This window comes from Brevundimonas sp. (genome assembly GCF_013912005.1).
Lineage (GTDB): Bacteria > Pseudomonadota > Alphaproteobacteria > Caulobacterales > Caulobacteraceae > Brevundimonas.
Genome location: NZ_JACESB010000009.1, coordinates 54,847 through 108,606, shown reverse-complemented (window position 1 = coordinate 108,606; position 53,760 = coordinate 54,847). Strand labels below are relative to the sequence as shown.

General features: G+C 69.0%; 46 protein-coding genes (1 of these 46 only partly in view). 13 read left to right on the top strand and 33 right to left on the bottom strand.

Features of this window, described 5'->3' with window-relative positions; genetic code table 11:
- The 3 genes from H2038_RS08585 to H2038_RS08575 form a co-directional block, all read left to right on the top strand.
- The coding region (locus H2038_RS08585; protein ID WP_366926492.1) for a S8 family peptidase at positions 1-2,167 on the top strand (2,167 nt) is incomplete at its 5' end.
- Positions 2,168-2,245: 78 nt separating this feature from the next.
- Positions 2,246-4,405 (top strand): AGE family epimerase/isomerase, encoded by a 2,160-nt coding sequence (locus H2038_RS08580; RefSeq protein WP_292111669.1) that lies wholly within the window; start codon positions 2,246-2,248, stop codon positions 4,403-4,405.
- A 330-nt stretch (positions 4,406-4,735) separates the two neighbouring features.
- Entirely contained in the window at positions 4,736-5,404 is a 669-nt protein-coding gene (locus H2038_RS08575; RefSeq protein ID WP_366926491.1) for an acylneuraminate cytidylyltransferase family protein, read from the top strand.
- Between the two features lie 4 nt (positions 5,405-5,408).
- Here the strand turns inward: H2038_RS08575 and H2038_RS08570 are convergent, their stop codons facing one another.
- Positions 5,409-6,416, bottom strand: a complete 1,008-nt coding sequence (locus H2038_RS08570; protein WP_292111667.1) for a M48 family metalloprotease — start codon at positions 6,414-6,416, stop codon at positions 5,409-5,411.
- Between the two features lie 250 nt (positions 6,417-6,666).
- Between H2038_RS08570 and H2038_RS08565 the strand changes: the two genes are divergently transcribed.
- Complete coding sequence (locus H2038_RS08565) at positions 6,667-7,491, top strand: metallophosphoesterase family protein (RefSeq protein WP_292111665.1); 825 nt, start codon at positions 6,667-6,669, stop codon at positions 7,489-7,491.
- 18 nt (positions 7,492-7,509) lie between these two features.
- Here H2038_RS08565 and H2038_RS08560 read toward each other — a convergent pair whose 3' ends face one another.
- The 5 genes from H2038_RS08560 to H2038_RS08540 all read right to left on the bottom strand — a co-directional run bounded on the left by H2038_RS08560 (position 7,510) and on the right by H2038_RS08540 (position 13,634).
- Positions 7,510-8,865: an O-antigen ligase family protein gene (locus tag H2038_RS08560; protein WP_292111663.1), complete on the bottom strand. Its 1,356-nt coding sequence runs from the start codon at positions 8,863-8,865 to the stop codon at positions 7,510-7,512.
- 64 nt (positions 8,866-8,929) lie between these two features.
- Entirely contained in the window at positions 8,930-9,157 is a 228-nt protein-coding gene (locus H2038_RS08555) for a hypothetical protein (protein ID WP_292111662.1), read from the bottom strand.
- Positions 9,158-9,278: 121 nt separating this feature from the next.
- On the bottom strand, positions 9,279-10,538 hold the full coding sequence (locus H2038_RS08550) for a hypothetical protein (RefSeq protein ID WP_292111659.1): 1,260 nt from the start codon (positions 10,536-10,538) through the stop codon (positions 9,279-9,281).
- Positions 10,539-10,544: 6 nt separating this feature from the next.
- Positions 10,545-12,773 carry a polysaccharide biosynthesis tyrosine autokinase gene (locus H2038_RS08545; RefSeq protein WP_292111656.1) on the bottom strand — a complete coding sequence of 743 codons (2,229 nt, stop codon included), beginning with the start codon at positions 12,771-12,773 and terminating at the stop codon, positions 10,545-10,547.
- A gap of 171 nt (positions 12,774-12,944) precedes the next feature.
- The gene (locus H2038_RS08540; protein ID WP_292111653.1) at positions 12,945-13,634 is read right to left on the bottom strand and encodes a polysaccharide biosynthesis/export family protein; all 690 of its coding nucleotides are present in this window, start codon (positions 13,632-13,634) and stop codon (positions 12,945-12,947) included.
- A 268-nt stretch (positions 13,635-13,902) separates the two neighbouring features.
- Here H2038_RS08540 and H2038_RS08535 point away from each other — a divergent pair, with 268 nt between their 5' ends.
- Positions 13,903-15,195, top strand: a complete 1,293-nt coding sequence (locus H2038_RS08535) for a sugar transferase (protein ID WP_292111651.1) — start codon at positions 13,903-13,905, stop codon at positions 15,193-15,195.
- Here H2038_RS08535 and H2038_RS08530 read toward each other — a convergent pair whose 3' ends face one another.
- The 5 genes from H2038_RS08530 to H2038_RS08510 form a co-directional block, all read right to left on the bottom strand.
- Positions 15,196-15,834 (bottom strand): acetyltransferase, encoded by a 639-nt coding sequence (locus H2038_RS08530; protein ID WP_292111650.1) that lies wholly within the window; start codon positions 15,832-15,834, stop codon positions 15,196-15,198.
- Positions 15,831-16,904: an N-acetylneuraminate synthase gene (neuB, locus tag H2038_RS08525; RefSeq protein ID WP_292111647.1), complete on the bottom strand. Its 1,074-nt coding sequence runs from the start codon at positions 16,902-16,904 to the stop codon at positions 15,831-15,833. The genes H2038_RS08530 and neuB overlap by 4 nt, the downstream gene beginning before the upstream one ends.
- On the bottom strand, positions 16,897-18,057 hold the full coding sequence (gene neuC / locus H2038_RS08520; RefSeq protein WP_292111645.1) for a UDP-N-acetylglucosamine 2-epimerase: 1,161 nt from the start codon (positions 18,055-18,057) through the stop codon (positions 16,897-16,899). The genes neuB and neuC overlap by 8 nt, the downstream gene beginning before the upstream one ends.
- The gene (locus H2038_RS08515) at positions 18,057-19,202 is read right to left on the bottom strand and encodes a LegC family aminotransferase (RefSeq protein WP_292111642.1); all 1,146 of its coding nucleotides are present in this window, start codon (positions 19,200-19,202) and stop codon (positions 18,057-18,059) included. Before H2038_RS08515 ends, neuC begins: the two co-directional genes overlap by 1 nt.
- 65 nt (positions 19,203-19,267) lie before the next feature.
- Complete coding sequence (locus H2038_RS08510; RefSeq protein WP_292111639.1) at positions 19,268-20,278, bottom strand: NAD-dependent 4,6-dehydratase LegB; 1,011 nt, start codon at positions 20,276-20,278, stop codon at positions 19,268-19,270.
- A gap of 187 nt (positions 20,279-20,465) precedes the next feature.
- Here H2038_RS08510 and H2038_RS08505 point away from each other — a divergent pair, with 187 nt between their 5' ends.
- The gene (locus H2038_RS08505) at positions 20,466-21,515 is read left to right on the top strand and encodes a nucleotidyltransferase family protein (RefSeq protein ID WP_292111636.1); all 1,050 of its coding nucleotides are present in this window, start codon (positions 20,466-20,468) and stop codon (positions 21,513-21,515) included.
- A gap of 52 nt (positions 21,516-21,567) precedes the next feature.
- On the opposite strand, the gene H2038_RS08500 is transcribed toward H2038_RS08505, so the two are convergent.
- The 17 genes from H2038_RS08500 to H2038_RS08420 form a co-directional block, all read right to left on the bottom strand.
- Positions 21,568-23,100: a hypothetical protein gene (locus H2038_RS08500; RefSeq protein ID WP_292111632.1), complete on the bottom strand. Its 1,533-nt coding sequence runs from the start codon at positions 23,098-23,100 to the stop codon at positions 21,568-21,570.
- A 203-nt stretch (positions 23,101-23,303) separates the two neighbouring features.
- Complete coding sequence (gene hisH, locus H2038_RS08495) at positions 23,304-23,948, bottom strand: imidazole glycerol phosphate synthase subunit HisH (RefSeq protein WP_292111629.1); 645 nt, start codon at positions 23,946-23,948, stop codon at positions 23,304-23,306.
- Positions 23,945-24,718 (bottom strand): imidazole glycerol phosphate synthase subunit HisF, encoded by a 774-nt coding sequence (locus H2038_RS08490; RefSeq protein ID WP_292111627.1) that lies wholly within the window; start codon positions 24,716-24,718, stop codon positions 23,945-23,947. Before H2038_RS08490 ends, hisH begins: the two co-directional genes overlap by 4 nt.
- Positions 24,715-26,028 (bottom strand): N-acetyl sugar amidotransferase, encoded by a 1,314-nt coding sequence (locus tag H2038_RS08485; protein ID WP_292111624.1) that lies wholly within the window; start codon positions 26,026-26,028, stop codon positions 24,715-24,717. Before H2038_RS08485 ends, H2038_RS08490 begins: the two co-directional genes overlap by 4 nt.
- A gap of 163 nt (positions 26,029-26,191) precedes the next feature.
- Complete coding sequence (locus H2038_RS08480; protein WP_292111622.1) at positions 26,192-27,502, bottom strand: hypothetical protein; 1,311 nt, start codon at positions 27,500-27,502, stop codon at positions 26,192-26,194.
- A 1-nt stretch (position 27,503) separates the two neighbouring features.
- The gene (locus H2038_RS08475; protein ID WP_292111619.1) at positions 27,504-28,634 is read right to left on the bottom strand and encodes an NAD(P)-dependent oxidoreductase; all 1,131 of its coding nucleotides are present in this window, start codon (positions 28,632-28,634) and stop codon (positions 27,504-27,506) included.
- Positions 28,634-29,515 carry a hypothetical protein gene (locus H2038_RS08470; protein ID WP_292111617.1) on the bottom strand — a complete coding sequence of 294 codons (882 nt, stop codon included), beginning with the start codon at positions 29,513-29,515 and terminating at the stop codon, positions 28,634-28,636. Before H2038_RS08470 ends, H2038_RS08475 begins: the two co-directional genes overlap by 1 nt.
- Entirely contained in the window at positions 29,515-30,561 is a 1,047-nt protein-coding gene (locus H2038_RS08465; protein ID WP_292111614.1) for a Gfo/Idh/MocA family oxidoreductase, read from the bottom strand. Before H2038_RS08465 ends, H2038_RS08470 begins: the two co-directional genes overlap by 1 nt.
- Before the next feature lie 107 nt (positions 30,562-30,668).
- Entirely contained in the window at positions 30,669-31,661 is a 993-nt protein-coding gene (locus H2038_RS08460) for a hypothetical protein (protein WP_292111611.1), read from the bottom strand.
- 2 nt (positions 31,662-31,663) lie between these two features.
- A complete protein-coding gene (locus H2038_RS08455; RefSeq protein WP_292111608.1) occupies positions 31,664-32,638 on the bottom strand; it encodes a hypothetical protein in 975 nt (324 codons plus the stop codon).
- Positions 32,635-33,240, bottom strand: a complete 606-nt coding sequence (locus H2038_RS08450; protein WP_292111605.1) for an acyltransferase — start codon at positions 33,238-33,240, stop codon at positions 32,635-32,637. Before H2038_RS08450 ends, H2038_RS08455 begins: the two co-directional genes overlap by 4 nt.
- A gap of 7 nt (positions 33,241-33,247) precedes the next feature.
- The gene (locus H2038_RS08445; protein WP_292111602.1) at positions 33,248-34,489 is read right to left on the bottom strand and encodes an O-antigen ligase family protein; all 1,242 of its coding nucleotides are present in this window, start codon (positions 34,487-34,489) and stop codon (positions 33,248-33,250) included.
- Positions 34,490-34,625: 136 nt separating this feature from the next.
- Positions 34,626-35,495 (bottom strand): glucose-1-phosphate thymidylyltransferase RfbA, encoded by an 870-nt coding sequence (gene rfbA / locus H2038_RS08440; protein WP_292111599.1) that lies wholly within the window; start codon positions 35,493-35,495, stop codon positions 34,626-34,628.
- Positions 35,492-36,397, bottom strand: coding sequence for a dTDP-4-dehydrorhamnose reductase (gene rfbD, locus H2038_RS08435; protein ID WP_292111596.1), 906 nt, complete (start codon positions 36,395-36,397; stop codon positions 35,492-35,494). Before rfbD ends, rfbA begins: the two co-directional genes overlap by 4 nt.
- Positions 36,397-37,449 carry a dTDP-glucose 4,6-dehydratase gene (gene rfbB, locus H2038_RS08430; protein WP_292111594.1) on the bottom strand — a complete coding sequence of 351 codons (1,053 nt, stop codon included), beginning with the start codon at positions 37,447-37,449 and terminating at the stop codon, positions 36,397-36,399. Before rfbB ends, rfbD begins: the two co-directional genes overlap by 1 nt.
- A gap of 12 nt (positions 37,450-37,461) precedes the next feature.
- On the bottom strand, positions 37,462-38,022 hold the full coding sequence (rfbC, locus tag H2038_RS08425) for a dTDP-4-dehydrorhamnose 3,5-epimerase (RefSeq protein WP_292111592.1): 561 nt from the start codon (positions 38,020-38,022) through the stop codon (positions 37,462-37,464).
- 126 nt (positions 38,023-38,148) lie between these two features.
- Complete coding sequence (locus H2038_RS08420) at positions 38,149-39,027, bottom strand: polysaccharide deacetylase family protein (protein ID WP_292111590.1); 879 nt, start codon at positions 39,025-39,027, stop codon at positions 38,149-38,151.
- Between the two features lie 133 nt (positions 39,028-39,160).
- On the opposite strand from H2038_RS08420, the gene H2038_RS08415 reads away from it, so the two are divergent.
- The gene (locus H2038_RS08415) at positions 39,161-40,015 is read left to right on the top strand and encodes a GNAT family N-acetyltransferase (RefSeq protein WP_292111587.1); all 855 of its coding nucleotides are present in this window, start codon (positions 39,161-39,163) and stop codon (positions 40,013-40,015) included.
- Between the two features lie 48 nt (positions 40,016-40,063).
- Here the strand turns inward: H2038_RS08415 and acs are convergent, their stop codons facing one another.
- Positions 40,064-42,007 (bottom strand): acetate--CoA ligase, encoded by a 1,944-nt coding sequence (gene acs / locus H2038_RS08410; protein ID WP_292111585.1) that lies wholly within the window; start codon positions 42,005-42,007, stop codon positions 40,064-40,066.
- Between the two features lie 140 nt (positions 42,008-42,147).
- On the opposite strand from acs, the gene H2038_RS08405 reads away from it, so the two are divergent.
- Together H2038_RS08405 and H2038_RS08400 are read left to right on the top strand one after the other, a co-directional pair.
- Entirely contained in the window at positions 42,148-43,437 is a 1,290-nt protein-coding gene (locus H2038_RS08405; protein ID WP_292111583.1) for a cystathionine gamma-synthase family protein, read from the top strand.
- A 100-nt stretch (positions 43,438-43,537) separates the two neighbouring features.
- Positions 43,538-45,295, top strand: coding sequence for an ATP-binding protein (locus H2038_RS08400; RefSeq protein WP_292111581.1), 1,758 nt, complete (start codon positions 43,538-43,540; stop codon positions 45,293-45,295).
- A 22-nt stretch (positions 45,296-45,317) separates the two neighbouring features.
- Here H2038_RS08400 and H2038_RS08395 read toward each other — a convergent pair whose 3' ends face one another.
- From H2038_RS08395 to H2038_RS08385, 3 genes are read right to left on the bottom strand one after another with little or no spacing between them, the layout of a single operon-like run.
- Positions 45,318-46,754: an efflux transporter outer membrane subunit gene (locus tag H2038_RS08395; RefSeq protein ID WP_292111578.1), complete on the bottom strand. Its 1,437-nt coding sequence runs from the start codon at positions 46,752-46,754 to the stop codon at positions 45,318-45,320.
- Entirely contained in the window at positions 46,754-50,002 is a 3,249-nt protein-coding gene (locus H2038_RS08390; RefSeq protein WP_292111575.1) for an efflux RND transporter permease subunit, read from the bottom strand. Before H2038_RS08390 ends, H2038_RS08395 begins: the two co-directional genes overlap by 1 nt.
- A 4-nt stretch (positions 50,003-50,006) precedes the next feature.
- Positions 50,007-51,203 carry an efflux RND transporter periplasmic adaptor subunit gene (locus H2038_RS08385; RefSeq protein WP_292111572.1) on the bottom strand — a complete coding sequence of 399 codons (1,197 nt, stop codon included), beginning with the start codon at positions 51,201-51,203 and terminating at the stop codon, positions 50,007-50,009.
- 168 nt (positions 51,204-51,371) lie between these two features.
- On the opposite strand from H2038_RS08385, the gene H2038_RS08380 reads away from it, so the two are divergent.
- Positions 51,372-51,941 (top strand): TetR/AcrR family transcriptional regulator, encoded by a 570-nt coding sequence (locus H2038_RS08380; protein WP_292111569.1) that lies wholly within the window; start codon positions 51,372-51,374, stop codon positions 51,939-51,941.
- Positions 51,942-51,944: 3 nt separating this feature from the next.
- Here H2038_RS08380 and H2038_RS08375 read toward each other — a convergent pair whose 3' ends face one another.
- Positions 51,945-52,379, bottom strand: coding sequence for a PaaI family thioesterase (locus H2038_RS08375; protein WP_292111566.1), 435 nt, complete (start codon positions 52,377-52,379; stop codon positions 51,945-51,947).
- A 48-nt stretch (positions 52,380-52,427) separates the two neighbouring features.
- Here H2038_RS08375 and H2038_RS08370 point away from each other — a divergent pair, with 48 nt between their 5' ends.
- The 3 genes in view from H2038_RS08370 to H2038_RS08360 are tightly spaced (each overlapping or abutting the next) and all read left to right on the top strand, a layout consistent with a single transcriptional unit that may run on beyond the window.
- A complete protein-coding gene (locus tag H2038_RS08370) occupies positions 52,428-52,736 on the top strand; it encodes a DUF3253 domain-containing protein (RefSeq protein ID WP_292111563.1) in 309 nt (102 codons plus the stop codon).
- The gene (locus tag H2038_RS08365; protein WP_292111561.1) at positions 52,720-53,316 is read left to right on the top strand and encodes a uracil-DNA glycosylase family protein; all 597 of its coding nucleotides are present in this window, start codon (positions 52,720-52,722) and stop codon (positions 53,314-53,316) included. The genes H2038_RS08370 and H2038_RS08365 overlap by 17 nt, the downstream gene beginning before the upstream one ends.
- Positions 53,313-53,760, top strand: partial view of an alpha/beta fold hydrolase gene (locus H2038_RS08360; protein ID WP_292111558.1) — the start only. Its footprint extends 560 nt past the window's final position; the window shows 448 of its 1,008 coding nt (coding positions 1-448); it begins with the start codon at positions 53,313-53,315; its stop codon lies off the right edge, out of view. Before H2038_RS08365 ends, H2038_RS08360 begins: the two co-directional genes overlap by 4 nt.

Sequence of the window (53,760 nt, the reverse complement as noted above, 5' to 3'; positions counted from 1 at the left end):
GCGCCGGAGTTCGCGGATCCGTAGTTCCGCAGATACTCCGCCGACGTCGGCGGAGTATCTGCGGAACTACGGATCCGCGAACTCCGGCGCCATTGCGGCCTGGAACGCGGGCGCCACCGGCGCCGGCATCAACGTCGGGGTGATCGACTCCGGCATCGACTTCGCCCAGCCCGACCTGGCGGGGCGGATTTCGACCACCCTGTCGACCGACGTCGTCGTGGGGCGGAACATGCCCACCGGCCTGCTCGGCGACAACGGAAGCCCCGCCCACGGGACGTCGGTGTCCGGCGTCATCGCCGCCGGCTTCAACGGCTTCGGCACCATCGGGACCGCCTATGAATCGACGATCGTCTCCATCCGCGCGGATGTGAGCGACTGCGACGATCCCGAAGACGACGTCTGCTTCAAGTCGGGCGACCTGGTGCGGGCGATCGACTACGCGATCACCAACGGCATTCCGATCGTGAACATGTCGCTGGGCGGGGAGGGACCGCTGGGCCCGACCTTCGAGGCGGCCCTGTTGCGGGCGGTGAACGCCGGCATCGTCTTCACCATCGCCGCGGGCAACGCGGGGGACGAACCGACGGGCGGCGATCCGGAATGGCCGGGACGGTACGCCACGGATCCGCGCTTCGCCGGCAGCATCATCGTCGTCGGGGCCCACGATGCGAGCAACCAGCTCGCGGACTTCTCGAATCGGGCCGGCGTCTCCGCCGCCGCCTACATCAGCGCGGCCGGAGTCGACGTCATCACGGCCTGCGACGGAACCTCGTGCTGGCGGGTGAACGGCACCTCCTTCGCCGCGCCGGCGGTGGCGGGCGCCCTGGCCCTGCTGCTCGACGCCTTCCCCAACCTGACCGGGCGGGAGGCGGTGGCCATCCTGCTCCAGACCGCGCGCGAAGCCGGCGATCCCGGCGTCGACAGCGTCTATGGCCGGGGGCTGCTCGACATCGCCCGCGCCTTCCAGCCGGTGGGCTCCACCAGCGTGCCCACGGCCTCGGGCGCGACGGTCTCGGTCACCGCCCAGCGTTTCGCCTACACCGGCGCGGCGTTCGGCGACGCCTTCCGCCGGGGCGAGGGGCTGCAGACCGTCGGCCACGATTCCTTCGACCGCCTGTTCCGCGTGGATCTCGCGGCCGCCTTCGGGGAAGCGCCGCGCGGCGAGCAGATCCGGATGCCCCAGGTCGAACAGCGGCAGGCGAGGCTGACCGTGGACGCGCCGCTCGGCGGGCGGCTGTCGCTGACCAGCAGCACCATCATCGAGAACGACGCCTTTGATCCGGCGGCCGCCTCGCGCGCCCTGACGCCGTGGCTGGACGACCGCCGGCGCGAGGACATGATGGTCGAATACTCGACCGGCCGCGGCGCGGTCGCCTTCTGGCAGGGCCGCAACGGCGCCCGATCGCCCTTCGAGCTGGGCGCGGGCGACGGCTTCGCCTCCCTGGCCCAGGTCGACCGGGCCTGGCTGGGCGCGGTCCGCCTCGGCGCCCTGACCCTGACGGCCGACACCGGCGTCGGGGACCGGGCCATGCCCTTCCGCCAGGAGGAAGACGACGTTTCGACGTACACCCGCTTCGCCATGAACTGGGCGGCGTCGGACACGGCCCGTCTGACCTTCGCGGCCGGCGCCCTGGATGAGCGGCTGGGCCCGCTCGGCTCCTATGCACCGGTCGGCTCCGGCCTGGAGATGCCGAGCGAGACCGCCTTCGCCGGCGTCTCGGGACGTTTCGACCTCGGTTCCGGCCTGTGGCTGGATGCGGAGGCGGGCTTCGCGCGCACCGACCTGGCCGGCGAGTTCCTGAGCCTGTCGGAACAGGCCCTGAGCTCCAGCTGGCGGCTCGGGCTGACCTCGTTCTGCAAGGAGCTGGGCTTCGGCTGCCGCTCCCTGACCTGGTCGATCTCGCAGCCGCTGCGGGTCGAGCGCGGGCAGTTCAGCGCCTGGCTGGCCGATGCGCCGCTGGAGTATTTCGACGAGCTGACCTTCTCGGAACGCCGCTTCTCGGCGACCCCGACGGGCCGGCAGATCGACTTCGCGCTGGGCAGCCTGCACGCCCTGCCGGGCGGTTCGGAGCTGGCGCTGCGGGCGGTGGTCACGCGCGACGACCGCCACGAACGCGCCGCGCCGCCGGCCTATGCGCTGATGGGCAGCTGGCGAAGCACGTTCTAGGGGGGCGAGACCTTCCGCCCTTGGCTGACCGGTCCGTCTGCCGCTACAGCAGACGGGCCGGCAACAGGGGACAAGGCCATGGCGATCTACCCGGTGGTGCTCTGCGGCGGCGCGGGCACCCGCCTCTGGCCGGCGTCGCGACCCGAGCGGCCCAAGCAGTTCCTCGATCTCGTCAGCGATTCCTCCCTGTTCGAGGAGACGGTGGCGCGGGTGGCGCCCCTGGCCGAGGGCGGGGGGGCGGTGCTCGTCGTGGCCGGCCGTGACCACGCCGCCTCCATCCGGAGCCAGCTCGGACGGGTCGAGGCCGTGCTGCTGGTCGAGCCGGAGGGGCGGGACTCCGCGCCGGCCATGGCCGCGGCGGCGACCTGGATCGCGCGCCGGGATCCCGCGGGCGTCGCCCTGTTCGTCGCTTCCGACCACCACATCCCCGACGCGGAGGGCTTCCGCGCCGCCGTGAGGGAGGGCGCGCGCGCCGCAGAGGCGGGGCGGATCGTGACCTTCGGGGTGAAGCCGACCGAGCCGTCTTCGGCCTACGGCTACATCCAGCCGGAAGGGCCCGGCCTCAGCGCTGTCCGGCGCTTCGTGGAAAAGCCCGACCGCGCCCGGGCGGCGGAGTACGTCGCGGCCGGCTGCCTCTGGAACAGCGGCAATTTCGTCGCCCGCGCCGACGTGCTTCTGGAGGAACTCCGGCGGTTCGCGCCGGATGTCGCGGAGGTCGCGCAGACGGCCCTGCCGCAGTCGGACGGTCCGACCGTCGAGCTGGATCCGACGTTCGCGACCGCGCCCCGGATCTCGATCGACTATGCGGTCATGGAGAAGAGCGACCGCGTGTCGGTGCTGCCGGTCGGCTTCGGCTGGTCCGACCTCGGCGCATGGGACGCGGTGGCGGCGACCGGCGGCGCCAGCCGCGGCCTCTGGATCGGCGGCGACGGCGACGGGGCCAATCTGGTGCGCGCGGCCGAGGGAATGGTCATCGCCACGGCGGGCGTCTCGGATCTCGCCATCATCGCCGAGCCGGACGCGGTGCTGGTCTGCCACCTCAGCCGGTCGCAGGAGGTGAAGGGCCTCGTCGAGCGTCTGCGCGAACTCTCGCCGACCCACCTGCATGGCGAGGCGCAGGGGGCGGCCTCGTTCGCCCGGCGCTCGGCGGCGTTCGATCGCTGGATGCGTCTTGACGCCCTGCCGCTGTGGGCGACGGTCGGCGTCGACGCCGACGGCGGTTTCCGGGAGTCGATCGGCCGTGACGGAGAGCCGCTCTGCGCCTTCCGCCGCGCCCGCGTCCAGACGCGGCAGGCGTGGGTCTACGCCGTGGCCGGCCGGGCCGGCTGGAGCGGTCCCTGGCGGCGGCTGGCGGGCGAGGCGCTGGACCGGTTCGAGGCCACCAACCGCAGGCCGGACGGCCTGTACCGCACCCGCGTCTCCGGCGCGGGGGAGCCGCTCGACGACACCGCCTCCCTGTACGACCAGGCCTTCGCCCTGCTGGCCTTCGCCGCCGCGGCGGAGGCGGGGCTGGAGCCCGCCTCGATGACGGGCCGCGCCCACGCCCTGCGCGAGGCGCTGGCGGGGCTGGCGCTGCCGGGCGGCGGCTGGCGCGAGGACGCCGGCCATTCGCATCAGGCCAACGCCCACATGCACCTGCTGGAGGCCTGCCTCGCCTGGGAGGCGCTGGAGCCGGACGGCGTCTGGTCCCGCATGGTCGACGACATCGTCGGGCTGGCGCGCCGGCACTTCATCGATCCGGAGGGCGGCTTCCTGCGCGAGTTCTTTGCGTCGGACTGGACCCCGGCGGCGGGGGAGACGGGTCGTCTGGTGGAGCCGGGACACCAGTTCGAGTGGGCGTGGCTGCTTACCCGCTGGGGCCGCGCCCGGGACGATCGCTGGGCGGACACGGCGGCCCTGAGGCTCTACGAGGCGGGGCTGCGCGGGATCGATGCGGCGCGCGGGGTGGCGATCGACGCGCTGGATGAGGCGCTGAACGTGCGATCGGCCCACGCCCGGCTGTGGCCCCAGACGGAGCGGCTGAAGGCGGCGCTGATCCTCGGCGACCGGGTTGCGGCCTCACACGCGGACGAGGCGTTGAAGGGCCTGCAGCTCTATCTGGAGCCGACCGGCCTGTGGCGCGACAAGCTGGAGCCCGACGGACGGTTCGTCGAAGAGCCGGCCCCGGCCAGCTCGCTCTATCACATCACCGCCGCCTGGCTGCAGCTGCGGGAGAGCACGGGCGCCGGGCGCGCCTAGAGGAAGGCCCGCCCTTCGCCGGCCGGCGGCGGTACGATGCTTCTGACCGGAAGCGGGGCCACTTCCCCATAGAGGCCGGCCGGGCGCGCGCGGCCCGGCGTGGCGGGCGGGTTTGGACGAGCCGGTTGTTCCTGTCGCATCTCGCTATCCTCCCCTGCGAGCGGGCGCGAACCTTAACGCCTTCTTGCCCGTCAGGGTCAAGCTTCACCCTTCATAAAGCCTTCCGGGCGCCCCCCGGGAGTCGTTGAAACCTAGGCGGAGATCGCGACACTGCTGTAAAGGCCGCACGGGAGCGGCGGGGGTGAACGCATGATTGCAGGCAAGTCGGTCATGGCCGTGGTTACCGCCCGGGGCGGTTCCAAAGGGCTGCCCGGAAAGAACCTGCGGCCGCTGGCGGGCCGGCCGCTGATCGCCTGGACGATCGCCGCAGCCCAGGCCGCCGCCGGCGTCGACCGGCTGATCCTGTCGACGGATGACCCCGACATCATGGCTGCGGCCCAGGCCCTCGGCTGCGAGGCCCCGTTCCGGCGATCGCCGGAGCTGTCAGGCGACACGGCCGGCTCCATCGATGTGGTGCTGGACGCCCTCGACCGGGTTCCGGGGTTCGATGTGGTGCTCCTGCTGCAGCCGACGTCGCCGCTGCGGACCGCTGCGGATATCGACGGCGCCCTGGCCCGGATGGCGGCGGCCGGCGCCCCGGCCTGCGTGTCGGTGACGGAGGCGCCGGTCCACCCGTGGCTGGTCTATGGCGAGGACGCCCGGGGCCGGATCGATCCCTTCGCCGCCCCGCCGGCGGGAGCGAGCCTGCGCCGTCAGGACCTGCCCCCCGCCTGGATGCTGAACGGCGCCGTCTACGCCGCCGAGGCGGACTGGCTGCGCCGCGAGCGGACCTTCCTGAAGCCCGGCGAGACCGCCCTGTGGCCGATGCCGCCGGAACGGTCGATCGACATCGACACGCTGGAGGACTTCGAAGCCGCCGAGCGGCTCGCCCGCGCCTGACCGCTCAGGGCAGCAGCTCTTCGCCGGCGGCGCGCTTCGCCTCGATCTCGCGCTGCACGCCCTCCAGCGCCCGCGCCCGCGCGCCGGCCGAGGCGTGGCCGATCTGGGGGAAGCGCACCCGCCAGTTCGACTCGCCGAACCGCCGCCAGAACGGGGCGGCGACGGCGGGGTCGTATCCGGCGCGGGCGGCGAGATAGAGCCCCACCCGGTCGGCCTGCTCTTCGGCGCCGCCCTGGCCGCCCTCGGCGACCCAGGCCGCGTCGTTGGCCTGCCGCGCCGCCCCCCCGGCCTCGCTCCAGTGACGGTGGCGCAGCACGTGGTGGGCCAGTTCGTGGCCGAGGATCATCGCCAGCTCGTCGTCGCTGGCGGCGAAGCCGGCCAGCGCGGTGCTGATGAACAGCCGGCGGCCGTCGGCCCGGGCGTTCAGCTCGTCCGACGGGTTGAGCTGGACGTCGTAGCCGCAGGCCCGTTCCGGCCGCACGGCCAGCTCCAGCGTCTCCGCGCCGCGCTGCACCCGGAAGCGGGCGTCGCCGTCGGCGAGCGCCTCGTCGACGACGCGCAGGTTGCGCCCGAGGCCGTTCCAGCTCGGCGGCCCGGCCTGCTCGCCGGCGGCCAGCGGGCGGCCGTCGGCGGAGAGCAGCAGGTCGCCGGCCCGGAAGCCCGCCGCCGCCGCCGGCGACCCCGGCGGGGCCGACAGCACCCCCGGCAGGTCGCCGCGCAGGCCGAAACGCTCCCCGGCGTGCGGCCGCAGATCCTCGCTGTACTGCTTCGCCGAGTGCAGGGCCCAGCCGGCCGACAGGCGCACCGCCGGGCAGAGGGACGCGTTGGCCTCCGACAACCGCCACGCCACCCGCGCCACCCGCTCGTCCAGCGAGGTGAGGGCGGACAGCCGGGCCGCCGCGTCGCCCGCCCCGGCGGCGCCGACCGACGCCGGCGTCTGGCTGCAGGCGACGGCGGCTGCCGCCAGTGCGGCCGCGGCCGCGACGTAGAGGAGGTGAGGGGCCGGAGCCATGTCTTCAACAACACCATCCGAGTGGCGTGCACAACCTGCCGGCGCCTGTTCAGCTGCCACACGAGGGGTACTGGATGGACATCGGGCGTCCGCCGGACTATGCGCAGGCGAACGCCGATTTCGGTGCCGTATTCGGGGGTTAGGCCCTGCGCCGCCGTCTTCCGGACGCAGGCGGCGGCTAGAGGGGCGGGCGACAGGGACGCAACCCGGACGAGGATGATGTGCGGCTCGCCGCCGCGCGCCAGAAACCATGATCTCCACGCTGTTCAGGAAGAAGCCCCGCGCCGGCGCCCCGGAGACGCCGCGCGTCCCCGAGGGGACGGTGGTCTGGGCCGTGGGCGACATTCACGGCCGGCTCGACCTGCTGCAGCCGCTCGTGGAGGGAATCCTCGCTGACGCGGCGGGGAGCGCCGCCTCCCGCAAGGTCGTGATCTTCCTCGGCGACTATGTCGATCGCGGCGCGGACTCGCGCGGCGTGATCCGCTATCTCGCCGACCTGCCGACCGATCGCGGGATCGAGTGGCGCTTCCTCAAGGGCAACCATGAGGAGGCGATGCTGGACTTCCTCGACGACCCGTCCGCGGGCGCGCGCTGGTGCGAGTACGGCGGCGACGCGGCGCTGCGATCCTACGGCCTGAGGCCGCCGGAGCTGAAGCACAGGGTCGAGGCCTGGGCGCGGATCTCCGCCGACCTCGGCCACAAGCTGGCGCCGCGCGAACGCGCCTTTCTCGAGAACCTCGAGTTCAGCCTGTCGATCGGCGACTACTTCTTCGCCCACGCCGGCGCCCGGCCGGGCGTCCCGCTCGAGCGCCAGAGCGAGCGCGACCTGATGTGGATCCGCAACAGCTTCCTCGACAGCGAGGTCGGCTTCGACAAGGTGGTGGTCCACGGCCACACCCCGACCCGCGAGGTGCACGTCGACAACCGCCGCATCGGCGTGGACACCAAGGCCTACGACAGCGGCGTGCTCAGCGCAGTGCGGCTGGAGGGGGCGACGCGGGTGACCCTCCAGGCCGTCGAGGAGAGCGCGGGTCCGATCCACGTGGGCGTGCTGTCGCTGGACGGGGCGGCGTAGGCGCCCCGACCGCGAAGGTCAGGCGCGCCGGCTTCCCCGGCTTTTCCCTATCCGCGTCCATTCCTCTGGCCAGGCGGCCTGTTCCAGAAGGGCGCAGCACATGGCGAAGACGACCGCGATCGTCAGCGTCCGGAGAGGATAGTCGGCCGCCGAGTGCAGCAGGGTGGCGCCAATCGCGATGCTGGCCGCCCTTTGCAGGTCGTGGGCCGTCGACGTCGGCGCGCGCCACGCCAGCCAGGCGCGCCGACCGAACCAGACCAGAAAGGCCGCCAGAACCGCGGCTCCGAGCCAGCCTGTCTCCAGCCACGTCTCGAGATAGTCGTTGTGGGCTTGGTTGAAGTAGGTGGCATCAAGGGTCGCGAGCGGCTCGACCGAGCGGAACACCGGATCAAAGGAGCCGATGCCGGAGCCGAAGGGCAGGTAGATGTTCGCCGCCTCGAGCACGGTCGGCCAGTTCTCAAACCGGCCCTCGCCGGCGCCGCCCGAGAAGCGCGCGAGAATGGGGGCGAGGGCGAAGACGGCCACCGCGCTGAGCGCTGCGCCGGCCGCGCCGATGAAGACGAGGAAGGTCGGCTTGGGCCGGCCGCCGGAGGCCACCCAGGCGGCCACCAGGCTAGCCGCCAGCACGGGCCAGACGAGGATCACCCCGGCGCGGGACCGGATGGCGCCGAGGGCGACGATCGCCAGGACGATGAACATCATGCTCGACCAGAGGATCAACTGCTGGTGACGCCCCTGCCGCCGCGAAGCGGCCGCGCCCAGGGCGGCGGCGAAGGGAATGGTGATCAGGCAGAGGGTGGCGAGGTGGTTCCGGTTCGCGAAGAAGCCGTTGAGGCTGCCTGCATCCGTCGTTGCCCACGGATAGAAGCGCTCCGTCCCGCTGACGAGTTGCAGTGCGCCCAGCGCGATCGACAGAACGGTCAGGCCGATCAGGCCGTACACCAAGCGGCGGCGGTACTCCGGCGGGGCCGCCATGGTCGCCAGGAACATGGCGACCGGGGCCGTCAGGGCGAGCAGCGAGAAGCGGGTGTGGTCGGGTGCGAGGCTGAGCGGAACCCAGCCGGGCGGCATGTCGAGGACGTCGAGCGCCAGCACCAGCTGGTCGCGCCCGGGCAGGGCGGTCCACAGCGCCGGCGGCATCGGAATCAACTGCAGAAGAGGGATGGCGGCGATGGCCGCCAGGATGCCCACGGCGAAGCGGGCCTGATGCCAGACGGGCCTGTCTATGGCGAAGACGGCGAGAACGAGGGCGAGAAGGGCGGCCAATTCGACCAGCGCCACCCGCAGCTCATGCTGGCGGCTTGCGCCGCCGAACAGAAACGCAAAAGCCAGCAGGACGCCCGCCGCCAATGCGGCAGTGCCCTGCTGGCTCAAACTGAAACGCCGGGGAGTGCTCAAAGAGGGCTCAACGCCGACCCGGAAATCCCCGCGCTATAAATCAGTCGCTTTCCGAGTCGTCGTCCGTAGCCACGACCACGGTCGCGACGACGACAGCGGCGCCGATCAGCAGCACCGGAAGCGGCACGCCGGCGAACTCGCTGGCTTCCGCAGCGTTGGCGCCAACGCGGTCGCCGACGCGAACGGCGGCATTGGTCGATCCGGCAGCGGCGGCTTGGCCGGCAACCAGCAGGAGTCCGGCCGTGACGGCGGCAATCGTCTTACGCATATTTGTCCCCTTCGATGAATTCAGGACCGGGCCGCTGTTTGGCGACGGTACACCTGCGGTTTAGCAGGTCCCGTCCCGGAGGCAAGGGAAAAAAGGCGGCGCCCCCTCCCTCGCGCGAGACTCAGCGGGCCGGACTGTCGGAAGAGCCGGCGAGCGGAGTCGCGGTGAGGTTGTCGAACCAGACCACCACCTCGGTACGCCGGTCGCCCGGGTCGGCCTCAAGCCGAAGCCACTGGCCCGAGCAGCCTTGCGCGGGAACGGCGAAACCGACGCCGTCGTTTCGCCACGCCGACGCGGCCCCCGGGGCGCCGGGCGGACGCCACGTGGCAAGCCGCACCCCGGTCTCGAGGCAACTGATCGTCCATATCAGCGTCGGATCAACGTCGGCGAGCTCGATGCGGCTGTCGGCGCTGAACCGGTACCGGCCCGGGGTCAGCATGAGGATCTGGTCGGCGAACACACCGGGGTTGTAGCCGTCGTGTTGCACCCGCAGCGCTCGGCTGCCCTCGCGCAGGTCGTCGGCGACGATCTCCGCATAGTGGCCCGGGTTGGTGTGGAATCGCCAGCCGAGCGCGGGCATCTGTCCCGTGCTTTCGGTCTCGAAGGTGTTGTTCAGGATGCGCTGGTCAAGCGGCGGACGGCCGAGTCGCTCGCGCACGTAGCGAATCGCCTCGAACCGTCCTGTGCTCGCCCACGTCTGGTAGAGCCGGCCGAGTTCATGATCCTGGATCGGGGTCGGAGCGCCTTCCAGCGCGATGGCGAGGTTGGCCAGGACCCCGTCTCCGCCTTCGACGGTGAAGAGGTAGTTCACGAAGGCGGGCCGCCAGGGAGGATTGGCTCCCAGTTGCCGGGCAAGAGCGGGGACCGATCGCGTGTCCTCGCGCGCCGCGGTGGCGAAGAGGTTGAACAGGCTCGGGTGGAGGTCCTCGCGACGGCGGGCCAGGGTGTCGGCGTGCGCGAACGAGGATCCGTAGTCGCCGCGCCGCAGGCGGCGCTCCACCAGCCAGGCATGCGAGGGGTCGTCGCGGAGGCTCCAGTTGCCGGCGAGCGTGAGGATCTCGTCCGCCCGCGCCTCCTCCCCCCGCTCCGCCGCGACCAGGCCGCGGACGCGCAGGGCGCGGGCGTTGAACGGAGCCTGGCTGAGGGAGGTCTCGGCGAGGACGTCGGCGTTGTCGGCGCGACCGGCGAGCAGTTCCGCCTCCGCCGCGCGGCGCAGGGCTTCCGGCGACGAGGAGAGGCGAAGGGCCATGGCCGGGGGACCTCTCTGGATGAGAGGGGTTTTCACAATCTCCCAGCCGAGCCAGACCGATGCCGCGATCAGGCCGTACTTCAGGAATTCCTGGGCCCGTTCGCGGCTCCGGGCCGGTCTGTCGACAGCCATTCGCCCCTATCGACCTTTCTTCGCGCCCCGGCGGGTTCCCGCTCCCGAGTCGTCGCGGGCGCCGTAGTGGTAGTCGTACGCGTAGTCGTAGCCGCCGTACTGCGTGGCCTTCACGTTGAATTTCGTGAGCACCGCACCGAGAAGGTGGCCGCGGCCGACGAGGAGGCGACGGAGGGCGCCGCGGGCCTGGGCGCGGCGGGTGCCGCGCGCTTCCAGCACGAAGATGGTGCCGCGAACCTGGGCCGCGAGGAGCGGCGCGTCCGCAAAGCCGAGGACCGGCGGGCCGTCGATTACGACGTGGTCGTACAGGGTGGTGGCGTGATCCAGCACGCGCCCGACGCGATCGCCGCCCCAGAGCTCCGCCGGGTTGGGCGGAAGCGGACCGCAGGGGATGAAGTGCAGGTTATCGATCCCCGTCGCCTTGATGAGTTCCTCGATCGTGGCGGAGCCGGAGAGCAGGTTGCTCATGCCGGTGTCGTTGTCCGTGCCGACCACCCGGTGCATCGACGGGTTCCGAAGGTCGCCGTCCACGAGCAGGACCCGCTTCCCGACCCGGGCCAGCGTCAGCGCGATGGCGTAGGCGGTGGTGGACTTGCCTTCTGCTGGGCGTGAGCTGGTGACCAGCATGGTCGCCGGCGCGCCGTCGGGGGTCGAGAACTGCAGGGCGGTCCGGAGCGAGTAGTAGGCTTCGGAGAAACTCGATCTCACATCGGCCAGGGCGGCCACCGGCTGCTCGTCCGGACCCAGCAGCGGAGCCACGCCGAGGACCGGGAGCCCGAGCTTGGTCTCGACGTCTTCCGGTGTCGCCAGGCTCTCGTTGAGCGCCTCCATCAGGAAGGCCGCGGCGACCCCGAGGGCCAGACCGATGAGGGCCGCGAGCGCCATGTTGATGATCAGCTGCGGCTTCGAGGGCGAGGCCGGGGGCACGGCGCGGTCGACGATCGAAATGTTGTTGGCTGCGACGCCGCCCGTCACGCCGACTTCCTTGTAGCGCTGGAGGAGGCCGTCATAGAGCGTGCGGCTGGTGTCCACCTCGCGCTTCAGGATGTTGTACTGAACGCTGCGGGCGCGCTGGTTGAGCACCTCACCCGAGAGGGAGTCGACCTGCGCCTGCAGCGAACGTTCCTGGTTCGCCGCCACCTGGTACTGGCCCTGGAGCGACGAGCGTATGCCGCCCGCGACGTTGCCGATCTGTTCGTCCAGCTCGGCGAGACGCGCGCTCAGCTGCTGCATCTCGGGCCAGTCGGGCTGGTAGACGCGAAGCTTCTGCTGGTACTCGGCGTCGACCTGCGCGCGCTGCTGGACCATCTGCTGGATGGCCGGGTTCTGAAGCACTTCCGTGAGGCTGAGCGCGGGAGCGTTGCGGGCCTGCAGCCACTTCTGTTCGGCGGCGATGCGGGCGGCGCGCGCCTGCGCGAGGGCGGAGTTCAGCGCCACCAGGTTGTTCGTGGTGAGCGACTGGGCTTCACCGCCCTCCGGGGTGGATTCCTCCACGTTGATGATCTGCTGGGCCGCAGCGTAGGCGACGAGTTCGCGCTCGGCGTCCTCGAGCTTGGCCTTGGTCTGGGCGATCCGCTCCTCGAGGAACTCGCGGGCGTAGCGGGAGGACTCGAACTTCCGGTCGAGGTTCACCTGGATGAAGTTCTCGGCGAAGGCGTTCACAATCCGCGCCGACAGTTGCGGGTTCGGGCTGTCGAACGTGACGACCACGAGGCGCGAACCCCGCACCGGCGACACGTCGAGATTCTCCTGGACGGCCCGCAGGACGAGGCGTCGCCGCGCGGCGCTGTGATCGGCGGCGGAACTGGAGCCGCGCGACGGGGCGTCGACGCCCATCTGGTCCAGGAAGGCGTCTGAAGACGCCAAGCCGAGGCTGTCGATCACCCGCTCGGCGAGGGAGCGGCTGCGCAGCAGTCCATACTGGGTCTGGAAGAATTCTTCCGCCTGGTAGCCGGTCTCGCGGGGCTGGACGTCGTCGACGTTCAGCACGCGCACGGCCTCGCGCTCGATCTGCAGGGTCACGCTGGCCGTGTAGATCGGCGTCATCAGCAGGGTGACGGTCAAGCCGATGACCAGCGCCGCGATCAGCGATCCGAGGATGACGAAGCGATGCTTGAGAGCGAGGCGCCAGTATTCCGCGACGTCGAAGGCCGGGCGGTCATCGCCCCCCATGCGGAAGAGAGAGCCGACGGGTTCGTCGATCAGGCGACGGCCAAGCGTGGCGTCTGAGTTCATCGATGCGTTTCCATCGCCATACATGTCTAGAAGACCCAGTCGAAAATCTGTCGCGGACGGAGCCGCAATCCACGTCTGGAGATTACGTCGTGTCGCTCGTGGTGCGTCATTTTACACGCGCCAGCGACCTCAACGCCCCGCCAATCGATCGCCTAATAACTGAACACCCGCTTACATGTAAGCGAAGACCGCCAGGCCGGGCAGAGCGGCGACGACTTCCCTCAGGGTCGAGTTCAGACGCGAGGTGTCGACGACGATCACGTCGTCGCCCTGGATGACCACATCCTCCGCCTGGCCGTTCCGGATGGCGCGGAGGTCGAACACGGCGAGCATGCGTTGACCGTTCATCGTGCGGAAGATCGCGACGCTGCCGACATCGGCTTCCCTGGAAGCGCCCTCGGCCATGGCCACGGCCTGGAGAAGGGTGGTGCGGCCACGCATCTCGTACACGCCGGGCTTCATCACCGCGCCGTCGACGGTCACCTTCTGGCTGGCGGCCTGCGTGACCGTCACCGTAACCTGCGGATTGCGGAGATAGCGCTGGCCCAGCAGGCCCTCGATCTCTGCCGATAGTTCCGACGGCGTGCGGCCTGCGGCCCGGATAGCGCCGATGAGGGGCATTTGCAGGTTGCCGGAGGTGTCGACCGGGATCTCCGCGAACGAGAGATCCGGCACCTGGAACACGGTCACGCGCAGCTTGTCGGCGGCTCCGATCCGGTAGTCGGCGCTCGTCGCCATCGGGGCCGTGTTCTGGAACGCGAACGGATCCACCGTCGTGGCCACATCGGCGGACGCCTGTTGCCTGCTCGTTCCGCAGCTTGCCAGCAGCAGCGTGCTCAGCAGTAGAACGAGAAGTCGCATGGTCCGATATTCCTGACTCGCCGAGCGGAGGCGCGCGGCGCGCCCGGCCCCCGCGTCTTCCGAACATTCGGAGGCGTTCTATCATTCCTGCGGGGTTCGTCACCCCTGTTGCCGTCATCGACCCGAAATTGGTCCACGCTCAAGACGCGAACTGTCTCACTCTTGCAACTAACCGCGGCGATAAGGCTGGAGACCTGTCACCCACCGTTTTTTTGGCGTAGGCGTGCACGGCGTTAGAATACAGGCGCGGACGAGGTTTCCAGGGTTGATGCAGCAAGTGCTCTCTAGGGTCTATGGCGACGCGACCGCGCTGGCCGAGTCCGGAAGCGATGCACGCACTCGTCTGACGCTGACGATCGCCTCCCTCGGCGTCGCCTTCATCGTGATGCCGCTGGTCTACGCGCTGCTGGTGTACCGGAGCCGGTTCCCCATCGCCTTCGAGCCGACGAGCGGAACCCTGCTGTACTGGAACGCCGCCGCCAACGCCTTGGTCATGGTGTGGGCGCTGCATCTCAAGGGGCGCTTCGACCGCAAGCTCACCGGCGTTCTCAACCGGGTCCTGCTGGCGCATGGCGCGCTGGCGTTCGTGGTTCTTGTCACGCGCGCCCCCCACTCGAACCAGATCATGCTGCTGGCCGCCGTCGGATCCGCCATCCTCGGCTCAATCGTCATGACCCTGCGCCACCGCGCGATGCGGCCGCGCGCGGCCCTGCTCGGCGACTGGCACCCGCTGGCCGACAACGTGCGCGTCCCTTGTGAATGGGTGCAGAACCCCCGGGCCGACCTGTCCTGTTACGATGTGCTGCTGACCTCAAGCGTGATTGATCTGTCGCCCGAGTGGGCCAAGGCGCTCTCGCGGGCGATGCTGATGGGCAAACCGGTCCGTCACCTGGCCGAGTTCGTCGAGGAGGACCAGGGGCGGGTCTGCCTCGAGCACTTCGACCTCGAACACCTGCCGACCAACGGCCTGGTCTCCTACAAGACGCGCAAGCGGCTGATGGACGTCGGCCTCGTGCTCCTCTCGCTTCCGCTGACGCTGCCTCTGCTCCTTGTCGGCGCGATCGCCCTGAAGGCGACGACGAAGGGGCCGTTGCTGTTCGTCCAGGACCGCGTCGGTCTCGGGGGACGCGTCTTCCGGATGTACAAGCTGCGCACGATGCGGCCGACGCCGGTCGGCGGCGCACCCCGCGCCACCACGGGACGGGACGACGACCGCATCACTCCGGTCGGGCGCTGGTTGCGCCGTTCGCGGATCGACGAGCTGCCGCAGCTCTGGAACGTGCTCAAGGGCGACATGAGCGTCATCGGCCCGCGGCCGGAATGGACCCTGCTCAGCGAGCAGTACGTGCGCGACATGCCGGTCTACGCCTATCGCCAACTGGTGCGGCCCGGCATCACCGGTTGGGCGCAGGTGCGCGGCGGCTATGCCGCCGACATTACCGAGACTCGTATGAAGGTCGCCTACGACCTGTTCTACATCAAGAACCTGTCGTTCTCTCTGGACGTCCAGATTCTCGGCCGGACGATCTGGACGCTGGTGAGCGGCGACGGGGCGCGCTGATCAGGCGCGAACGACGGGCCGCGCCGGAACGCCGGTGAGGACACCGCCGCCCTCGTGATCACGAACCATCGCTGCGCCGGCGCCGAGCACTAGTCCAGGGCCCGCGAACACGCCTTCGCGGATCACCGCGCCGGCGCCGACATGCACCTCCGCCCCTGTGCGGACGCCTCCGCACAGGATGCTTCCGGGGCCGCAATGGGTGAACTCGCCGAGCTGGCAGTCATGCTCGATGATCGCGCCGGTGTTGATGATGCACCCGGCCCCTACCCTCGCACCGGCCTGGACGATGGCTCCGGCGAACACCTGGGCCGTCGGGTCGACGTGAGCGAACGGAGATATGATCGCCGCCGGATGTCGAGCGCCGACGATCGGCCTGCCGGCCGCCTGAAGGCGCTCCTGCAGATTCCGGCGCAGGGGCAGACGCCCGAGGCCGTTGGCGATCGGGGACCCGGGCCAGCGTCCCGCCAGCAACTCCTCATCCGTACCGAGCACCGGCAGGCCCGTGACAAGCTCCCCGCCGCTGGAGGGGCGGGCGTCGATGAAGCCCGCCACACTCTCGCCGGCCGCCAGCAGGGCGTCCGCGACGACCCGCGCGTGACCGCCCGCGCCGAGCACGAGGAGGGGAGGGCGCTCGGTCACTCGAAGGGTTCATCCATGTCGAAGTCGCGCACCGCCGGACGGCCGATCAGGTCCCAGGTGGCCATCGGCGACAGCCCGTCTGCGGGCCGCTTCGCCGTCAGGTCGGCGGCGGTGACAAGGGAGCCCGCCGCGACCGGGCGAGCCGCGACGATTGCGCGGCGCGCGACAAGGCGGTTCGCCGACTCTGCCCGCGACGGCTGTTTGAGCCGCGAGCCGAGGGCCGATTCGACGGTGCGGATCGATTCGACAAGGAGGCGCAGATCGTCCGGCTCCAGCGAGGCCGAATGGTCCGGACCTTCCATGTGGCGATCGAGGGTGAAGTGCTTCTCGATGACAGTGGCGCCCAGCGCCACGGCGGCGATGGAGACGGAGACGCCGAGGGTGTGATCGGAATAGCCGACCGGCAGTCCGAACGCGGCCGCCATGGTGCCCATGGCGTTCAGGTTCACCTCGGACGGAGGCGCCGGATACTCGGTGATGCAGTGGAGCAGGGTGACGCGTCCGCGCAGCGCGGCCTGAGCCTCCGGCTCGCTGCGCACGCCCTCAAGGTCGCGGCGGCCGGCCGGTTCGCCTTCCCGTGTGAGGGCGAAGGCGATGACGTCCAGGGCGGCCTCGATGTCGGCCAGGGTCGACATGCCGGTCGAGACGATGAGCGGCTTCCCGAGGCGCGCCGCGGCGAGAAGCATCGGCCCGTGGGTGATGTCGCCCGAGGGGATCTTCACCGCCGGCATGTCCAGTCCGGCGAGATAGGACAGGCTCTCCATGTCGAACGCCGTGGACATGAACCCGACGCCACGCTTCCGGCAATGCGCGACCAGGACTTCATGGTCCTCGTGGCTCAGCTCGAGCCGGCGAAGCATCTCCATCTGGTCGCCGTCGGAGCCGGTGTTGGTGACCTGATAGGCGGCCTTGCGGGCGCGACGGGTCACAAGGGCCTCGGCCCGGAAGGTCTGGAACTTGACCGCGTCGGCCCCGGCGTCGGCGGCGACATCCACCAGCTGCAGGGCGAGATCGAGGGATCCGTTGTGATTGACCCCAGCCTCGGCGATGACGAATACGGAGTCAGCCATTGTACGTCTCGTGGAACTTCTTCCTGAGGAGATCGGACCGGGACGGAAGAGCCCTGAGCACGGAGAGGATACGCTCGGACGCGTGTCCGTCTCCATAGGGGTTGCTCACTCCCGAACAGTCCATCTCCATGGCGCGCCGGATGGCGTGGCCAATCTCGGCCGCAACCGGGGCGGCGTTGATGACGGAGTCCGCGGCGAGCCGGCCGGCCTGGCGATTGCCGATATTGACCGTGGCGGTGCCGAGCGAGGGCGCCTCATAGAGACCGCTGGACGAATTTCCGACCATCGCGTCGACGCGGCTGAGCAGAGCCAGATATCGGGCCTGGCCGAGGGACGTGTGGACCTGAACGTCTTCGCGCCCTTCGGCCCAGTGATCCAGGCGCGCATTGAGGGCGACGTTGCCGGGGTCGGCGTTGGGGCGCGTGAACCACTTCACGACGTTGCGATCGAGGCCGTCGAGGGCTTCGAGCAGCGCCTCGAACTGGCCCATCCCGTAGTCCGGCTCGAGGGTGACCGGATGGAAGGTGACGAGCAGGTTCCGGGCCCCCAGCGGGGCCCCCAGAGACCGTTCGAGCTCGTCCTGGTCCATCAGCCTGGCGCGTTTCAGGTGGTCGAGGGCCGGCGATCCGACGACGTGGATGCGGGCGGGATCCTCTCCCATCTGCGCGACCCGGTGGGCGGATTGGGAATTCGTAGTCAGGTGGACGTGGGCCATCTTGGTGATGGCGTGACGGATGCCCTCGTCGAACGCGCCCTCGGTGGTATCGCCGCCGGCGAGGTGCGCGACCGGGACGTTGTGGATCATCGCCGCCTGCACGGCGACCATGATCTCAAACCGGTCGCCGAGCACGATCACGAGATCCGGACGAAGCGCCTCGAGGGCGTCCGAGACGCCGGCCAGTCCGCGCGCCATCGCGTGGGCGATTCCGCCCGGCGTGTCCTCTTCGAGGCCGATGGGAGCCTTCCAGTCGATCGCGAAGCCGTCGCGCTCGATCTGCTCCACGGTCATGCCGAAGCGGGGCTCGAGATGCATGCCGGTGACCACCAGCTGCAGATCGAGATCCGGCGCGTCCCGGATGTCCCGCAGCAGCCAGTACAGGATTCCGTACTCGGCACGGCTTCCCGTGACCACGCAGAGTCGCTTGCCGGACATCAGTCCGCGAGCCTCGCGCTGCTGGGGATGTTGATCACCGCGGCTTCGAGCTGTTCGGCCACGGTGAGGTCGGCGCGCGGGCAGTCGCTGTACATCGGCAGGCGATGCAGGAGCGTCCAGATCGGCCGCGACATGTACCCGGCATCGTTGAGCTGCTCCAGCAGCCGGTCGCGCGCGGCGAGCTCCAGATCATCGATGATGAGCGTGTTCAGCCAGTAGTTGCTGATCGATCCGGCCGGCTCTGTCAGAAACCGGACGCCCGGGAGGCCGCGGAAGGCGACCTCGTAGCGGCGGGCCAACTCGCGCTTCCGCCGCAGCATGTCGGGGAGCCGTTCCAGCTGGGCGCAGCCGAGCGCCGCGTTCAGGTTCGGCATCCGATAGTTGTAACCGACCTCGTCGTGAATGAAGTTCCAGCGGTGCGGCACGCGCGCCGTGGTCGTCAGGTGTTTCGCGCGCCGCCCCAGCTCCGGGTCGTTGGTCAGGATCGCTCCGCCGCCGCCGGTGGTGACCACCTTGTTGCCGTTGAAGCTGAGGGCGGCGAGGACGCCGCGGTTCCCCGTGTGCACCCCCTTGTAGAACGACCCCAGCGACTCGGCCGCGTCCTCCACGAGGCGCAGGTTCCAGCGGCGGCAGACGTCCTCGAGGGCATCGAGGTCGGACGGGTGGCCGAACACGTGCATCACGATCAGCGCCCTGATCGGCATGCCGGTGCGGCGGTTGACGCAGACGCCATCCACCAGTTCGGCGACCTCCTCGAGGTGCGCATCGAGCTTGGCCGCATCCACCCCCAGCGTGATCGACTCGGAATCGACGAAGTGGGGCCTGGCGCCGGCGTAGGAGACGGCGTTGGCGGTGGCGATGAAGGTCAGGGCCGGAATGAGGACCTCATCGCCCGGCTCCACTCCGGCCAGTTGGAGGCAGATGTGCAGGGCCGCGGTCCCGTTCGCCACGGCGACGGCGCGCGACACGCCGGTGATCTCTGCCAGGTCGGCTTCCAGCCGGTCGACGTAGGCGCCGACCGAGGAGACCCAGCCGGTGTCGAGGCAGTCCTTCAGATAAGTCCACTCCTCGCCGCGGAACTCGGGCTCGTGCAGCGGGATCATGGCGTTGGTCTCGCCGAGGACGGCCTTCAGCCGGTCACGCAACTCCCGCGCCAGCGTGTCGTGAGCGGGAAGGGCGGGGGAAGGGCGTCCAGAGTGAGGCATGAGGGTCAGATGTTGTAGACGTCAGATTTGTACTGACGCAGGTTGGCCGGGTCCGAAAACCATTCGATGGTCCGGGTCAGCCCCCGCCGCAGGCCCTCAATGCCGGCGTACTCGGGCGTCCAGCCAGCGACCGCCGCGGCCCGGGCGTTGTCGGCCCACAGCCTCTCGACCTCGCTCCCCGTCGGTCTCAGGCGCTGCTCGTCCGTCGTGAACCGCGCGTCGCAGCCCATGATGTCGGCGATCAGCTTCGCCGTGTCGCCGATCGAGATCTCGTAGTTGCTGCCCACGTTGAGCGTGGAGCCGAGGGCCGCGTCGCATTCAGCCACCGAGACAAAGCCGCGGACGGTGTCGCTCACATAGTTGAAGTCGCGCGTCGGGTGCGTCGCGCCCAGCCGGATCTCGCGCTGGCCGGCGGCGAGCTGGGTGATGATGGTCGGGATCACCGCCCGCGCCGACTGCCGCGGGCCGTAGGTGTTGAACGGGCGGATGACGGAGACCGGCGTCTCGAACGAGGCGTGGAAGCTGAGGGCGATCTGGTCCGCGCCGATCTTGCTCGCCGAATACGGGGACTGCCCCTGGAGCGGATGCTCTTCGGTGATCGGGACGAAGCGCGCGGTGCCATAAACCTCGCTGGTCGAGGTGTGGACGACCCGCTCGATCCCGAGGTCGCGCGCGGCCTGGACTACGTTGAGCGTGCCGCGGATGTTGGTGTCCACATAGGTGTCGGGCGAGTGGTAGCTGTACGGGATCGCGATCAGGGCGGCGAGGTGCAGAACCACGTCGCAGCCCGTCATGGCGGTGCGGACGCCATGCGGATCGCGGATATCTCCGGCGAAAACGTCGATCGCCGACTTCACGGCCGGGGTCGAGCTGTCCAGCCAACCCCAGCTGTTGAAGCTGTTGTAGTAGACGAAGGCGCGAACGTCGTGGCCGAGCGCCACAAGATGCTCGACAAGATGAGAGCCGATAAAGCCGTCAGCTCCCGTGACGAGAATCCGTTTTCCGTCGAGCTTCATAATCCCCCGCAAGTCTCGCCGGACCCCCGGATCCGCGCGTGCGGCGCAACATAGTGATTTGCGCAAATCTCTCCAGCCCCCTCGAGGACAAAGATGACTGATGCTTGCCGCGCCGGGGCTGGCTGGCTAAGGGCTGCTCGTCTCGGGGGATAGGGCGTCCTGGCCGGGTTACGCGACTGGAGGCTACATGAACGGTTGGGAGCGCACGCTCATCGCGCCGGACACCACCTTGCGGACGGCGCTTCAGGTGATCGATGCGACCGGAGTCGGTATCGCGCTGGTCGTCGACGAACAGCGTCGCTTGCTGGGCACCCTCAGCGATGGAGACATCCGGCGCGCGCTGATCGTGGGCGGCAGCCTGGAGGACAAGGCGGGCGACGTCCTGAATCCGCAGCCGACTGTGGTCCGGACCGGCCAGTCGCGCAGCGCCATCCTGGCCCGGCTGAGGGAGCTGTCGCTCCACCAGTTGCCCATCCTCGACCCCAACGACACCGTCGCCGGCCTCGCCACGATCGACGATTACCTGAAGATCCCCGAGCGCGAGAACGCGGTGGTGATCATGGCGGGGGGGCGCGGGGAACGCCTGTCGGAACTGACCCGCGACACGCCGAAGCCGATGCTCAAGGTGGGCGTGAGGCCGATCCTCGAAACCATCATCATGAACTACGCGGCCCAAGGGTTTCGGAATTTCTTTCTGGCGGTCAACTACAAGGCCGAGCAGATCGAGGCACACTTCGGCGACGGCTCGTCCCGGGGGCTGAACATCCGATACTTGCGCGAGAAGATGCGGCTGGGCACGGGCGGGGCCCTGAGCCTCCTGCCCGAGGCGCCCACCGCTCCGATCGTCGTCTCCAACGGCGATGTCCTCTCGAAGGAGGACTACGGCCTGGTGCTGGACGGCCACTGCGCGTCTGATGCGCAGGCGACCATCCTCACCCGCACCTATGAGGTGCAGGTGCCGTTCGGCGTCGTCTCCCACGGCGAACGTGGCGTCACCGCGATCGAGGAGAAGCCGACCCACCGCTACACCATCAACGGGGGGGTGTACGTGCTGTCGCCCGAAGCCGTCAGCCTCGTGCCGCGCGACGTCTATTTCGACCTCCCCACCTTGGTCGAGAAAATGCTCGCCAGCGGCATGAAGGTGCGGTGCCACACCGCCGAATCCTACTGGATGGATATTGGCCGCATCGCCGACTACGAGCGCGCCAACGCGGACTTCGGGTCCATCTTCGAGTGAGGCCCAGGCCCCGCTCCGCCCACGGGCGGGGCGGGAGTCCAAGAGCCCTGAACTACGGGCCGCCCAGCGGGTGAGCCGCGTGGTTCAGTTCGGCCACCGGGGTGTTCGTCAGCAGCGACTCGAGCATCCGCCGGACCGCCGGCTGGCTGCGCCAGTGCTGCAACGGCTCCCGCGACCAGCGGACGTAATCCGCGGGGTTGAAGGTGGAGAAGACCCAGTTGCGGCATTGGGTGACGTAGAAGCAGATCCGGGCGTCTTCCTGCATGGCGGGAGTCACGTGCAGGTCTCCGCGCGCCGCCGCTTCCAGCAGACGGTGGTACTCTTCAAGCGTGTCGGCCCGGTTCACGAAGGCGAGCCCGGAGTAGTAGGCGGTCGATCCGGTGACGACCGGGCGTCCGAAGGCGGCGGCCTCGATGCCGATCGTCGAGGTGTGGACCACGACGGCAGAAACCTGCTCGAGAAGGGCGTAGCTGTTGATCGGGTCCGCGGCGGCGATGAAGTGGAGGCGAGGGTGGTCGCCGAAATGCTTCTCGAGCAGCGCCCGGTAGTCGTCGGTCGTGCTGGCGAACGCCAGCCGTTCCGCCGGGTGCTGCCGCACGATGACCGGGGCGGCCGTATGATCGAGCAGATGGCGGACCGTCTGGACGATCCATTCGGTATTGCCCGGGAACACCTCGTGGGGCCCCAGCGCCGCGGCGTCCCACGATGAGTTGAGGGCGATCAGCACCCCCCCCCGCAGAACCTGGTCGGGGGCGCCGCTGTCCCGCACCTGGGAGGCGAACGTATCGCGGCCTTGCTGGCGTTTGGAGATTTCCTCGTTGGCGGCGGCGAGGATGGCGGCCCGCTCTCCGGGCGTGTCGGCGCTGCGCTTCCTGACCGCGGCGAACGCCCGTGGGACGTCCTGGAGCTGACAGGCGAGCCCGTCGGCGGCCAGCATGACGGTTTCGTATCCGCCGGTGTCGTAGGTCGCGACCCGCACATTGGCGCGTCGGGCCAGCAGCGACCAGATTCCGGAAGCGCCGTAGACCCCGCCCGGAACGAACAGCATATCGCAGGCGCGGCCCTGGAAGACGCCGGCGATGCGGCCGTAGGCGGCCGAGATCTGGCGACGGTTGGCCTCCTCCAGCGCCGCCCGTCCCGTCTGGATGATCTCGCCGCGGAGCTTCCAGGTGGCGTTCAGACGGGCGAGGCGGTCGATCTCCACGCCGTCGTCCGGGCGCAGTGGCGCCGCGTCGATATCCGACAGTTGCAGAACCGGAAACCGCTTCCCGACGCGGGCCATGACCCGACGGATCGCGCGGACGATCACGGCGTGCCTCAGGGCGTTCCCGCCGAAGCGCTGATCGTCGATCACGAAGGTCACCGACGCGCCTTCGGCCGCGAGCATCAGGCCCACGGCCAGCGAGAACCAAGGCACTGCCGTCCCGACCCAGGGGCTGATCACGACCAGGCACTGCGGGCCTGTGGGCGAGGTCGGAGGAGGCGCCGTCTCGAGAAACTCCTCCACCCGCTGACTCATCACGCCGCTCGACAGCGCCCAGGTGACTGGGTTGAATCCGATGATCTGCTTGAGCCTGGTCAGCATGTCCACGATCGGGAAGTGATGTTCGCGGGCCCGCCCCGGTCGCCGGGAACCCTGTGACAGGTCGCCGCCGTGAAGGCAATCACCCGGGGCTGCGGTCCCCGGAGGCGAGGATACTCCCTACCGCCGGCGCGGCGTCGGCGCCGCGACCGGTCCGGGAGTCAGATGGATCGGCGGCCCCTCGGGCCCCGGCCTCCTGTCTTCGCTCAGGTCTGCAGGAACCGGGCAAGTATCGCCAGGCCGGCGGGGCCGCTCTTCTCGGGGTGGCACTGGAAGGCCGTGATGTTGTCCTGCATGACTGCGGCGCAGACGCGATATCCGGCGTAGTCGACCTCTGCCAGACGCCGCGAGGGATCGTCCGGAATGCAGTTGTAGGAGTGGACGAAATAGGCCGCGGTTTCGCCCGGGCGCGCGCCCTGAAGGGGGGTTCCCTCCCAGCTGGACCGGCCTTCAGGCTGCAGCAGGGGGCTCCAGCCGATGTGCGGGACCTTGCGTTCCCCGGCCGCGTCGCGCGCCGGGATGGGGGCGACATGACCGGAGATCAGCCCCAGCCCCGCATGGCGACCGAACTCAAGGCTGTGATCGAACAGCAACTGCATGCCGACGCAGATGCCGAGAAAGGGGCGACCGGTCCGGGCGAACTCGAGGACGGGCTCGGACAGGCCGCTTTTCGCCAGCGTCTGCATGCAGGGCTCGAAAGCGCCCACGCCAGGGAGCAGGATGCGGTCGGCGGACGCGATCTCGGCCGGCCGGGTCGTCAGGCGGGCTTCGCCCCCCGCCGCCTCGATGGCGCGGGCGACGCTGTACAGATTTCCGATGCCGTAGTCGACGACGTGCACAACCCGGGTCACGACACCTCCCCCACGTCCCGACGAACTCTCAGACCGGCGTCCACAGCGGCCGCGCGGATGGCGGGCAACCCGGCCCGATCGTAGTGAAGGATGTCGGCCATGGCCACGGCGTCCGCGCCGTGCCCGAAGGCCTCGACCATGTGGCCGGTCGAGCCCATCCCGCCGCTCGCGATCAGCGGAATCGGAACCGCACGGGACACGGCCTCGATCAGGGCCAGGTCAAATCCCTTGCGGGTGCCTTCCTGGTCCACCGACGTCAGCAGGATCTCGCCCGCGCCGAGTTCATAGCCGCGCTGGCACCACTCGACGACGTCGACGCCGGTCGATTCCCGACCGTTGTCGGTGAAGGCTTCCCACCGGCCGTCGCCCGTCCGTTTCGCTTCGATCCCGAGGACCATGCACTGCGAGCCGAACCGCTGGGCGACTTCCGTGATCAGTTCCGGACGCCGGATCGCCGCGGTGTTGATCGCCACCTTGTCCGCGCCGTTCCGGAGCATATCGCGGACATCATCGATCGATCGCAGCCCGCCGCCGACGGTCAGCGGCACGAAGACGTCACGGGCGGCACGCGCGACGATGTCGCCGAGGCTGTTTCGCCCGTACAGGCTCGCCACGATGTCGATGTAGATCAACTCGTCGGCGCCCTGCTCGTAGTATCGACGGGCGTAGGCCTGCGGGTCGCCGATGACCCGCAGACCCTCAAGGTGGATCCCCTTGATGAGGTTGGGCCCCTTGACGTCTAGCCTGGCGATCAGGCGGGCGTTCTTCATGCGCGCTGGTCCGTCCGCCCCCACGGGGTGTGCCGGAGTTTCCACTCGCCGTTCTCGACGGTCCAGAGGTGCGGCGACCGGAACTTGTCGCAGGTCGCGAGAAATTCCTCGCGCGTCATGCCGATGTAGTCGAGGAACTCGGCTTCGTAGCGTGCAGGGTACTCGCCCTCGTAACGCTCCATCAGCGCCAGGCCTTCCTCGCGTGAGATGTGGTGGTTCCGGATCTCCTGGGCCGAGTCCATCATCGCCCGGCCGACGCCGAACTTGATCCAGCGGGTGAAGTAGAAGAACCCGTCCACCTTGTCGTCGAGGCTGTTGTACTTCGAGTAGGTGCCTTCGGTCCGGACCGGGTTAGCCTCGAAGCCGGTGTGCTCAACGGCATAGTAGTAGGCTTCCTGCGGGACCCAGCGCTTGTAGTATCCCAGATACTTCCATTCGATCCCCTTCTTCTCCAGAACAGAGGGGTCCAGCGGCAGGTAACTCTTGAGGTCCGCGAGCGCCACGCCTTCGTCGAGGTACTCGCCGATCGCCTTGCCGCCCAGCAGGATGTCCCGAAGGTCGCGGCCGCCGTAGTAGTCGAGCTTGAATCCTTCGCTTTCCGCCTCGGCCCCTGCGGCCGCGTAGCTGGACGTCTTGTGACTGATCTTCTCGCCGTATTCCCCCGGCATTTCGCCGTAGAAGATCAGAGGGATGTTCATCTGCGCGGCCATCTTTGCCACGAACGTCTTCTGGCCGAGAATGAACGGCTGGAACGGGTGAAGGAGGTTTATGGTCGCGTTGCGTGTCAGAAGACGGTGGATCTTTCCGTTTGGCGTATAGAGATAGTTGTCGAATCCGCCGACGTGCAGCCAGTTCTGAAAGTTCTTCCAGCCAATGTCCGTGTAGAGGTGCGGTGACCAGGTGACGGTCAACGGATGCATGCCGTACTTGTACTTCAGCAGGTGGGACTGCATGGCGCTGTCCTTGCCGCCGCTGCCCCCGACGATGCAGTCGTAGCTGCCGTCGTCGCGACGGTACTGGTTGCAGAGCTCCACCAGCTCGCGCTCACGCTCGTCCCAGTCGATCTCGCCGTCTTCCTTGAGTTCGTTGAAGCGGCAGGCGTGGCACACGCCGTCTTCGTCGAAGCTCATGGTCGTCTTGGTCGACTTCGGCCCGTGCGCGTACTCGTTCGAGGACATGGGCTGCTGGTTCGACATGTTGCACTTCACGCAGAAGCGCACTTCGCGAGGCAGGCCGTAGAAGACCTCGAGCTTGTCCTCCGGCTGGTCGAAACGCGAAAGATCGACACTGTCGCTGGGACCGATCTTCATCAAAACCTCGCTAGTTATCTGGCTCGTCAACGTCGTCCGTCGACCCCAGTCAGAGACACCTGCCGGAGCGCGTTAGACGATTGTTCGTTCGGAGAAACCCCGGGCCGGCTGTATCGTATCTTACTGGTTCATACAATCGCACGGTTGTACTGCTTTCAATGACTCAGCCCACGGGGTGCTGGGGCCTCGCAATGCTGAAGCGCAGACCGGGACGATCGGCGGTTATGGCGTGGAAGCCGGCGACGATCGCCACCGCCATGAGCCCGTAGACGACCGAGCGCAGCAGCATGACGTGATCGAGGTTGAGGGCACCGCCCGCCCACGCGCCGGCCAGCAGGACCAGACCCGTCAGCAACGTGCCCGCGCCGTACGCCGCAAAGTAGAAGCGATAGCGGATCAGAACGTTGAACATGATCGAGAAAGGCGCGCTCAGCGTGATGAGCAGCAGGCCCGGAAGCACAATGTACACATAGCGCAGGTCGCCCACGTACTGCGGCAGGATCGCGCCCAGGGTGGGTTCGGCCAGGAGGCCGACCGCCGCTCCCGCAGCGATGCAGTAGGCCAGTTCCACAAGGAAGAACTGACGCAGGGCTCCCCTTACCGCCGCCTCGTCGCCGGCGGCTTCGCTCCGGACGATGGGCGGCAGGAAGATCTGGTCGAGGGACACCGGAACCATCTGGAACAGGGTGATGAAGAGGGTCGCGAGGTAAAGGTGGCCCATCGCCTCCAGGCCGAGCAGCCCGGTGACGTACCAGCGCTCGAACTGGAAGTTGACCTGCAGGAACACGCCGACGAGGAACATGACAAAGCCGGCCCGGATCACGTCCCGGACGAGCGGCCGTGAGAACTCGAACCTGCCCGGGATCATGGACCGATCCGCCACGATCGCGCCGAGCACGAAGATGATCGGCTGGGCGACCACGGCGGCGAGGCACGCAGTCAGGGGGGCGACCGGGATAAAGACGAGCATTGCGACCGAACCCGCCGCCGACACCAGGTTGACCCGGTTGACCCGCGAGAGCTCGCCGCGCGCGATCATGTGGTTCATCAGCCAGGTGCGGGTGAGGGTGGCGATCCCGCCGACGACCCCCAGCCAGGTCACCAGGATGACGTCAGGACTCCGCAGCAGGGGAGTCGCCGCCAGCGTGATGACCACCGCCGCGAGGGCGAGGGTCCCGATGAAGCTGAAGACCAGATCGTTGATGCGCCGCGCTTCCGCGTCCTGCGCCGAGCACAGGAGCCGGTACCCGCCGTTGAGAAAGCCGAACTGCATGACGCCAAGCAGCAGGACGATCGACTGCAGGACGCCCGCGAGCCCGAGGTCGCGGTAATCGAGCACCTGCATCGTCACGTAGCTGCGCCCGACGAGGACGAGATTCACGCCCAGGCTCACAGCGACGAACATCGACCGTTCATGCGCCGCCAGACGCAGCAGCGAACGGAGCCGGTCCGCGCCGCGCGGCTTCGTGCCCATCCTACTTCATGAGCCCTTTTTCCCTCATTTCGAGGAGGGACTTCTCGTAGCCGCTTTCGCGCGGGCCCGAGGCCAGGACCCACTTGCAGAACTCGGCGATGCCGCGCTCGAAATCGTAGGCCGGGCGGAAGCCGAGCCGCTCCGTCGCCAGGGTCATGTCCGCGTAGTTGTGGCGGATGTCGCCGAGGCGGAAATTTCCGGTCACGGTGGACTGCACCGGCATGCCGAGGTGACGCGACAGGGCGTCGACGACCTGCTTGACCGTCACCGGGGCGCCCGAGCCGACGTTGAAGACGCCGCCGGCGGCTTCGGGCTTCTCGACCCCGAGCGCCGTTGCCGTCACGACGTCGTCGACGAAGACGAAGTCGCGGCTTTCCTCGCCGTCCTCGAAGATGTTGACCGGCTTCCCCTGCATGATGAGGTTCGAGAAGATCGACAGGATGCCGGTGTAGGGGTTGGACAGCGACTGCCCCGGACCAAAGACGTTCTGGTACCGGAAGGCGACGGGCTCAATGCCGAGCGTCGGCGCCAAGGTCATCACCATCTGCTCCTGCACCTGCTTGGTGATGCCGTAGAGCGAGGACGGGTGCAGCCGCGAGTCCTCGTCGGTCGGCACGAGCGTCAGCGCGCCGGCGCCGGGATGCTTCACCTCGAAGTCCCCCGCCTGCATGTCCTCCGCGGAGCGGTGCTCGGGGTAGACGTAGCCCATGGTCTCGGAGCGGTAGCGCCCCTCGCCGTAGACCGAGCGGGACGACGCGACCACGATGCGGCGCACGGAATGCGGCGCGTTGGCGAGGATATCGAACATCAGGGCGGTGCCGCCGATGTTGACGCGCGTGTAGTGGTCGATCTGGTACATCGACTGGCCGGTGCCGGTTTCTGCGGCGAGGTGGACCACCACCTCCTGACCGGCGAGCGCCGTGGTCATGTCCTCGCGACTGGTCACGTCCCCGCGGAGGAAGCGCACCTTGCCGGCGATGGCCTGGTACAGGTCGGACTGCTCGCCGTCCGCGCCATGGACCTGGGCCGCGAGGCAGTCGAGGACGGTGAGTTCATGACCGCGCGCCACCAGGTGGAGCGCGAGTTTCGAACCGATGAAGCCGGCGCCGCCGGTGATCAGGACTTTGGCCATTACGCCTCCTTCCGGATCAGTTTGACGGTCTGCTGGATGTTTCCGCGGGACGAGGCGCCAAACACTACCGACTGGATGTTGAGGCTGTTGATGTACTCGTAGGCTTCCGGGGCCGGGATCGCGCCGGAGGCCAGCGTGGCCATGGCCATGATGGCGTAGTCGGACCCGTCGTTCTCCGCCAGGACCTCGTCGTAGGCGGCGCGCGACGGCGACATCACGTAGCCAATCTTGTTGATGGACGCGCAGATCACGACATCGTGGATGCCCCACTCCTGCAGCCGCTGGCGAAGCAGGGGAAGGTTCTGGGTGATGAAGCCAGGATAGACGCCGTACTTTTTCCGGACGTGATTGCAGTACTCGATGAAGGGTTCGGCGACGCCGAAGCCGAGCATCAGATCCACCACGATGTTCTGCAGGAAGATCACACGGACATCGAGGCCCTTGAAGGCCGTCATCTCCTGGTCAACCAGCATCTTCATCATGCGGACGGCGTCCATCGACATGACGGCGAGGCTGCCGCTGGCGATCTTGCCGAGTGCGGACATCGAGCCTTCGGACATCAGAATCGACTGGAGCGCCCCGACCATCCCCTTCTCCGCGACGAGGTTCGCGTACTTGTGGGGATATGGAATGGACGGGTACCAGGCGATCTGCCCGTAGCGGGCCTTGTCGGCCCGGAACCGGTCGCAGATCTCGCCGGCCCGCGCGTTGCTGTTCAGCATAACCGCGCGAACGCCTGCGTCGAAAGCGGCGTCATAGACCTCGAAGATGGAGTCCAGCTCGGCGAAGCGCTCGGCCTGCGCCAGCGCCTTGTCCAGCGACATGTGGTTGATGCCGAAGAACTGGTTGTCGCCAAAGACAATGCGGTCGATCTGGGGCATCAGGCGCGAACCCTGTGGTCTGCTTCGTTGTCGCTGAACATCCGTTCGATGACCTTCAGGGTGGCGACGCCGTCGGCGAAGGTGCAGCGGGTCGCGAGGTCGCCCTTCAGTACATGGTCGACGAAATGGTACATCTGGGAGGTGAATTCGAACCCGCGCAGATAGAAGGGCGCGGGAGTGAACAGGTCGGTGATGTATCGCTGGTTCCAGCCGGCGGCGAACCCGTGGGCCTCGTTCGGCTCGTTCAGGTAGAGCTTGATGCCGTGATAGTCGGCGATCAGCTTGCCCTTGCTTCCGAAAACCTCGAACCGGGTCGTCGGCTTGCGATAGGTCGGGTCGCTCCAGTTGACGTAGATGGAGCCCGAGAGACCGGAATCGTAGATGAAGCTGGCCGAGGCGATGTCCTCGACATTGCGGGACCAGACCTTGGTCAGGCTGGTTCCGGACACCCGGTCCGGCGCGCCGACCAGATAGTTGACCATGTCGATGGCGTGCGAGCCCATCTCGTAGGTGGCGCCGCCGCCGTTGGCGTGGGTCGAGCGCCATCCGTCCTCGCCCGGATCACGGATGATGGCCGAGGAGAAGGTCTCGCTGCGGAAGCGGATGACCCGGCCGATAACCCCCTGATCGAGAAGCAGCTTCGCCGAGTGCAGGGCGTCGTTGAAGCGGCTGGTGTAGCCGACCTGATTGACGAGGCCGCGCTCCTGGAAGCGCGTGGCCAGCTCCGCGCCCGAGGCGGCGGAGAGGGTGAACGGCTTCTCGACGAACGCGTGGATGTTGAGGTCTGCCACGGCCGAGAGAACGTCGTGGTTGGCTGCCGGCGGCGTGCAGACCAGCACCGCGTCCAGCTGCTCCTTGTCAAGCAGCGAGCGATAGTCCTTGTAGGCCCGGACGCCGGCATACTTCGACATCATCATGGTGACCAGCGGCGACGGGTCCGCGATGGCCACGACGGCTACGTCCGGATGGCTGTTGATGATGCAGTGATGCGTGACGCCCATCCGGCCGGCGCCAATGACCCCGACCTTGAGTGATTTGTCTGCCATAGGTTGCGAGACCGACCTGTCTGATAAAGCTGGGGGCGCGAGTCATGCACGCTAAGGTTGGCGGCGACGCGGTTCGGCGCCACTCCTATCGGCCACGCTAGCGAAGTTCAACCCGCATTCGGCTCTGGCGACCGCGAGAGATCGTCTCCCACGAGCTCCGTGACGAACTGCGCGGGCGTTCGCTGCGAGGGCGCGGGACGGACGCCGGCCAGCTCGCGGACGCGCGCGCGGAGAGCATCGGGATCGCCGTTCATCGGATAGACGATGGCGTTCTGCTCGCTGAAGTAGGGGCTCTCCAGGGTGTGCGGATTGTTGGTGATGATCTTGACGCCCATGGCCCTGGCTTCGAAGCACCGCATCGTGGCGCCCGTCTGGAGAGGGTGGGCGTAGTCGAGCGTGAACTCCGAGGATGCGAGGGCGTCCAGGTACTGGTCGTAGGGCAGTGGCTTGAACGAGATCGACTTGCGCCACTTCCAGTACAGAGCCGGCTGCCGGATGGCGTTCAGCAACAGGCTCAGCGGGCCCTTCTCGAAGATGAAGACAAACGTCTCCTCGGATCCCAGCGCCGAGACGACCCGGTCAAGGTAGGCGAGACGGCCCGAGTGGTTGCGCTGGATCGCCGAGAGGCGGTGCCGGACGGGTGGCGCGGGCTCGAGCGGCGGCTGGGCCGAAAAGAGCTCCACCACCGGCCAGCCAGTGTCGCGGGCGTCGCGGTAGTCGAAGGTCGAGACCCGGTCGACGCTTGCGCCCCAGCGCCGGGTGGCGCGGTCGTAGGACAGGGCGTCGAAATGATAACCGACGACGCGGTCGGCGGAGGCTTTCAGGTCCTTGACCAGTTCGGGGCCGACGCCACGCCCCTTGATGATGATAACGAGGGTCCAGCGACCGCCGTTCAGGAAGCGGCGGCGGAACACCCGTCGCGTCCACCAACGGATGATGGGCAGGTCCAGCTTCCCCATGACGCGGCCAAGCGGCGTGTGGGGATACTCCTCATTGGCCAGCGTCACCTCGTAGCCACGCGCCTTGAGTTCGTCGCAGATGACCCGCTCGAACGCGTAGAACGGCAGCGGCATGATCAGAAGGCAGGTCTTGGCGCCCATGGTCATTGCGCCGGAAGGAAGTGGCCGCGCCCTTCCACGATGTGATTGACGAAGGTCTGGATGTGGTACGCGGGGAAGGTCTCGTCGGGCGCCTGCAGCGGCGTCTCGAGGAAGGCCTTCACGCCTGAAAAGTCCGTGCCTTCGAACACATGGATGCGGTCGGGCGAGTAGAACGGCTCGCGCCGGATGCGTTGGTTGTTGGTGATGATCTTCTTGCCTGCGCAGAGGTTCTCGAAGACCCTCATCGTGTAGCCTGACTGCTGGTGGTTGGCGAAATCGAACGTCCCCGTGGAGGCGCTCACCATATTCATGAAGGCTTCGCGGGAGATCGAGCCGGACGACAGGCCGGTGGGTCTGCGGCCGCTACGTCGCATCTTCAGCCGCACCGGCAGTGTGCAGGCCATGAAGGCGCGGAAGGGGATGTCGGCTTCCTCGCAGTAGGACCTGAAGGCGGCGATCATGTCGTACCGGGCGGGGTTGACGATATTGCCGACGAAGTAGACCGCGCGCGTGCCTTCCGGCGGGCGCGGCAGGTTCTGGAAGGCGCGGCTGCAGAACAGCGGCAGATAGTGGAGGCCGTGGGCCCGCGCGTCGTCCGGATCGAAGGTGAATACGTCGTCGAAGGCGTCGAGGTGGGGCCGGTAATCGTGGTTCGATATGGAGTCCCAGTTGTAGAGACTGAAGCGGGCGGTCGCGAAGGCCTCCCGGAAGGCGGCCATGTTCGCCGCGGACATCTGGTGGGCCTGGATGAACAGCACGAGATCGTAGGTCGCGCCTCGCTCCGCCTCCAGGACCTTCCGGTGATGCGCGTCGAGCCGGCTCTGCCAGACCTCGGGCGCGAGCAGCCGAAGCGCCTTCATGTCCAGGGTGCGGGGCATGATGTCGTGAACCGAGACGCTGTGGCCGGCGCTCCTGAGCTCGGCGGCGATATTCGCCGTGTAGTCGTGATAGTGGAGGGCGATAAGAAGTATGTTCATGAGGTCAGGAACTCGCCGTTCGGCAATGTCGGTCTCCACACCCCCGCCTGCCCGTCGAGGCGGCGGATCACGATCGCGGGGGCTCCGACAGCGACTGAGTAGTCGGGAATGTCCCGGGTGACGACAGCATTCGCCCCGATGACGCATCCCTTGCCGATCGTCGCTCCGATCACGCACGAGTTGTGGCCCAGCCACGAGCCCTCGCCGATCTCGGTGTCTCTCAGCTGGCGGACCGGCTGGTCCATCACCGGGACCTGGGGGTTGTCGAAGGCGTGCAGGTTGTCGCCGATATAGACGCCATTGGCCGTGAGCACCCGTGGATGGAGGACGACCCGACGGGTGGCGTAGATGTGATTGAAGCGGCCGATCCGGCACCCGTCGCCGACTTCGAGCCGGCAGGAATCTTCACCGGTGTGAGGGGTGGCGGCCAGATAGGACTGCGGCGCGACATAGACATCGTCGCCGATGAAGATCCGCCCCGGCCCTTCGATCCCGACGGGCGCCACGACAAGCGAGCCCCGGCCGAAGCGGCCGAAACTCCGCGCAAAAAACAATCTGAACAGGCGGGCCCTGACCGCGTTGGCGAGCCGGATGTGAAGCATCATCGGCTCAGCCCGGCATTCGGCCTGCGGCGGCGACCGCGTTGCGGTCGCCCTGCTGGCGCCCTCCTTGAGCGGCGCGGTTCGGCGCCCGCCGCTTCACGGCCAGCATCGCACTGAACATCAGCATCAGGAAGAACGGCGTCAGCATGATCGCCTCGCTGAGGAACGACAGCACGAGGATGCCGCCGAAGAGCAGCCGCTGCCCGAAGAACCTTTGCCGGAACAGGGCGATCAGGAAGGGGATGGACATCGGAATGCCGATGCTCGCCACAAGGCTGACCAGGCCGTTCGAGCTGCTGCGGTCGACCGTCGAGCGGAAGTCGAGCTCGCCCTGGTCGTAGCCGAGCCGCGCCGCCTCCCGCTTGTAGCGCTCGTTGTCGAACCCGACCCCGACCAGCGGATGGGCGGCGATGATGTTGAGGCCGGTGCGGAGATCATATTCCCGCGCCCAGCTGGAGCCCCGCATCTCGCCGTTGAACTTGTCATTGACGTTCTGGGCGGCGAAGAAAATCAGCGGAATGGCCAGAAACGGCGCAGCCAGCATGACGAGGAACTTCTCGGCATGCTGGGCCTCGCCGAACCTGCGCGCATAGGCGGCCGCCAGCAGCAGGCAGGTAATCAGGATGCCCGTAGTCGATTGCAGGAGCGCCAGTCCGATAAGGGCCAGCGGGATGTCGTAACGGCTCCTGAACATGAACAAGGCGATGAACAGGTATATGTTCATATAGATCTGGAATACGCCCGGCTCAAAGAAGAATCCGTCCGGTCGAACCAGAAGGGAAGTTGTTTCCAGAAGGTTGTGATAGGTGAAGATGTACAGGAAGGTTTGGTAGTTCGCGTCCTCGATGGAGATGGTCGTGAATACCTGGGGGACCAGCGCCGCCAGCAGGACGGTGCCGATGATCTGGAGACCCATCCACCGGAAGATCGGCTGCACGTCCCGAGCCAGGGTGTCGGACGGCTGGTCGAGGTAGAGCGAAAGCAGCGCGATCCCGGCGATGAAGTTGGCGAAACGGGTGACGACGGCCATGGCGTTGAAGCCGTCGGCGCCGGCCACGGCGACGATGAAGACGCCGATCAGGACCACGGCGACGAAGCCCAGTTCGCGACGCACGCCGAAGGTCGGCCCCTTGATCAAGAAGCAGAGGCCGAGGATCGCGATGAGAAGCGGGACGCGCGGGAAGATCAGGCTCCCGCCGCTCATGAGCATGGCGAGGAAGATCGCGAGCCGCCGAAGCTGCTGGACCATCCCGGGACTCAGGATGTGCTGATGCGCCGCCATGCCCTGATTTCACCAACTACCGGGACGGGTTCTCGTCCGAAACGCTTCTTGACCGACCATCGCGACGAGGTCCACCGCCTTTATGGCCGGGGCGGCGCACAGGTTAGCCGGCGAGCAGCTTCCTCAGATAAGCGCCATACTCGCTCTTGGTCAGCGCCGCTTCCGCACGCTTGAGCTCCTCGCGACCGATCAGGCCCTGCCGGAAGGCGATCTCCTCGGGGCAGGCGATCTTCAGGCCCTGCCGCTTCTCGAGCACGCTGACGTAGTCGCTGGCTTCAAGCAGGGCCTCGTGCGTCCCGGCGTCGAACCAGGCGAAGCCGCGGCCCAGCCGTTCGACGTTCAGGGAACCGCGCTCGAGGTAGTGCCGGTTGATGTCGGTGATCTCGAGTTCGCCGCGGGCGGAGGGCTTGATGCTCCGCGCGATCTCGACGACTTCGGGGTCGTAGAAATAAATGCCGATCACCGCCCAGTCAGACCGGGGGGCCTTCGGCTTCTCCTCGATGGTTCGGGCGACGCCGTCACCGTCGAAGGTGACGATGCCGTACCGTTCCGGGTCGTTGACCTGGTAGGCGAACACGGTGGCGCCGGACGCGAGCTTCTGCCGGGCGCCGATCAGCGCGTCGGGCAGGCCGTGGCCGTAGATGATGTTGTCGCCGAGGATGAGGCAGGAGTGGTGGCCGCGGACGAAGTCGGCGCCGATGATGTAGGCTTCCGCCAGCCCGTTGGGGGAGGGCTGCTCCGCATAGCTGAGAGAGATCCCCCACTGGCTTCCGTCGCCGAGGACCCGTTCGAAGGTCGGCCGGTCGTGGGGCGTGGTGATGATCAATATCTCGGTGATGCCCGCCAGCATCAGGGTGGTCAGCGGATGATAGATCATCGGCTTGTCGTAGACCGGAAGCAGCTGCTTGGAGGTCACCAGGGTCAGCGGGTGAAGGCGCGTGCCGCTGCCGCCGGCAAGGATGATGCCCTTCATGATGTCTTCCTTGCTTTGATCGGGCCCAGAAGGCTGTCCAGGCAATCCTCGAGCGCCTCGCGCCAGTCAGGCATGCTGACGCCGTACACGCGTTCGAGACGGTCCGTCGCCAGCCGGGAGTCCGCCGGCCGGCGGGCGGGCGTGGGATAGTCTTCAGTCGAGATGGCGCGCACCCGGCAGGCGGGGCCGCCCCGGGCGAGCGAACCTTCCATGATGGCGCGGGCGAAACCGCACCAGGTCGTCTCGCCGCGGCTCGCCACGTGGAACACGCCCCACGTGTCCGGCGCTCCGGAGGTCAGTGCGGCAGGCGCGATGCGTGCCGCGACGTCAGCCAGGTCGCGCGCGAAGGTCGGCTTTCCTCGCTGGTCGTCGACGACTCCCAGCTCCTCCCTCTCGGCCGCGAGGCGCAGCATCGTCTTGAGGAAGTTGGCCCCGTGAGGGCTGCAGACCCACGCCGTACGCAGGATGACCGACCGGGGATTGGCGGCGGCCAACGCTTCTTCTCCGAGCAGCTTGCTGCGCCCGTACACGCCGAGCGGATTGGTGGCGTCGGTTTCGGTGTACGGCTCACCCTTTTCGCCATCGAACACATAGTCGGTGGAGAAGTGGATGAAGGGCGCGCCCAGGCTGGCGGCGGCGGCCGCGGCGGCGGCCGGGCCGTCGGCGTTGAGCGCCATCGCTGCGGCTTCCTCGGTCTCTGCCCGGTCAACCGCCGTATAGGCGGCGGCATTGATCACCAGATCAGGTCTACGGGCGAGAACGGCGTCCCGGGCGGCAGGCGGGTTCGCCAGATCGACCTCGGCGCGCCCCACCGCCTCGACCTCATGCCCGTCGGCGCGGAGCCGGGGGACGAGCGCGGTGGCCACCTGGCCCGAGCGGCCCAGGACGAGGATGCGGGACATCAGGTTCCCACCAGGCCGAGACGGTCGCCCGAATACACGCCGTCGCGAAGCGGCCGCCACCAGGACTCGTTGGCCAGGTACCAATCCACGGTCCGGCCCAGCCCCTCCTCGAAGGTGACGCTGGAGGACCAGCCAAGCTCACGTTCGGCCTTGGTGGAGTCGATGGCGTAGCGGGCGTCGTGGCCGGGGCGGTCCGTCACGAACGTAATCAGCTCCCGCCGCGGATGATTGAGGGGGCGTGCGGCGTCAAGAATATCGCAGATGGCCTCCACCACCTCCAGGTTGCGCCGTTCGGCGCGGCCGCCGAAGTTGTACTTTTCGCCCGGAACGCCGCGAACCAGCGCGAGGGCGATGCCCTTGGCGTGATCCTCGACAAACAGCCAGTCGCGGACGTTCGAGCCGTCGCCGTACACCGGCAGCGGCTTGCCCTCGAGGGCGTTGAGAATGACCAGCGGGATCAGCTTCTCGGGGAAGTGATAGGGGCCGTAGTTGTTCGAGCAGTTGGTGATGACCGTTTGCAGGCCGTAGGTCTCGTGCCAGGCGCTCACCAGATGGTCCGATGCCGCCTTCGAGGCGGAGTAGGGCGAGCGCGGGTCGTAGGCGGTGGTCTCGGTGAACAGCCCCGTCGGCCCCAGCGATCCGTACACCTCGTCCGTCGAGACATGGATGAAGCGGAAGGCGCGACGGCTCTCGCCCTCCAGATCGGCGCAGTAGGCCCGCGCCGCCTCGAGCAGGACGTGGGTCCCGACGATGTTGGTCTGGATGAAGGCGGCCGAGCCGGTGATGGACCGGTCCACATGGCTTTCCGCGGCGAGGTGGATGATGGCGTCCGGCCGGAAGTCGTGGAACGCCTGACGCATGGCGCCGGCGTCACAGATGTCAGCCTTGAGGAACTCGTATCGCCCCGACGCCTCGAGTTCCGCGACATTCGCCGGGTTGGCGGCGTACGTCAGGCTGTCCACGTTGAGAGCGGTCCAGCCGAGATCTCCAACGACATGGCGGCAAACGGCCGAGCCAATGAAGCCGCATCCGCCGGTGATGATAACCCGCATATCTGGCCTGTCTCAGTCGAAAAGGGCGGCGTGCGCCAACCGGGGAAGGTTCCGATCCTTGTCCGAAAGGACCGGTTCGGCGACCGGCAGAGGCCAGCCGACCGCAAGGTCCGGGTCGTCCCAGGCCACGCCCGCGTCGTTCGCCCCGCTGTAGGGGGCGGTGACCTTGTAGGCCACGATCGTCTCAGGCTCGAGGGTCAGGAAGCCGTGGGCGAAGCCGACGGGAACGAGCAGTTGAAGGCCGTTCTCGGCGCTCAATTCGAGCCCGTACCACTGTCGGAAGGTCGGCGAAGACCTGCGCAGGTCGACCGCGACATCCCAGACCGAGCCGGCGATGACGCGCACCAGCTTGTCCTGGGCGAAGGGGGCTGTCTGGAAGTGCAGACCGCGAAGGGTGCCCGTCGCCCGCGACAGGGACTGGTTGTCCTGGACGAAGGGGGCGTCGAAACCGTCGTCCGCGAGGGCCGACTGGCTGAAGGTCTCGCTGAAATGGCCGCGATCGTCCGCGAACCTGCGGGTCTCGATAATGCGCAGGTCAGGGATCGGTGATCGCGTGATCCGGAAGTTACCCATTATTCCCCCGAACCGTGTGGCACGTCCTGCAACCTGCGGCGCCCCATCGCCGCTGCCGCGCGCCCGCGGCGCCAGCCGCGGTGTATCTGCACGCGATCCCCGCACGAAGCAAGGGGACGCCCCCCGTCAGGCGTCGAGCAGGTCGCGCATGTTGCCCTGGTGCTCGAAGCGGTCGGCCAGGGCTGTCAGGCGGTTCATGAGGCCTCCGTTCCCGACGTTGTGCCACTGCGCCTGTCGGGCCCACCAGAGGGCCTGTTTGGCCCGTCCAAGGGGCGCGAGATCGGCCCATCCGAGGCGGAATCGACCGTCTGAGGTGAACTCGTACGGGTGCACATAGAACAGCGGAGGCACGTTTCGCTCCGGCGCGGCCGCCAGCGCCTCGAAGGTCCATTCCAGCGGGAACACCTTGAAAAAGGTCCCGCCGGTCTTGTGCTTGATGCGGCCAAGCTTGCGCACCATGGGTACAGGAAACAGGCGAAGCGCCCCGCCTCCGGTGATACCCGCATAGCGCGACTCGTCGAAATCCTCGTCGAGGTCGGCGATGATGCTTGAATCATAGCGGAAGCGGCGTGCGATGCAGGCGTAGTGCTCCGTGTGGGTGGCCAGCACTGAGAACATGGGTGCGCGGAACCCCAGCACCGGCGCATTGGCCGCGGCCTCGAGAGCGTCGATGGCCTCGCCCAGGCGTCTATCGAAGGTCTCCGGACTGTCCTTGAAGACCGCGTCGTGGAAGTGCGAGTGGCAACCGATCTCGTGCCCATCCGCCGCGATGCGCCGGATCAGCGCGGGCGCATGAATTCCCAGGACCCCCGTACAAAAGAAGGTGAGGGGGCGACCGTTCAGCGACCGCTGCGAGAAGGCGTTGATGTCTTCGTAGGTGCGCCAGAGGATGTCCTCCCGCGCCGCCGCCCTGCGATCGATGCCGAGAAAACGGAGCATGTCCGTCCCGATGTCCTCGAAATCCACCGAGAAATAGAAGGGCGGCCGGGTGTTCGTGTCGAGCATGGCGAAGGGCGAACCAGAATGCGTCTGCGGCTGGGAAAGTCGTTATGGGTCACGCCATTGCAGCCAGCAAGGCTTGGCTCCGGGCGGCCGGCTTCGGCGTTGGCAGGGGCGGCGAGGGGTGATAGCGATTTTCATGAACGTCGACGAGGGGAAAGCGGCCGTGTCGGATTATGAAATGAGACCTGCGCTGGCCTCAGCCTCGGTTGAGGATTACGTCGAACTTTTCCGGTCTTCATTCGCAGACGACAAGCTCACCGCTGAGTATCTGCAGTGGCAGTATCTGGACAACCCGCACGGCCGCGTCATCGGAATGGACGCGTTTGCTGACGACAAACTTGTCGCCCACTACGCCGTCATTCCGCGGCGCTACGCCCTCGGGGCGCAACAGCTCAGCGCCGCCCTCTCCGTCAACACCGCGACGCACCCGGATCACCAGGGCAAGGGGCTGTTCACCCGCCTCGCCACGCAGACCTACGACCTGGCGGCCACCATGGGCGTGCAGTTCATCGTCGGCGCGGCCAACGCCAACTCCGTCGGCGGCTTCCTGCGCAAGCTCGGCTTCAGTTCGCTGGGCCAGATCCGACTGTACCTGGCCTGCAATGCGGTGCCCGCCCAAAAGGACGTCCTCAACATCGAGGTAGACGCCGACTGGCTGGCCTGGCGCTTCGCCAATCCGGCCCGGACCTACAGCGCGGCGACGCCGGGCGGCGGCCGGCTGGATATCGGCGTCCAGCTCAAGGGCGTCCGTTTCCACCTGGCGCGGCTGCCCGGAAGCCAGACTGCAGCGCTGCTGACCCTTCCGCGGGCCCTGCCGTGGACCCCGGGGCTGACTCCCTACTTCGGGCCCCATGCTCCCGCGATCGGGCGCCTGCCGCTGCGGATGCAGCCGTCGCCGTGGCACGTGATCTGGCGCGCGCTGGATCCGGACCTGCCCGCGGACCTGCCGGCGCAGCTCCGGTTCGACGGCTTGGCGATGGACACCTTCTGACGGACGCAGGCGCCGTTCGGGGGCGGCGGGCCGACCTTGTCCCCGGCGTCACCTTCGCGCGCCGCGCACCAGATCCTCCACCACTCCGGGATCGGCCAGCGTCGACACATCCCCCAGCGCCCCCGTCTCCCCCTCGGCGATCTTCCGCAGGATACGCCGCATGATCTTGCCCGATCGCGTCTTCGGCAGGCCGGGGGCCCACTGGATGACGTCGGGGGCGGCGATCGGGCCGATTTCGGTGCGGACGTGGGCGACGAGGTCGCGGCGCAGCTCGTCGGAGGGATCGACCCCCGCCTTGAGGGTGACATAGGCCCAGATGCCCTGGCCCTTGATGTCGTGGGGGAAGCCGACCACGGCGGCCTCGGCCACCGCCTCGTGCAGCACCAGGGCGCTCTCGACCTCGGCGGTCCCCATGCGGTGCCCGGAGACGTTGATCACGTCGTCGACCCGGCCGGTGATCCAGTAGTAGCCGTCCGCGTCCCGGCGGCAGCCGTCGCCGGTGAAGTACTTGCCCGGATAGGTCGAGAAATAGGTGTCGAAGAAGCGCTGCGGATCGCCCCAGACGGTGCGCATCTGGCCGGGCCAGCTGTCGGTGATGCACAGGTTGCCTTCGGCCGGCCCCTCCAGCACGGCGCCGTCGGCGTCGACGATCTGCAGTTCGACGCCCGGCAGCGGCTTCGTCGCCGAACCGGGCTTGAGGTCGGTGGCGCCGGGGAGGGGGGAGACCAGCACGCCCCCCGTCTCGGTCTGCCACCAGGTGTCGACGATCGGGCAGCGGCCCTCGCCGACCACCTCGTGGTACCAGCGCCAGGCCTCCGGGTTGATCGGCTCGCCGACCGTGCCGAGCAGGCGCAGCGAGGAACGGTCGGTCGCCTTCACCGGCCCCTCGCCCTCGCGCATCAACGCCCGCAGCGCGGTCGGCGCGGTGTAGAAGATCTCGACCCGGTGCTTGTCGACCACGCGCCAGAAGCGGCTGTGGTCCGGGTAGTTGGGCACGCCCTCGAACATCAGGGTGGTCGCCCCGTTGGCCAAGGGGCCGTAGACGCAGTAGCTGTGGCCGGTGACCCAGCCGACGTCGGCGGTGCACCAGAACACCTCGCCCGGGCGGTAGTCGAACACCAGCTCGTGGGTCCACGAGGCCCAGAACAGGTAGCCGCCGGTGGTGTGCAGCACCCCCTTGGGCTTCCCCGTCGAACCCGAGGTGTAGAGGATGAACAGCGGATCCTCGGCGTTCATCGGCTCGCACGGGCAGTCGTCGGAGACGCCGTGCTTCGCCTCGCCGTAGCGCACGTCGCGGCCCTCGACCATCGGCACGTCGGCGTTGGTGTGGGAGACGACCAGCACCTTTTCGACCACCGCCGCCGCGCCCCGGTCGAGCGCGGCGTCGACATTGGCCTTCAGCGGCACCCGCCGGCCGCCCCGCAGCCCCTCGTCGGCGGTGATCACCACCTTCGAGCCGCAATCCTCGATGCGGCCGCACAGGCTCTCGGGCGAGAAGCCGCCGAACACCACCGAATGAATGGCCCCGATGCGGGCGCAGGCCAGCATGGCCACGGCGGCGGCCGGGATCATCGGCAGGTAGAGCGTCACCCGGTCGCCCTTGCCGACGCCCAGCCCCTTCAGGACGTTGGCCATGCGGCACACCTCGGCGTGCAGCTCGCGATAGGTCAGCTTGCCCGACTGGTCGGGATCGTCGCCCTCCCAGATGATCGCCGTCTGGTCGCCGCGCTCGGCCAGGTGCCGGTCGAGGCAGTTGTGCGCCACGTTGAGCGCGCCGTCCTGGAACCAGCGGATGCGGAAGTCGGCCTTGTCGAACGACACGTCGCGGATCCGGGTCGGGGTCTCGAACCAGTCCAGCCGCCGCGCCTGCTCGGCCCAGAAGCTCTCCGGCGTCTCCCGCGCGGCCGCCCGCGCCGCCTCGTATCCGGCCCGGGTCATGCGGGCGCGCTGCGACCACTCGGACGGGACGGGATAGAGTTCGGGCTCGGTCATGACGGTTTCCTGCGGCTGACCGGTTCACGTTAGAGCCGCCCCGGCCGGCGCGGAAGGGCGACGGCTGGAGAAGCCGGGCGGGATGGGCTATCGGCCCGCATCGACAGGGCGCCGGCAGACGCGCCCGCAGGAGACGCCGCATGACCGATCGCCACCGCGCCCGCGCCCTGGGCGGCCGCCCGCTCGCGCCGGAGACCCTGATGATGGGCTACGGCTACGATCCGACCCTGTCGGAAGGCTCGATCAAGCCGCCGATCTTCCAGACCTCGACCTTCGTGTTCCGCTCGGCCGAGGACGGCAAGCGCTTCTTCGAGGTCGCCTACGGCCTGCGCGAGAAGGAGCCGGACGAGGCGCTGGGCCTGATCTATTCGCGCATCAACAACCCCAATCTGGAGATCCTCGAGGATCGGCTGGCGGTCTGGGACGGAGCCGACAAGGCCCTGGTCTTCTCCAGCGGCATGGCGGCGATTTCGACGACCATCCTGGCGCTGAGCCGACCCAACGACGTGGTGGTCTACACGGCTCCGGCCTACGGCGGCACCGAGTACCTGTTCGACCGCATCCTGCCGCGCATGGGGGTCGAGACGGTCAGCGTCGCCGAGTGCGACGGCGGGGCCGCCCTGGCCGGCGCCGTGCGGGACGCGGCCGCCCGGGCCGCCGTGCGCGGCGGACGCCTGGCGGCGGTCTATGTCGAGACGCCGGCCAATCCGACGAACCAGCTGATCGACCTCCGCGCCGCGTCCGAGGCGATCCGGGAGCTGGGGCAGGCCGAAGCCCCGCCGCTCGTGGTCGACAACACCTTCCTCGGGCCGCTGTGGCAGAAGCCGCTCGAGCACGGCGCCGACCTGGTGCTCTACTCCCTGACCAAATACGTCGGCGGCCACTCGGACCTGATCGCCGGCGCCTGCATGGGCCGGTCTGACCTGATGGGGCGGGTGGCCGAGATGCGGACCATCTGCGGGACGGTCACCGATCCGCACACCGCCTGGCTGCTCACCCGCAGCCTCGAGACCCTGCACCTGCGGATGGAGCGGTCGCAGGCGAGCGCCATGGAGCTGGTGCGCCGGCTGCGCGGCCACCCGAAGGTGGAGGCGGTCCTCGACGCCGGCGGGGCCGAGAGCTCCGCGGACCAGCAGGCGATCTTCGCCCGCCAGTGCGCGGGGCCGGGTTCGACCTTCTCGATCCGGCTGAAGGGCGGCGAGGCCGAGGCCTTCCGCATGCTGAACGCGCTGCGCCTGTTCAAGCTGGCGGTCAGTCTCGGCGGCACCGAGAGCCTGGTCTCCCACCCGTCCAGCACGACCCATTCGGACTACACGCCGGAGGCCAAGGCGCGCTGCGGCATCGGCGACAATCTGGTGCGCCTGTCGGTCGGCGTGGAGAATGTCGAGGACCTGTTCGCCGACCTGACCGAGGCGCTGGAGGCGGTCTAGGTCAAGCGGAGGGGCCGCGGTTGCGGCAGGCGACGGCCGGCGGAACGACGTTCACGGCTTGTTGGGTTTCGCGGCGTAACGGCGATGCCGGAGGCGTCGCATGCAATCGTTGAACACCCTGGGGACCCTGATGTCCGCGACGGCGCACGAGCGCCGCAAGCAGGTTCCCATCCGCCTGCTCCTGGCCCTTGTCGTCTCGTGGGCGCTGTACAGCGCCGGACGGGCGGAATGGATCGGTCCGTGGATCGTGGCGGCGATCGCCGTGCAGGTCTTCGAGCTTCTGGCCATGCTCCGCTTCCGCTCCCCGGAGCAGACGCCCGGAACGTCCGCCGTCGTCCTGGCGCTCGCCTCGACCTTCGCCATGGCCGCCCTCTACGGCGGGATCGCGCTGGTCATCTGGACGATCGACGGACGGGGCCTGCAGGGCTTCGCCCTGCTGATCATCGCCGGAGGTCTGCTGACCAACGTGGCCTCCGGCATTGAGGCGCGGTCGATCTTCTTCGTCGGCGCGACGCCCTATCTCGCGGCGCTGATCGTCATGCCGATCCTCGCCATCGCCGGATCCCCGTCGGGCGATCCCGTCCTCACCACCCTCGCCTCGCTGCTGTTCATCGGGTCGATCCTCAATGTCTACTGGCGGGTGCACGCCGCCCGGGCCGCCGAACTGGGGGCGCTGAGAGAGGCGGAGCGCCGGGTGCAGCAGGCCGAGGCGGCGATGGCCGACCGCGCGTCCATGGCGGCGATCATCAGCCACGAGCTGCGCACGCCGGTCAGCGCCATCCTCGCCGGAGCACAGGTCATCCACGACGACGCGGATCCGCGCCAGCGCAAGGAGACGTCCGAGCTGATCATCGACGCCTCCGCCCTGATGACGCGCATGCTCAACGACCTGCTCGACCATTCCAAGATGGAGGCGGGAGCGATGGCGCTGGAGACCCGCGACTTCGACCTGTCGGCCCTGGTCTCGGACACCGCGCGGTTCTGGCGCGCCCAGGCGGCGGGGAAGGGCCTGGAGCTGCGCGCCGCCCGGCTGGCGGCGGGACAGTGGGTGAAGGGCGATCCGCATCGGCTGCGCCAGATCCTCAACAACCTGCTGTCGAACGCGATCAAGTTCACCGCCCGCGGCCGGGTGGAGATCGCGGCGGCGGTGCGGGCGGAGGGGGCCGACGCGGTCGCGATCGAGATCACCGTGCGCGACCAGGGGCAGGGCATTCCCCCGGAGGCGCTCGATCGTCTGTTCACGCCCTTCGCGCAGGGTTCCGCCGAGGTGGCGCGCACCTATGGCGGCACCGGCCTGGGCCTGAAGGTCAGCCGCGACCTGGCGCAGCTGATGGGCGGGGATCTCACCGTGGCGAGTCAGCCGGGAGAGGGCGCGGCCTTCACCCTGTCGCTGCGGCTCGCGGTGGGCCAGCCGGTGGCGGTCGAGGCGCGCCCCGAGGCCAGGTCCGAGCTGGACCGGCGTCTGCGAATCCTCGCCGTCGACGACCACGAGATCAACCGACGCACCCTGGCCCTGGTGCTCCAGCCGCTGGGCGTCGACTTCGTCACGGCGTCGGATGGGCACGAGGCCCTGGCGGCGCTGGCCGGGCAGGACTTCGACCTGGTGCTCATGGACGTGAACATGCCCGGGATCGACGGCAACGAGACGACCCGGCGGCTGCGCGCCTCGGGCGGCCGCAATGCCCAAATCCCGGTGATCGGCTTCAGCGCCGGCACGGAGGCCAGCCAGGTCGCGGCCTGTCGCGCGGCCGGGATGACCGACTGGCTCGCCAAGCCGCTGGAGCCCCGCAAGCTGTACGACGCCCTGCATCGCGCCACGCGCGGCGGCGGGGCGGGGACGGCCGTCGCGGCGGCCTGACCCCGTCCCGGCCCTCGCCGGATCAGCCCTCGCCGGCCCAGCCCCCCGCCAGCGCCTTGAACAGGGCGATCTGATAGGTGGTGACGAGAGCGTCGGAGGCCGCCAGCTGGGCGTCCGCGCCGGCCAGCGTCCGCTCGGCGTCGAGGACGGCCAGGAAGCTGTCGACCCCCGCGTCGAAGCGCAGGCGCGACAGGCGGGCGGCCCGCGCGGCCTCGTCCCGGGCCGCCTGCAGGGCGCTGCGGCGATCCAGCTCGTTGGCGTAGTTGGCCAGCGCCGTCTCGGTCTCCTGCAGGGCCACCAGCACGGTCTGGTCGAACCCCGCCAGGGCCGCGTCCGAGGCCGCGTCGGCCTGTTCGATGCGGGCCCGGGCGGCGAGGACGTTGGGGAAGGACCAGCTGATCAGCGGTCCGACGCTGAAGCGGAAATTCTCGCTGTCGCCGAGCCCGTCCGCCTCCAGCGCCGTGGCGCCGAGACCGCCGCCGAGCGTGACGCGCGGAAACAGGTCGGCGGTGGCGACGTTCACCCGCGCCGCGGCGGCGGCGAGCTCGCGCGCGGCCCGGCGAACGTCGGGGCGGCGGGCCAGCAGCCGGGCGCCGTCGCCGACCGGGATCGGCTGCGACAGTTGCGGCGGGCGGGCGCAACTCCGCGCCGCCTCGCTGGTCTCCGCGGGGGTGCGGCCGGTCAGGGTGGCGAGCCGGAACAGGGCGCCGTCCCGCTCGGCGCGCAGCGGCGGCAGGGAGGCGCGGGTGGTCTCCAGCGCCGCCCGGGCCCGGGCGGTGTCGAGCCCGTTGCCGGAACCCGCCGCGAGCAGCCTTTCGGTCAGGGCGAGGGTGTCGGCCTGCAGCTCGACCGTGCGTTGCGCCACGTCGATGCGGGCGTTGGCGGAGCAGGCGTCGGCGTAGGCGCGGGCGGTCTCGGCGGCGACGCTGACCCGCACCACATCGAGGGCGGCGGCGGCGGCGTCCGCGTCGGCGCGGGCGGCGCGGATGACCGAGCCGACCCGGCCGAACAGGTCGATCTCGTAGGAGACGTCCAGCCCGACGTCGTATGTGTCGGTCTCCGGGGCCTCGGCGCCGGCGGGAAGCCCCGGGACCGTCGCCGCCGAGGGACGGCCGGTGCTGAAGCCGCCGGCCGTCGTGGTCCCGGGCAGGCGGGCGGTCCGGGCCTCGCCGAGCGCCGCCCGGACGCGGCGCAGGTTCGCGGCCGCCGCCTCGAGTTCGTTGTTGTTCGCCAGGGCCTCGGCGACGAGGCCGTCCAGCGCCGGGTCGTCATACAGCCGCCACCAGTCGTCGCGCGCCGCCTCGGCGGACACGGCGGGGGTGGCGGCGCCGATGAAGGCGCCCGACGCCTGGGGGGGAAGGGCGGCGTCGGGCGCCTTCGGCCCGACCGCGCACGAGGCCAGGAGGAGGCTGGCGCCGGCGGTTGCGGTCAGGAACCGGAGAGAGGGTCGTTCGATCATCAGGCGTCTCCCGTCCGCGGGGCGGACGGCTGGATTTCGGTGTGGGGCGGCAGGCCTTCGGTGGTCGGGATGGTCCGTTCCTTCTCCGGCGCCTTCGGCATCTTCGACCCCAGCCAGCGGCAGACGACGTAGAAGACGGGCGTGAAGATCAGGCCGAACAGGGTCACGCCGAGCATGCCGGAGAAGACCGCGGTGCCGAGCGACTGGCGCATCTCGGCGCCGGGGCCGGTCGCCAGCATCAGCGGCACGACGCCGAAGATGAAGGCGAACGAGGTCATCAGGATCGGACGCAGGCGGGTCCGGGCGGCGCGCACGGCGGCGTCCCAGCGGTTCAGTCCCTCGTCCTCGGCCTGTTTGGCGAACTCCACGATCAGGATGGCGTTCTTGGCCGCGAGCGCGATCAGCACCACCAGACCGATCTGGACGAGGATGTTGTTGTCCAGACCGCGCAGGTTGACCCCGATCATCGCCGCCAGGATGCACATCGGCACGATCAGGACGACGGCCAGGGGCAGGGTGAAGGCCTCGTACTGGGCGGCCAGCACCAGGAAGACGAAGACCACCGCCAGGGCGAAGACCACGGTCGCGCCCCCCGCCGACTGCTTCTCCTGCAGCGCCAGACCGGTCCACTCGTAGGAGAAGCCCGGCGGCAGGGTGGCCTCGGCCAGCTGCTCCATGGTCGCGATCGCCTGGCCGGAGGAGACGCCGGCGGCCGCTTGTCCCTGCAGTTCGGAGGCGGGGAACAGGTTGTAGCGCACCACCCGGGCGGGCCCGGAGTCTTCGCGCAGGGTGGCGACCGAGCCGATCGGCACCATCGCCCCCGAGGCCGAGCGGGTCTTCAGGTTGGCGATGTCGGCGATGTCGTCGCGCGAGGTCGGCTCCGCCTGGGCCGTGACCCGGAAGGTGCGGCCGAGGAAGTTGAAGTCGTTGACGTAGGACGAGCCGAGATAGACGCCGAGCGTGTTGAACACGTCGGCGGGCTGGACGCCCATCATCAGCGCCCGGTCGCGGTCGACGTCGGCGGCGATTCGCGGCGAGCCGGTGTTGTAGGTCGAGAAGACCTGCTGCACTTGGTCGGGCGACTGGGCGGCCGCGCCCATCATGGCGAAGGTGGCGCCTTCCAGCGCGCGGTAGCCGGCGCCGGAGCGGTCCTGCACCATCAGCTGGAAGCCGTTGCCGTTGCCCAGCCCCTGCACCGCCGGCGGGGCGATGACGAAGATGTTGGCGTCCTCGATGCCGTAGGTGGCGCCGGTGATGGCGCCCGCCAGGGCCGCGGCGCTCTGCTCGGCCGTCTTGCGGTCGTCGAAGGCGTCGAGGCGGACGAAGATGGTCGCGGCGTTGGAGCCGAACGAGAAGCTGGAGCCGTCGAGACCGGCGAAGGCGACCATGCCCTCCACGCCCTCGGTGCCCTTGATGATCTCGGAGGCGCGGGTCATCACCGCCTCTGTGCGGTCCAGGGAGGCCCCGGGCGGCAGCTGCACCACGCCGATCAGGAAGCCTTGGTCCTGCTCCGGGATGAAGCCGGACGGGGTGTCCATCAGGCGCCAGCCGGTCAGCGCCAGCAGGCCGACGTAGACGACCAGCACGATGCCGACGGTGCGCACGAGCCGGGCCGTCAGCCGGCCGTACCGGTCCGACAGCCAGTCGAAGCCCTCGTTGAACCGCCGGCCCGCCCAGCCGCCGTAGTGCGCGACCGTGCCGAGCAGGCCGGGCTTGCGGGCGTTGTGGTCATGCGCCCGGTGCGGCTTCAGCAGCAGGGCCGCCATGGCCGGCGACAGGGTCAGCGAGACGATCAGCGAGACCACCGCCGCCGTCGAGATGACGATGGCGAACTCGCGATAGAAGATTCCGGGGATCCCGGGGACGAACATGGTGGGGACGAACACCGAGACCAGCACCAGGCCGATGGCGATCAGGGCGCCCGAGACTTCCTGCATCGAGCGGTAGGCCGCCTCGCGCGGGGTCAGCCCCTCGCGGATGTAGCGCTCGACGTTCTCGACCACGACGATGGCGTCGTCGACGACGATGCCGACGGCGAGGACGAGGGCGAACAGCGACAGGGAGTTGATCGAGAAGCCGAGCATCAGCTGCACGGCGAAGGTCGCCACCAGGGCCACCGGAATCGCCACGATCGGAATGATCGCCGCCCGCCAGGTCTGCAGGAAGACGATGACCACCAGCACCACGAGGATCACGGCCTCGAACAGGGTGTGCTGGACCGACTCCACCGAGGCGGCGACGAACTCCGTGGGGTTGTAGGCGATGTGGACGTCCATGCCCTGCGGCAGCTCCGGCCGCACGGCCTCGACTTCCGCCAGCACCCGCTCGGCGGTGCCGAGGGCGTTGGCGCCCGGCTGCTGGACGATGGCGATGCCGACGCCGCGCTGGCCGTCGAAGAAGCCGCGGATGCCGTAGTCCTGGGCCCCCAGCTCGATGCGCGCGACGTCGCGGACGCGGGTCACGCGGCCCTCGGCGTCGGTCTTGATGACGATGTCGCCGAACTGCTCCGGATCGCTCAGGCGGCCCTGCACCTGCACCGGCAGCTGGAAGGCCGAGGCGTTGGCGGCGAACGGGGGCTGGCCGATCGCCCCGGCGGCGGCCTGGACGTTCTGGGCGCGCAGGGCGGCGACGATGTCCGGTCCGGTCAGATTGCGGGCCGCGGCCTTGGCCGGATCGATCCACACCCGCATCGAGTAGTTGCCGCCGCCGAACACCTGGACGTTGCCCACCCCCTCGATGCGGAGCAGGCGGTCGCGCAGCACCGACTGGGCGTAGTTGCCGACGTAGTCGTTGTTCAGGCTGCGATCCGGGGAGGTCAGCCCCAGGATCATCAGGAAGCCCGACTCCTGCTTGTTCACCGTCACGCCGATCTGGCGGACCTGCTCCGGCAGGCGCGGCTCGGCGAGGGCGACGCGGTTCTGGACCAGCACCTGGGCGGCGTCGAGGTCGGTGCCCGGATTGAAGGTGACGGTGATCGCCACCGCCCCGTCCGAGGTCGACGAGGACGACAGGTAGAGCATCCCCTCGACGCCGTTGACCTCCTGCTCGATCGGGGCGGCGACGGTCTCGGCCAGGGTCTCGGCCGAGGCCCCCGGATAGGCGGTGTTGATGGTGATCGTCGGCGGCGCGATCTCCGGATACTGCGACAGCGGCAGCAGCGGGTAGGCGAACAGGCCGATCAGGGTGATGAACACCGAGATCACGGCCGCGAAGATCGGCCGGTCGATGAAGAAGCGGGAGATGTTCATCCGGTCAGTCGCCCGAGACGGAGTTGGCGAAGGTGGCGCTGGAGGCCGGCGCCGGACGCGTCACGGGGGCCTGCCCGGCCTGGGCCACCGGCTGGATGCGGCCGTTGCGCGCCTGCACCTTCATGCCGGGCGCCTGGATGCGCTGGACGCCGTTGATGATCACCCGGTCGTCGGGGCGGAGGCCGGACCGGACCACGCGCAGCCCGTCGACGAGCGGTCCCAGCTCCACCGGGCGCGGCGCGACCGATCCGTCGGCGGCGACCACATAGACGATGCGGCGGGCCTGGTCGGTGGCCACGGCGGCGTCGGGCACCAGCATGGCGCGGTAGGTTCCGGCCCCCGCCAGGCGCGCTTGGCCGAACATCCCGGGCTTCAGGAAGCCGTCGGCGTTGGGGATCACCGCGCGCAGGCGGATCACGCCGGAGGCCGTGTCGACGGCGTTGTCGGTGAAGTCCAGCGTGCCGGACCGGCTGAAACCGGTTTCGTCCTGCAGCCGCACCTGCACCGGCGCCGCGCCCTGGCGCGCCTGCCGCTGGTACTTCAGCAGCACCGCCTCAGAGCCGTCGAAGACGAAGTGGATCGGCGAGCTGGACACCACGGTGGTCAGGACGTCGGCGGCCGAGGAGCCGCCGGCGACCAGGTTGCCCGGGTCGACCCGGCGGTCGGACACCCGGCCCGAGATCGGCGCGGTGACGCGGGTGAATTCGAGGTCCAGCTGCCGCGCCCTGACGTTGGCGTTGGCCGCGGCGATGGCCGCCTCGGCCGTCTGCAGGGCGCCGCGGCGGGTGTCGGCCTCGGCCTGCGAGATGGCCTGGGACTCCAGCAGGGTCTCGGCCCGGGCCAGTTCGCTGCGGGCGAGGGTGAGCTGGGCCTGGGCCTGGGACAGCTGCGCCCGGGCGGCGGCGAGGGCCGCCTGGGCCGGCCGCGGATCGAGCGTGAACAGCAGCTGGCCGCGGCGCACGTAGTCGCCGTCGCGGAAGTGGACGCCGGAGATGTAGCCGCCCACCCGGGCGCGCACGTCGACCGACTGCACCGCCTCGAAGCGACCGGTGAACTCGTCCCAGTCCTGCACCTCGCGCACCAGCGGCGTCGCCACCGTCACGCCGGGCGCCGGCGGCGCCTGGGCCTCGCTCCGGGGGGAACAGCCATAGAGCGCGGCCGCCATGAGGGCGGACGCGGCCACGATCTTCACCGTGCGCATGAAGTGAGTCTCCGAGTGGGGAGAAAATTCCCTGTCTTGTCGACCCGCGGCCATCGGGGAGGATGCCGTTAGTCAACGCCCGGTGACTTAATGGTGATCGCGATTACGCTTGTCAACGGGTGATGACAAAGCCATATGGGCGGTGGGGCTTTTCAGGGAGCCAAGTCTTTGTTTTGCCATGTCGCGCCCCGGCCGAGAAACGCCGAGGCCACCCGCGCCGCCATCCTCAGCGCCGCGCGCGAACGATTCGCGCGCGAGAGCTATGACGACGTGGGCATGCGCGACATCGCCGGCGACGTCGGCGTCGATGCGGCCCTGGTGTCCCGCTACTTCGGTTCCAAGGAAGACCTGTTCGTCACCGTGCTCGACAGCTGTTCGAACGGTTCGGAGCTGATGGAGGGCCCCCGCGCCGAATTCGGCCGCCGGGTGGCGCGGGCCGTGATCTTCGAGCCGGCGAAGGAAGGCAAGCTGAAGGGCCTGCTGATCATGCTGCGCTCGGTCGGCTCGACCAAGGCCATGGAGCTGGTCCAGCGGACGGGCAGCGAGCGCTTCTTCAATCCGTTCGCCGCCTGGGTCGGCGGCGAGGACGCGGCGGTCCGGGCCCGCCTCGCCTCGGCGACCATCATGGGCATGGCGGTCAGCCGCGAGATCACCGGCGGCTTCGGCCTGTCCCAGGAGGAGTGCGAGAAGATGTGCGCCCGCATGGCCGTCCTGCTGCAGGACATCATCGACGGCTGAGGCTCAGGCTCGCTTCTGGAACTTCCGGATCACGCCCGAGAAGGTCATCAGCACGCGATCGCCGGCCTGGATCTGGCCGCGCACGAAGATCAGGCTCTTGCCCGCCCGCACGACCTCGCCGGTCGCCTCGACCAGTTCACCGACATAGGCCCCGTCGATGAAGGTGGAGTCCAGCTGCACGGTGACGCCGGACGAGCCTTCCATCTCCTGGTAGGCGGTCTGGAACAGGGCGATGTCGGCGAAGGTCATCAGACAGCCGCCATGCATCCGGCCGCCAGCGTTCATGTGCTTGGGCTCGGCGCGGAAGGCGCAGCGCATGCGCCCGTCGGGGTCGGGCTTGAAATAGAACGGACCGACGACCTGGTCGAAGGTGCCGTGCAGGTCGTAGGTCTGCCAGCCCGCGAACTCGCCTTCCGCCACCGTGATCTTCGCGACCATGCCGAACTCCGCCTTCTTCTCGCTATCGCAATGCAGCATATAGGGGCGATGAGCGACCCCATCGAAGCGGCCATTCTCGAAAAACTCGCGAAGCTCGGCCCCGGAAAGAGCATCGAGCCGGCCGAGGTGGCCAAGGAGCTGCAGCCGGAGCAGTGGCAGCGCATGCTGCCCAAGGTGAAGACCACGGCCCTCGGCCTGATGCGTCAGGGCCGGCTGACGATCACCAAGAAGGGCAAGGCCATCGATCCGTCGCGGATGAAGGGCGTGATCCGGCTGCGCCTGCCGACCGCGGAGGAAACCGCCGCGGCGCTCGCCGCCCGCCCGCCCGCGGCGCCGGACGATGACGACCTCGACTGATCTCGCGACGGTTCTCGCCGACATCCGCGCCTGCCGCGCCTGTCTGGGCCAGCTGCCGCACACGCCGCGACCGGTGGTGCACGTCTTCCCCGAGACCCGGCTGCTGATCTGCGGCCAGGCGCCCGGTCGGCGGGTGCACGAGAGCGGGCGGCCGTTCACCGATCCGTCCGGCGACCGCCTGCGCGACTGGCTGGGGGTGGACTACGAGACCTTCTACGCCGACCGCCGTCTGGGGGTCGCGGCGCAGGCCTTCTGCTATCCCGGAACCGCGCCGAAGGGCGGCGACTATCCGCCGCCGCGCCGGTGCGCTGAACTGTGGCGGCCGCGCCTGCTGGAGCAGCTCCCGACCGTCGAGCTGACCCTGCTGGTCGGCGCATACGCCCAGGCCTGGGCGCTGGGCGCGCGGGCGAAGCGGGACATGACCGCCACCGTCGCGGCCTGGCGCGACTACGCCCCGGCGATTCTGCCGCTGCCGCATCCGTCGTGGCGCAACACCGCGTGGCTGAAGCGGAACCCGTGGTTCGAGGCGGAGGTGGTCCCCTACCTTCGGCAGCGCGTCCGGGGCATTCTGGCCGGATGATCCGCCGCCTCGCCATGCTGGCCCTCGGGGTGACCCTCGCCGCCTGCGCCACGCCGGCGGTGCAGCCGCCGCGGAGCCCTGCGCCGGGTTTCGCCGGTCCGGACCTCAAGGCCGACACGCTGTTCATGGACGACGGCGCGCGCCTGCCGTTGGCCCGCTGGGCCCCGGAGGGGGAGCCATGGGCGGTGATCGTCGCCCTGCACGGCATGAACGACAGCCGCGCCGCCTTCCGGCTCGCCGGCCCCTGGTGGGCGGAGCAGGGGATCGAGACCTGGGCCTTCGACCAGCGCGGCTTCGGCCGGGCGCCGGGGCGCGGCGTCTGGGCGGGCGAGGCGCGGATGACCGAAGATCTGCGGACGGCGGTGGCGCTGGCGCGGCGGCGACATCCGCAGGCGGTGATCGCCGTGGCCGGCGAGAGCATGGGCGGGGCGGTGGCGATCGCCG

Excerpts from the sequence above, each read along its gene's own strand:
- H2038_RS08485 (WP_292111624.1), bottom strand. The coding sequence starts at position 26,028 with ATGAAGATCGGTCCCAGCGACAGTGTCGATCTTTCGCGTTTCGACCAG.
- H2038_RS08405 (WP_292111583.1), top strand. The coding sequence starts at position 42,148 with ATGACCGATCGCCACCGCGCCCGCGCCCTGGGCGGCCGCCCGCTCGCG.
- H2038_RS08375 (WP_292111566.1), bottom strand. The coding sequence starts at position 52,379 with ATGGTCGCGAAGATCACGGTGGCGGAAGGCGAGTTCGCGGGCTGGCAG.
- H2038_RS08370 (WP_292111563.1), top strand. The coding sequence starts at position 52,428 with ATGAGCGACCCCATCGAAGCGGCCATTCTCGAAAAACTCGCGAAGCTC.
- H2038_RS08445 (WP_292111602.1), bottom strand. The coding sequence starts at position 34,489 with ATGGTCCAGCAGCTTCGGCGGCTCGCGATCTTCCTCGCCATGCTCATG.
- H2038_RS08475 (WP_292111619.1), bottom strand. The coding sequence starts at position 28,634 with ATGGCCAAAGTCCTGATCACCGGCGGCGCCGGCTTCATCGGTTCGAAA.
- H2038_RS08470 (WP_292111617.1), bottom strand. The coding sequence starts at position 29,515 with ATGCCCCAGATCGACCGCATTGTCTTTGGCGACAACCAGTTCTTCGGC.
- H2038_RS08385 (WP_292111572.1), bottom strand. The coding sequence starts at position 51,203 with ATGCGCACGGTGAAGATCGTGGCCGCGTCCGCCCTCATGGCGGCCGCG.
- H2038_RS08550 (WP_292111659.1), bottom strand. The coding sequence starts at position 10,538 with ATGGCTGTCGACAGACCGGCCCGGAGCCGCGAACGGGCCCAGGAATTC.
- acs (WP_292111585.1), bottom strand. The coding sequence starts at position 42,007 with ATGACCGAGCCCGAACTCTATCCCGTCCCGTCCGAGTGGTCGCAGCGC.
- H2038_RS08505 (WP_292111636.1), top strand. The coding sequence starts at position 20,466 with ATGAACGGTTGGGAGCGCACGCTCATCGCGCCGGACACCACCTTGCGG.
- H2038_RS08555 (WP_292111662.1), bottom strand. The coding sequence starts at position 9,157 with ATGCGTAAGACGATTGCCGCCGTCACGGCCGGACTCCTGCTGGTTGCC.
- rfbD (WP_292111596.1), bottom strand. The coding sequence starts at position 36,397 with ATGTCCCGCATCCTCGTCCTGGGCCGCTCGGGCCAGGTGGCCACCGCG.
- H2038_RS08540 (WP_292111653.1), bottom strand. The coding sequence starts at position 13,634 with ATGCGACTTCTCGTTCTACTGCTGAGCACGCTGCTGCTGGCAAGCTGC.
- H2038_RS08510 (WP_292111639.1), bottom strand. The coding sequence starts at position 20,278 with ATGAAGCTCGACGGAAAACGGATTCTCGTCACGGGAGCTGACGGCTTT.
- rfbA (WP_292111599.1), bottom strand. The coding sequence starts at position 35,495 with ATGAAGGGCATCATCCTTGCCGGCGGCAGCGGCACGCGCCTTCACCCG.
- H2038_RS08390 (WP_292111575.1), bottom strand. The coding sequence starts at position 50,002 with ATGAACATCTCCCGCTTCTTCATCGACCGGCCGATCTTCGCGGCCGTG.
- H2038_RS08450 (WP_292111605.1), bottom strand. The coding sequence starts at position 33,240 with ATGCTTCACATCCGGCTCGCCAACGCGGTCAGGGCCCGCCTGTTCAGA.
- H2038_RS08580 (WP_292111669.1), top strand. The coding sequence starts at position 2,246 with ATGGCGATCTACCCGGTGGTGCTCTGCGGCGGCGCGGGCACCCGCCTC.
- H2038_RS08415 (WP_292111587.1), top strand. The coding sequence starts at position 39,161 with ATGAACGTCGACGAGGGGAAAGCGGCCGTGTCGGATTATGAAATGAGA.
- H2038_RS08460 (WP_292111611.1), bottom strand. The coding sequence starts at position 31,661 with ATGGGCGCCAAGACCTGCCTTCTGATCATGCCGCTGCCGTTCTACGCG.
- H2038_RS08480 (WP_292111622.1), bottom strand. The coding sequence starts at position 27,502 with ATGGGCACGAAGCCGCGCGGCGCGGACCGGCTCCGTTCGCTGCTGCGT.
- H2038_RS08420 (WP_292111590.1), bottom strand. The coding sequence starts at position 39,027 with ATGCTCGACACGAACACCCGGCCGCCCTTCTATTTCTCGGTGGATTTC.
- H2038_RS08455 (WP_292111608.1), bottom strand. The coding sequence starts at position 32,638 with ATGAACATACTTCTTATCGCCCTCCACTATCACGACTACACGGCGAAT.
- rfbC (WP_292111592.1), bottom strand. The coding sequence starts at position 38,022 with ATGGGTAACTTCCGGATCACGCGATCACCGATCCCTGACCTGCGCATT.
- H2038_RS08400 (WP_292111581.1), top strand. The coding sequence starts at position 43,538 with ATGCAATCGTTGAACACCCTGGGGACCCTGATGTCCGCGACGGCGCAC.
- H2038_RS08465 (WP_292111614.1), bottom strand. The coding sequence starts at position 30,561 with ATGGCAGACAAATCACTCAAGGTCGGGGTCATTGGCGCCGGCCGGATG.
- rfbB (WP_292111594.1), bottom strand. The coding sequence starts at position 37,449 with ATGCGGGTTATCATCACCGGCGGATGCGGCTTCATTGGCTCGGCCGTT.
- H2038_RS08575 (WP_366926491.1), top strand. The coding sequence starts at position 4,736 with ATGGCCGTGGTTACCGCCCGGGGCGGTTCCAAAGGGCTGCCCGGAAAG.
- H2038_RS08545 (WP_292111656.1), bottom strand. The coding sequence starts at position 12,773 with ATGAACTCAGACGCCACGCTTGGCCGTCGCCTGATCGACGAACCCGTC.
- neuC (WP_292111645.1), bottom strand. The coding sequence starts at position 18,057 with ATGTCCGGCAAGCGACTCTGCGTGGTCACGGGAAGCCGTGCCGAGTAC.
- H2038_RS08365 (WP_292111561.1), top strand. The coding sequence starts at position 52,720 with ATGACGACCTCGACTGATCTCGCGACGGTTCTCGCCGACATCCGCGCC.
- H2038_RS08490 (WP_292111627.1), bottom strand. The coding sequence starts at position 24,718 with ATGAAGAACGCCCGCCTGATCGCCAGGCTAGACGTCAAGGGGCCCAAC.
- H2038_RS08535 (WP_292111651.1), top strand. The coding sequence starts at position 13,903 with ATGCAGCAAGTGCTCTCTAGGGTCTATGGCGACGCGACCGCGCTGGCC.
- H2038_RS08570 (WP_292111667.1), bottom strand. The coding sequence starts at position 6,416 with ATGGCTCCGGCCCCTCACCTCCTCTACGTCGCGGCCGCGGCCGCACTG.
- H2038_RS08565 (WP_292111665.1), top strand. The coding sequence starts at position 6,667 with ATGATCTCCACGCTGTTCAGGAAGAAGCCCCGCGCCGGCGCCCCGGAG.
- H2038_RS08500 (WP_292111632.1), bottom strand. The coding sequence starts at position 23,100 with ATGCTGACCAGGCTCAAGCAGATCATCGGATTCAACCCAGTCACCTGG.
- neuB (WP_292111647.1), bottom strand. The coding sequence starts at position 16,904 with ATGGCTGACTCCGTATTCGTCATCGCCGAGGCTGGGGTCAATCACAAC.
- H2038_RS08395 (WP_292111578.1), bottom strand. The coding sequence starts at position 46,754 with ATGATCGAACGACCCTCTCTCCGGTTCCTGACCGCAACCGCCGGCGCC.